Below are 56,909 nucleotides of genomic sequence, written 5' to 3' on the forward strand. Positions count from 1 at the left end.
ACCCTTCGCGTGCAGCACCTCGACAGTCACCCCGTCACGGGCGAGCAGAGCGGTCAGCCACGCGGTGCCGAACCGCGCCAATCGGTCGCGGTGCGTCACTCTCACTACGGTGAACTCGCCCGCCGCCGCACCCTTCAACAGCCGGGCAAGTCCTGGCCGGTTCTCCCGCAGTCCAGACGCCTTGTCCTTGAACACGGCCACGACTTCGGCGGCAGCAGTAGCCCGCAGTTCCGCCTCTTGGGCCACCAGCGACGTCTCCTGGCCAGACGTACCCGACACCCGCACATACAACGCCTCACGGCGCGGCCGTTCCGCCTCACCCCGTCCGACGAACGCATCGAGCAACGCAGAGTCGAACCGGCGCTCCCGACCAACCCACGTCACCGCCACCCGTCCCTCATCCGCCCACCGTCGTAGGGTCACAGGATGCACACCGATGTACTCAGCGGCCGGACCCAGACGCAGCAACGACATGATCAAGAACGTACCACATAGGTTCGCTTAGTTAATCAGCCAACACTTGCACACCCTGCGTCCGGCCGCCGACGCCTGGTTCGGAACGAGGAGTTGGACGGGCGCGCAGGCTCTGGCGCCGACGGGAGTCCGGAGATACCGTGCGCCGATGACGACGCCAGCGCGGGGAGTGGCCGGGGCGGCCGTGGTGACCGGGGCGGCCGGCGGTCTGGGGCGGGCGATCGCCGCCGCCCTGCACGCCGACGGCTGGAGCGTGCTCCTCACCGACCTGGACGCCGACGCGGTGGCTGCCGCCGCGGCGCCGCTCGGCGGCTGGTCCCGCGCGCTGGACGTCCGCGACGAGGCGGCCTGCGCCGCGGTCGCCGCCGAGGCGGCGCGGGCGACGCCCGACGGGCTGAGGCTCTGGGTGAACAACGCCGGAATCCTGGTCACCGGACCGTCCTGGACGCACGACGCGGCGACCCGCCGCCGGCAGATCGAGGTGAACGCCCTCGGCGCGATGAACGGCACCCTCGCCGCGCTGGAGGTCATGCGGGCCCAGGGGAGCGGGCACGTGCTCAACGTCGTCTCGCTGGCCGGGTTGATCGCCGCGCCCGGCGAGACGGTCTACGCGGCCAGCAAGCACGCCCTGCTCGCGTTCAGCCTGGGCACCCTGGCCGACCTGCGGATGGCCGGGCTCCGGGGCGTACACGTGTCATGTCTCTGCCCGGACGGGATCTGGACGCCGATGCTGCACGACCGGCTCGACGACCCCGGCGCGCTGGCCTCCTTCACCGGGTCGCTGCTCACGCCGGAGCGGGTGGCCGCGCGGGCCGTGCGGCTGGCCCGGCGGCCGCGGCCGGTGGTCAGCCTGCCGCGCTGGCGCGGCGCCCAGGTCCGGCTCCTCGACGCGCTGCCCCGGCTGGCGCTCGCGCTGACGCCGGTGGTCCGGGCCGCGGGCCGGGCCGGGCAGCGCCGGCAGCGCCGCCGGGTCGGCCCGAACCCGAGCTGACCTCGCTTGTAACGTTGCCGACGTGACACATCTGGACCGGTGCGACGAGGCAGGCCGGACGTGGGTGACCGAGGCGATCGCCACGGTCGAGGCCGACGCCAACCGGTCCGCCGACACCCACCTGCTGCCCTTCCCGCTGCCCCGCGAGTGGGGCATCGACCTCTACCTGAAGGACGAGTCGGTGCACCCCACCGGCTCGTTGAAGCACCGGCTCGCCCGGTCGCTCTTCCTCTACGGGCTCTGCAACGGCTGGATCGGCCCGGACACCACCATCGTCGAGGCCTCCTCCGGCTCGACCGCCGTCTCCGAGGCGTACTTCGCCCGCATGCTGGGGTTGCCCTTCATCGCGGTCATGCCCGCCTCCACCTCGCCCGAGAAGATCGCCCAGATCGAGTTCCAGGGCGGCCGCTGCCACCTGGTGCAGGACCCGGCCAAGGTGGTCATCGAGGCGCGCTGGCTCGCCGAGGACACCGGCGGGCACTACATGGACCAGTTCACCTACGCCGAGCGGGCCACCGACTGGCGGGGCAACAACAACATCGCCGAGTCGATCTACGCGCAGCTCGCCCTGGAGCGGCACCCCGTGCCGGCCTGGATCGTGGTGGGCGCCGGCACCGGCGGCACCAGCGCCACCATCGGCCGGTACGCCCGCTACCGGCGGCTGCCCACCAAGCTCTGCGTGGTCGACCCGGAGAACTCCGCCTTCTACCCGGCCTGGCAGGCCGGCGACTGGTCGGTGCGGACCGACCGCGGCTCCCGGATCGAGGGCATCGGCCGACCGTCCGTCGAGGCGTCCTTCCTGCCCTCGGTGGTGGACCGGATGGTCCAGGTGCCGGACGCCGCCTCGCTGGCCGCCATGCGGGCCGGCTCGAGGGTGCTCGGCCGCCGGGTCGGCGGCTCGACCGGCACCAACCTGTGGGGCGCGTTCGGGCTGATCGCCGAGATGCTGGCGGTGGGGCGCACCGGTTCCGTGGTCACCCTCATCTGCGACGCCGGTGACCGGTACGTCGACACGTACTACGCCGACGACTGGGTGACCCGGCACGGGCTGGACCTCGCCCCGCACCTCGCCACCATCGACCGCTTCCTGGCCACCGGCAGCTGGCCGGCCTGACCGGCCGAGCGCGGATCAGCGCGGGTCGACCCGTTCGGCGAGACCCGGGTAGCGCACCACGAAGCCGTCCGGGTCCACGTCCAGGTCCGCGGTGAAGGTGTCGCTGGCGAAGCGCACCCGGCCGGGCCCGAGCGAGGTGTAGACCTGCTCGGCGGGGACCACGGCCAGGCTGGGCACGAGCACCCAGGCGACGGTCACCCGGCGGGCCTGGTCCGCCGGCGCCCGGCTCAGCCCGAGGCGGCGTACTGGCAGGGTGTTGAACAGCGGGGAGCCGCCCAGGTCGAGGTCGAGCGCGTCGGCCAGCCGGCCCGGGTCGTCCGTGCCCGGCAGCCCGGCCGGGGCGTGCCCGGCCGCGCGCAACGTGGCGTCCAGGTCACCCTGCTCGCCGGTCCGCACCCGCCAGCCGTTCCCGGTGCGTTCCAGCCGTACGCTCCGCGACCAGCCGGCCCCCTCGGCCTCCGCCTCCAGCCGGGTGGCCGACCAGTCCTGACCGACGGTGAGCTGGTACCGGCAGGTGTACGGGATCGGGTCCACCGCCAGCGCCACACCCCGCGCGGCGAGTCCCTGTCGGCTGTCGAGGACGACGTGCTCGGCCCCGGCGGTGTCCGTCCTGGTCCAGAAGAGCGACTGCGGCATGGTCGGCATGAACCGGACGTTACGCGACGGCGCGGACATCGGCGCGGGATGCCAAAACGCCGCCGCGGAGCGGGTGCTCCACGGCGGCGTCCGGTGTTCAGGTCAGTGGGTACGTGCCGGCGGTCGCCCGCCGAAGCCCCGCCGGTCGTCGCGCGGTCGGTCGTCGCGCGGTCGGTCGTCCCGGCCCCGCCCCTCGGAACGGAACCCGCCCCGGCGGTCCGCCGACCGGAAGTCACCGCCCCGCTCGCCGAACGTGCGCTCGCCCCGGGCGTCCCGGTCACCGAAGCGCCGCTCGCCCTGACCGCGGTCCTCGAAGCGACGCTCGCCGGTCGGCCGGTCCCCGGTCGGCCGCTCCCCGGTCGGCCGGTCCCCGGTCGGCCGCTCCCCGGTCGGCCGGTCGCCGAAGCGCCGGTCGTCCCGGCCCGCGCGGTCTGCCGGGCGCCGGTCGTCGCGGTCACCGAAGCGTCGCTCGCCGGTCGGCCGGTCACCGAAGCGTCGCTCGCCGGTCGGCCGGTCGCCGAAGCGCCGCTCGCCCTGACCGCGGTCCTCGAAGCGTCGCTCGCCGGTCGGCCGGTCCTCGAAGCGTCGCTCGCCGGTCGGCCGGTCCTCGAAGCGTCGCTCGCCGGTCGGCCGGTCCTCGAAGCGTCGCTCGCCGGACGGCCGGTCCTCGAACCGTCGCTCGCCGGAGGGGCGGCTGAAGCGCTGATCGCCCCGGTCGCCGAACCGGCGCTCGCCGCGGCCGTCCCGGTCGAAGGAGCCGCGGTCGCCGAACCGCCGGCCGTCCCGGTCGCCGAAGCGGCGCGGGCCGGACGGGCGGTCGCCGTAGCGGCGGTGCTCCTGCGGCTCCTCGCGGACCGGCACCCCGCTGGGCTCACGCGCGCCGATCAGCTCGGCGAGGGCCGGGTCGCCGGCCCGGACCCGGGTCTCCGCCGGAGCGACGCCGGCCTTCTCCAGCATGGCCAGGGTGGTCCGGCGCTGCTTCGGCAGCACCAGGGTGGCCACCGCGCCCGACTCGCCGGCCCGGGCGGTACGTCCCGCCCGGTGCAGGTAGTCCTTCGGGTCCTTCGGCGGGTCGACGTGCAGCACCAGCGTGACCCCGTCGACGTGGATGCCGCGGGCCGCCACGTCGGTGGCGACCAGCACGTTCATCCGGCCCTCACGGAACTCGGCCAGGGTCTTGGTCCGCATCCGCTGGGTCTTGCCGCCGTGCAGCCCACCGGCGCGTACGCCCACCGCGGCGAGCTGCTCGACCAGCCGGTCGACGCCGAGCTGGGTACGCGCGAAGAGCATCGTCCGGCCGGAGCGGGCCGCGATCGAGGCGGCCACCGCGAACTTGTCGTGCGGCGGGATGAGCAGCAGGTGGTGGTCCATGGTGGACACCGACGCGGTCGACGGGGCGGTCGAGTGGGTGACCGGGTCGGTCATGAACCGCTTGACCAGCGAGTCGACGTCGCCGTCCAGGGTGGCGGAGAAGAGCAGCCGCTGCCCGTCCGCCGGGGTCTTCGCCAGGAGCTCGGTGACCTCCGGCAGGAAGCCCATGTCGGCCATCTGGTCGGCCTCGTCGAGCACGGTGATCTCGATGTCGTCCAGGTTGCAGACGCCGCGGGCGACCAGGTCGCCGAGCCGGCCCGGGGTGGCGACGATGATCTCCACACCCCGGCGGAGCGCGTCGATCTGCCGGTCGTACGGCACGCCGCCGACGGCGGTCTTGACGAAGATGCCGACGGCCTTGCCGAGCGGCATCAGCGCGTCGTTGACCTGCATGGCCAGTTCCCGGGTGGGCACCAGGACCAGGGCCCGGGGGTGCAGCGGGCGGGCCCGGTTGCGCTCCGCGAGCCGGGCGATCAGCGGCAGGCCGAAGGCGAGGGTCTTGCCGGAGCCGGTCTGGCCCCGGCCGAGCACGTCGTGGCCGGCGAGGGCGTCCGGCAGGGTGGCCCGCTGGATCTCGAACGGGGTGGTGATGCCCTGGCGGGCCAGCGCGGCGACCAGCTGCCGGGGCAGTCCCAGCGCGGCGAAGTCGGGGGCGTCGACGGCGGCGGGGTTCTCCTGCGCCGGGGTGTCGTGGGCGGACGGGGACGTGCCGGGGTCAGCGAAGGTGGTCAAGAAATGCCTTTCGAGCGGGGCGCATCTTCGCGATGGCCCGCTGCGGCTGAATGCCGCCGAATCGCCCGCAAGATCGCCCATGGGCGCGCGACAGGCGCGCCGGGTCAGTGATCCACCCAAGTGTACGGCGGCGCGGCGAAGCCGCCACCGCACCGCGAGGCCGTAGTGGGCGGGCTCACCATGCTCCCCCGAGCCGTCACCCGCTGATCATCGGCCGGTCATCCCGCTCAGCGCGTCGTTGGCCAGGAACACCACCAGCAGGCTGATCGCGATCAGCAGACCCAGCGACGCGGCCAGCACGATCACCACCTTCGTGTTGCTGGACCGGGTCGTCGGGGCGTCCTCGGCCCAGCCCTGGGCCAGGATGTGCCCGGTCAGCGAGCCGGAGTTCTCCAGCGGGTTGCCCTGGGGGAGCGCCACGGTGGCGAAGCCCGGCCCCTCGGTGCCGCCGTAGGTCGTGCCGCCGTAGGCGGTGCCGGCCAGGCCCGGGCCGTTCTGGTGGGGGAGGGGGCCGGGCCGCCCGCCGGGCAGCGTGCCGACGGGGCGGTCCGCGGCCGGTGGCGCGCTGGTCGGGTACGGGTGGGCGCCGGCGCGCCCGGACGCCGCGGTGGGATTGGTCGGCGGTGGCCAGCTCGGCAACGCGGGCGCCGGCACCACCGGGGGTGCGGAGACCGGCCCGCCCGCCGGGGTGGCCATGGCGGGCGGGGGCGGGAACGGCGGAGCGGGCATCGGGCCCGGCGGCGGTGGTGGCGCGGGCACCGGCGGGCCGGGCGGCGGCACCGGTGGCCCGGGGATCGGGGGAATCGGCCCGGGCGGGGGCGTCGGCCGAGGAGCCGGCGGCGGTGCGGGCACCGGCGGGGCCGGCACGGGTGGCGTCGGCTGCGGCACGGGCGGTGCCGGGGAGGGTGGCGTCGGCCCCGGTACGGGGGTGGGGGCCGGCTCGGGTTCCGGCGTGGGCGGCACCGGGGGCTGGGCCGGCTCCGGCGGCTGCGCGGGCTCGGGCGGCTCGGGATTCACCGGCCCCGCCCGGTAGATCTTGGTGCCGCCGGCCTTCGCCGCCACCGCGGCGCCGGCGGCGCCCGCTTCGTCGGCGGAGACCCGCCGCAGCCCCGGCACGGAGGCGCTGGCCCGGGCGGGTGCCGCGTCGGACGCCTCGGGTGGCCCCGGCACCGCCGGGCCCGGCGTGGGGTCCTCCGGGGTTGACGGGGGAGTGACCCGGGCGGATCCGGAGACGGTCGGGGTGGGCGCGGGACCGTCCGGGGCGGCCGACCGGTCCGGGTCGGGGTCGGTCGGCCGCTCGGCGGCGGCGAAGCCGGACCAGCTCGACGGCGCCGTGACCGAGGCGCCCGGCTGACGCCGGTCCAGCGGCGCCGGCTCAGCCGGGCTGCCCGCCCGGTACGTGGTGCCCGTGGCCGGTGCGTCCGGCGGTGCGCCGTCCGGCGGCGCGGCCGCGGCGGCCACGCTGACCCGGCCACGGGCCGCACCGGTGCTCGCGCCCGCCGCGCCCTCGTCGTCCGTCGGGTCGGTCGTCGCCCGGACGGGTGCGGGATCGGCCGGCCGATCGGTGGAGCCGGGCACGGGTCCCGGATGGACCGTCCCCGCCGGAACCTCTAGCTCGCCCATGCTCGCCTCCGCGCCCACGCTCGCACCCGGACCGCGACGGGCGGCCCGGGAGTGCCTGGATCTCACCGTGCCACATTCCGGCCCGGCAGCACAGCCGGAGTGGACGGTTACGGTCAGCTGGTGGCGCTCGGGCTGCCCGAGGTGGCCTCCGAGGCGCTGTCGGTCGGGGCGGCGCTGCTCGTCGTCGGGGCGGGCTCGGTGCTCGTCTCCGGGCTGGGCGAGGTGGACGGGCTCGGCGTCGGCGACGGGGACGTGCTGGGCGACGGCGAGGTCGAGGGGCTGGTGCTGGGGCTCGGCTTTGTGGTCGTGGGCTTCGGCGTCGCGGTGCGGGTCGGCTTCGGGGTGGCCGTCCGAGTGGGCGTCGGGGTCGGCTTCGGCGTCGTGCTCTGCTTCGGCGGGGTGGTCGTCCGGGTGGGCAGTGGCACCGGGCTCGCCGGGGCGGGCACCGCGCCGACGACCCGGGTCGCGGCGTAGAGCCGGGTCCACCGGACGACCGAGATCTTGACGACGTCACCCGTCCGGGGCGCCTCGACCATCTTGCCGCCGCCGATGTACATCGCGACGTGGTGGATGCTCTGCCAGCTGCTGCCCGAGGCGAAGAAGAGCAGGTCGCCGGGGAGCAGGGCGGCGGGATCCACCGTGCGGGAGCGGGTGGCGTAGTACTGGTCCCGGGAGACCCGGGGCAGATCGCGGTAGCCGGCCGACTGGTACGCGGCGAGCATCAGGCCGGAGCAGTCGAACCGGTTCGGCCCCTCGGCCGCCCAGAGGTACGGGTCGCCGAGCTGGGCCAGGGCGTACCGCACGGCGGCCAGCGCCCGCGGGTCGGCGACCAGCCCGCTCACGCTCTGGCTGTTCACGTACGACGTGCCGATGCGCTGCTCGGCGGCGTCCTCGCGCTTCTCGATCTCGATCAGCCGCGCGGCGTTGTCCTTGCGCAGCTTGAGCAGCGTGGCTTCCTGCCGGTGCAGGGCCGCCTCAGCCGTCGCGTACGCGGCGTTGCGGTCCTGGACGCGGGCCTCGGCGGCGGCGTGCGCCTCCCGGGCGATCTGCTCGGCGGCGTTCGCCCGGGCCACCTCGCCGGCCACCGCGGTCGTCGCGCCCTCGGCCTTGTCACCGCGGGTGATCCGCTGGAGCGTGCTGAAGTCGCGCAGGTCGGCGCCGAACTCGCCGGGGGGCAGCGCGGCGGCGGCCTTGACCGCGTCGGCGGCGGCGGCCTTGGCGCTCTCCTGGGCCCGCAGGAGCGCCTCGTGGGCCCGCTGGAGCTCGGTGGCGGCGAGGGCGAGCTGGGCCCGCGCCTCGTCCCGCTCGCCCTTGACCTTGAGCAGGTCGTCGCCGAGCTGGCCGACCAGCGCGTCCACCGCGTTGATCTGGGCGATGAGCGGGCCGTCGCCCGGGTTGGCGGTCGCCGCGCCGGGTGTCGTGCCCGGTGTCGTGCCGAAGCCGCCGGGCGCGGCGGCGCCGGGCAGGCCCGGTACGGAGCCGGGCAGCCGCAGGCCGCCGGCGGCGACCGGGCGGGACCCGGCGTCGGGGACCGTGTCGGGCAGCGGTGGCTCGGCCCAGGCCGGGGTGGCCAGCGCGGCGGCGGCCACCGCGCCGAGCAGCGCGGACCAGAGCGCCGGACGCAGTACCGGCGAGATCACCGGACTCCCGCGTCGTTGCTGTCGGCCCTTTGCGCTGTCGACCATTCCGCTCCCCGTCCGGTCTGGCATGGTCCGCGCTCCGGCGGGCGCGGTGACCCGGGACGGTACCAGTGTGTGTTCCGCCCCATCCTGTCTTACCTCACGGACGCAGGGATGTCGATGCGCGGAGGGTGACGACCGGCTGAGAGTCCGGTGAACTACATCGCTGGGGTCGACCGGCCCGCCGGTGCGTCGGAGCACCGACGTACGCTCGACCGGGACCGCAGGTGGAAGGGACGTGGCTTTCGATGGACGCCGGACTCAAGCGCGAGCTCGAAGCGAAGGTGTACGCGGGCGAGCGGCTGACCCGTGAGGACGGGATCGCCCTCTACGACAGCGACGACCTCGCCTGGCTGGGCCGGCTGGCCCACCACAAGCGCACCGAGCTGAACGGCGACCGGGTGATGTTCAACGTCAACCGGCACCTCAACCTGACCAACGTCTGCTCCGCCTCGTGCGCGTACTGCTCCTTCCAGCGCAAGCCGGGCGAGAAGGACGCGTACACGATGCGCATCGACGAGGCGGTCCGCAAGGCCAAGGAGATGGAGGACGAGCAGCTCACCGAGCTGCACATCGTCAACGGCCTGCACCCGACCCTGCCCTGGCGCTACTACCCGAAGGTGCTGCGCGAGCTGAAGGCGGCGCTGCCGAACGTCAAGCTCAAGTGCTTCACCGCGACCGAGGTGCAGTGGTTCGAGAAGATCAGCGGCCTGAGCGCCGACGAGATCCTCGACGAGCTGATGGACGCCGGCCTGGAGTCGCTGACCGGCGGCGGCGCGGAGATCTTCGACTGGGAGGTCCGCCAGCACATCGTGGACCACGCCTGTCACTGGGAGGACTGGTCAAGGATCCACCGGCTGGCCCACTCGAAGGGCATGAAGACCCCGTCGACGATGCTCTACGGCCACATCGAGGAGCCCCGGCACCGGGTCGACCACGTGCTGCGGCTGCGCGAGCTGCAGGACGAGACGGGCGGCTTCGCGGTCTTCATCCCGCTGCGCTACCAGCACGACTTCGTCGACTCCGCGGACGGCAAGATCCGTAACCGGATCCAGGCGCAGACCACGATGGCGTCGCCGGCCGAGTCGCTGAAGACGTTCGCGGTCTCCCGGCTGCTCTTCGACAACATCCCGCACCTCAAGAACTTCTGGGTGATGCACGGCCTGTCGGTCGCGCAGCTCTCGCTCAACTTCGGCGTGGACGACCTGGACGGCTCGGTCGTGGAATACAAGATCACGCACGACGCCGACTCGTACGGCACCCCGAACACCATGCACCGGGATGACCTGCTGCACCTGATCTGGGACGCCGGTTTCCAGCCGGTCGAGCGGGACACCCGCTACAACGTGGTCCGGGAGTACGACAAGGCGCCGTCGCTGGCCGAGCGCCGCGCCGAGCCGCAGCAGGTCTGGGCCTGACGCCGGACCGATGACCGAGCAGCAGCAGCGTCCGGCCTTTCCCCGCCGGGACGCCGAGGGACGGATCCTCACCCTGGGTGACCTGCTCGGGGTGAGCCTCGCCGGCCTGGTGATCGGGGTGCTGGCGCTGGTGCTCTTCGAGTGGGCGTTCGCCACGATGGGCGCCGGCGGGTTCGGCCGGACAAACGGCTGGCTGGCGGTGATCCTGCCGCTCTGGCTGTTCTGGGACGACTTCCGGGCCTGGGAGTTCGGCGCGGCCCGGGTGATCGCGGCACTCGTCGCCGCCGCGGTCGGGGTGTTCGCCGGGCTGCTGGCGGCCGGGCTGGCCGCCGGGTTGCCGCCGCTGGTCTCCGGCGCGCTGGCCGCGGCGGTCTTCACCGTGGCGTACGCGGTGATCTGGTTTCATGGCGTCCACTGGCTGGCCCGCCGGACGGGCTGAACCTCCCGCGCCGGGACACCGGGCGGCGGAGAACGGAGTGCGAACGTGAGCGCGGCGGTCAAGTACACGCTGGGCCGGATCGGGCTGTTCGTCGGCGTGCTGGCGGCCCTCTGGTTCATCGAGATGAACATGTTCCTGCGGCTGATGCTGGCGCTGGTGTTCTCCGCCGCGCTCTCCTTCTTCCTGCTCCGCGGCTGGCGCGACGAGATGGCCGGCGAGATGGCCGAGGCGTCCGAGCGGCGCCGGGCCGAGAAGGAGCGCCTCCGGTCCGCGTTGGCCGGCGACGACCGGTCCGCCGAGGACGAGCCGGGCGACCAGCCCCGCTGAGCCGTCACAAGGCGGGGCAGCGGGAGAGATTCCGTCCCGCTAGGGTCTGGCTCCGTGATGGACAGGATCAATGACTGGCGGCTGAAGTTCTTCCTCTGGATCGGGCTCCCCGTCATCGCGGTGATGGGGCTCGCCTTCGCGGCGCCCGACCTCGTTCCGGCCTGGCAGGCGAAGTCCGGCGGCGGCGTGCCGGGCACGTTCACCGCGGTCAGCGAGCAGTGCGGTCGCCGCAACTGCAGCTGGTACGGCGACTTCGTGGCCGACGCGGGCGGCGCGGCCCGCAAGCACGTCCTCCTCTACGACGCGCCCGACGGGCTGGCCCGGGGCGGCACGGCTCCCGCCCGGGACACCGGGGCCGGCAAGGGCGTCTTCGCCGCCGCGGGCGGCTCGACCTGGCTGCTGGTCACCGGGTTCACCGTGGCCGCGGCGCTCGCCGCGGTCGGCTGGGTGGTCCTCGTGGTCACCACGGTCCGCCGCCGGCGCCGCGACGCGGCCGCGATCGACCGGCTGGCCGGGACGCCCGTACAGCGCTGAGACCAACGAAACGACGGGCCCGGCACGATCGTGCCGGGCCCGTCTCCGTCGGTTCCTACCAGTTGGTGGAGCCGGGGACCTGCGGCCACGGCCGGTCGGCCGGCTTGATCAGGTACGCGATGCCGCCGGAGCCGCTCGCGACCGTGCCGTTCGCCCGGTACCGCTTGGTCCGCAGCCAGATCTGCTCGAACTGCTCCCGCTTGTAGACGTTGCGCACCTCGGCGTCCGAGGAGGAGGCCGGGTCGTTGACGATCACGTCACCGTCGGGGGTGAAGCCGACCACCACGAAGAGGTGCCCGGAGGTGCCGTAGTTCGACCCTTCCAGCTCGGTGCCGAGGAAGGACTGCGAGGTGACCACGGGGATGCCGGCGGCGATGAAGCGCTCCACCTCGTCCAGCGAGTGCAGCCGGGTGACCCTGGCGTCGATGCCGGGGAAGCTGGCCGCGTACGCGGTGTTGAACGGCCAGTTGCCCGCGCCCTCGTACTCGTAGTCCCAGGTCATCCGGGCGGCGTAGGCGACCTGCGGGTCGGTGTAGCCGGGGGTGATCCAGGACATGTCCTCGGCCGAGGGCAGCTTGCCGTAGTACTCCAGCACCATGGTGGTCGAGGTCGGGCTGCACCAGACCTGACCGCCGCCGCCCCACTCCGGGTAGTTGCCCCGGTGGATCATCTGGGAGCGGGCCGGCACCGGCAGTTCCGTGCCCCAGGCGATCCCGCCCTTGCTGGGCGTGACGGTGAACCGGTCCGGCACGTTGGAGCTCATCGCGCCGAGCATCCAGACCCGGGGCGAGGCCGTCTGGCCCGGCGCGCGGTAGAGAGTGAGCTTCAGCTGGTACGACCGCAGCAGCACGCCGGCCTTGGCGTCGTCGATGGAGAAGGTGTCGGTCCAGATGCTCGACCAGGGGTCACCCTGGCCGTCCAGGGTGGCCCGCGTGACGTCCTGCTCCCCGGAGGCCCAGCGACCCATCACGTACCAGGGGGTCTGGCTGCCGGTGTTGTACGTCCCCTGCAGCTCGACCTGGAGCCAGGTGCCCGCGGGGGTTTCGGCGTTCCACGAGGCGACCAGTTCGGTGGCGTCGAAGCCGATCTGCCGGTGCGGGGACGTCCAGGTGGCGTACTCCCAGCTGCGGGTGGCGCCGGTGTGCTCGTCGGTGAACTCGGTGGTGCCGGCCGGCTGGCCGATGGTGATGCCGGTGCGGTGGCCGGGGATGGCGTACGTCCCCTGGTGGGTGCCGCCACGCCAGTCGGGGTGCGACGACCACTCCTGGAAGGTGATCTGCTCGTCGTGCTGGACGACCGGCAGGTTGTTGTCGGCGTGGACCGGCGCCGTGGCGCCGAGCAGGGCGAGCGCGGTGACGCCGGTGAGGGCGACCGCGCGCAGGGCTGGTCTGAACATGGCAACTCCGCGAAGTGAGGAGGGTGGGACATCCCTGCCGGCCGCCGTGGGGCGTCGGCGGGAGCTTCGGTCGGTCGATGGCGGGCCCGTGCCGGACGGCGACCGGGCCCGCCGCCGCTACCAGTTGGTGGAGCCCGCCACCTGCGGCCAGGCGACGTCGGTCGGCTTGATCAGGTAGACGATCCCGCCGGAGCCGCTGCCGGTCCCGCCGCTGGCGGTGGTCCGCTTGGTGCGCAGCCAGATCTGCTCGAACTGTTCGCGCTGGTAGACGTGGCGCACGGCGTCGTTGCTCGGCGACGCCGGGTCGTTGGCGATGACGTCACCGTCGGCGGTGAAGCCGACCACCACCATCAGGTGCCCGGAGGTGCCGTAGCCCGCGCCGTCCAGCTCGCTGGCGAGGAAGGACTGACTGGTCACCACGGGGATGCCGGCGGCGATGAAGTGCTCCAGCTCGTCCAGCGAGTGCAGCCGGGTCACCTTCGCCTCCAGCCCGGGGAAGCCGGCCGCGTACGCGGTGTTGAAGGGCCAGTTGCCGGCGCCGTCGTACTGGTAGTCGTACGTCATCCGGGCGGCGTGGTTGACGGTCGGGTCGGGGTAGCTGGGGTCCACCCAGGACGTGTCGGCCGCGGACGGCCCCCGGCCCCAGTACTCGACCACCATCTCCGTCGAGGTCGGCGAGCACCACGCCTCGCCGCCGCCGTCGTACTCCGGGTAGTGGCCGGCGTGGATCTCCTGCGAGTGGCGGGGGACGGCCAGCTCGGTGCCCCAGGCGATGTGGCCGGCGCTGGGGGCGACGATGAACCGGTCCGGCACGTTCGAGCTCATCGCGCCGACCGACCGGACCACCGGGGCGGCGGCCTGGGCCGGGTCGCGGTAGAGGGTGAGCCGGAGCTGGTACGCCCGCAGCAGCACGCCTCTGCTCGGGTCGTCGACGGCGAACGTGTCGGTCCAGATGCTGGAGGTCTTGTCGCCCTGCTTGTCGACGCTGGTCCGCTTGATGTCGGCGTCGCCCGAGGCCCAGCGCCCCAGCACGTACCAGGGGGTCCGGCTGCCGGTGGTGTAGGTGCCCTGGAGCTCGACCCCGATCCAGGTGCCGGCCGGGGTGTCGGCGTTCCAGGACGCGACCAGCTCCGACGCGCCGAAGCCGACCTCGGTCAGCGGCGAGGTCCAGGTGCCGTACGCCCAGGTGCGCCGGATCCCGGTGTGCGGGTCGCGGTAGACGGTGGTGCCGACCGGCGTGCCGAGGGTGAGTCCGGCGGCGGTGACGGCGGTGCCGGCGGTGGCGCCGGCGGCGAGGGCGGCGCCCGACCAGCCCTGCCAGGTGATCTGCTCGTCGTGGGCGAGGGTGCCGGTGGCCGGCTTGGCGGCTCCGGCGGGGGCGGTGGTGCCGAGGAGGGCGAGCGCGGTGACGCCGGCGAGGGCGGCGGCGCGCAGCGGTGTCGTGACCATGGCAGCTCCACGGGTGTGCGGCTTTCCTTGCCGTTCACTGTCCCGTCTGGAAGGAAGTTTCGGAAGACATCAAACGATGGAAAATCTTTGCCGCCGTGAGGATCCGGCCGGGATGGGCCAAGGGAACGACGAATGTTGATATGACCATGTGACTGCTGGTGAAGTGGCGGACAACGGGATCTCCCGTACCCCGAGGAGGTTGTCCATGGCCCTCCACCCGTCCCCGCTCCGCCGCCGGCTCGCCCTCGTCGCCGCCGTCGGCCTCGGCCTCGTCACCGTCGTCACCGGCCCGGCCGCCGCCCGGCCGGCCCCGGACCGGTCCGCCGAGCCGGCCGCCGCCGGCTACCGGGTCCTCGGCCCCCGCACCCTCGCCGACCGGAACGCCGTCGCGCGCACCGGCGCGGCGATCGACTACTCCGAACACGGCGTCCTGCACGTCACCGCAACCGGCACCGAGGCCGCCGCGATCACCCGGCTCGGCTTCCGGCTGGAGAAGGAGGCCCCGCCGGCCCCCACCGGCGGCGCCGGCACCCTCGCCTTCCCGCCGGCCGACTCCAACTACCACGACTACGCCGAGCTGACCGCCGTGGTGAACCAGGTGGTCGCCGACCACCCCGCCATCGCCAGGAAGAGCAGCATCGGCACCTCGTACGAGGGTCGGGACCTGATGGCGGTGAAGATCTCCGACAACGTCGGCACCGACGAGAACGAGCCCGAGATCCTCTTCAACGCCCAGCAGCACGCCCGCGAGCACCTGACCGTCGAGATGGCGATCTACCTGCTCAACCTCTTCACCAACAGCTACGGAACCGACTCCCGGATCACCAACATCGTCAACTCGCGGGAGATCTGGATCGTCCCCACCGTCAACCCGGACGGCAGCGAGTACGACATCGCCACCGGGTCGTACCGGTCCTGGCGGAAGAACCGACAGCCCAACAGCGGCTCGTCGTACGTCGGCACCGACCTGAACCGGAACTGGTCGTACCAGTGGGGCTGCTGCGGCGGCTCGTCCGGCTCCACCTCGTCGGAGACCTACCGCGGCCCGTCCGCCTTCTCCGCCCCGGAGACGCAGGCGCTGCGCAACTTCGTCAACAGCCGGGTGATCGGCGGGGTGCAGCAGATCGAAGCCAACATCGACTTCCACACCTACTCGCAGCTGGTGCTCTGGCCCTTCGGTTACACCACCGCGAACACGCCGACCGGGATGAGCGCGGACCAGTACAGCACCTTCGCCACCATCGGCCAGCAGATGGCGGCCAGCAACGGCTACACCCCGGAACAGTCCAGCGACCTCTACATCGCCGACGGCACCAGCATCGACTGGATGTGGGCCGCCCACGGCATCTGGGCGTACACCTTCGAGATGTACCCGGGCTCGGCCACCGGCGGCGGCTTCTACCCGCCCGACGAGGTGATCCCCGCGCAGACCTCCCGGAACAAGGAGGCGGTGCTGCTGCTCGCCGAGTACGCCGACTGCCCGTACCGGGCGATCGGGAAGCAGTCCCAGTACTGCGGCACCGGCGGGGGCGGCACCACGGTCTGGTCGGACACCTTCGAGACCGTCACCGGCTGGACCACCAACCCGGCCGGCACGGACACCGCCACCACCGGGGTGTGGGAACGCGGCGCCGCCCAGGCCACCAGCTCCTCCGGCGCCAAGCAGCTCACCCCGTACGCCGGGAGCAACGACCTGGTCACCGGCCGGCTCGCCGGCACCGCGGCGGGCGACTACGACGTCGACGGCGGGGTGACCAGCGCCCGCTCCCCGGCGGTGACCCTCCCCTCGACCGGCACCCTCACCCTCTCCCTGGCCTGGTACCTGGCGCACGGCTCGAACGCCTCGTCGGCCGACTACCTCAGGGTCAGCGTGATCCACAACGGCGGCACCACCACCCTGCTCAACTCCGCGGGCGCGGCCACCAACCGGAACGGCTCGTGGGCGGTGTCGAACCTCGACCTCACCCCGTACGCGGGCCAGTCGGTGCGGATCGAGGTGGAGGCGGCGGACGCCGCCGGGGCCAGCCTGGTCGAGGCGGCCGTGGACAACGTCACCATCACCAGTTCGTGATTCCCCGGGTGGGGCCCCGATCCACCCCCGCGGGGCCCCACCCACCCCGCCCGTCCGGACGATCTCCGCTGGTCGTGCGCTACCGTGACAGCGACCAACCCGCAGCGAAGCCGGTGTGAAACCGGCGCTGTCCCGCAACTGTGATGCCCCGCACGGCGTCGGCTCCGGCCGGCGCCGACGTCTGTGGGGACGAGCCAGGTCGCCTGCGGAATGGTCGCGACACGCGCTCTCGAGGAAGGGCGCCTCGCGGACGGGCACGCGAAGGCGGTCCCTGTCGGCGAAGCACCACACTCCTCGACCGACAGGAGGACCTATGTCCAGATCTACCCCCCGGCTCTTCGCCGCCGCCCTCGCGGTGGCCGCGCTGGCCCTCGGCGCCTGCGCCGAGAAGACCTCGACCGACACCCCCGCCGCCGGCGGCAGCTCGGCGGCCGCCGCCTTCCCGGTCACCGTCGGCAAGCTGACCCTGGAGAAGCGGCCGGAGAAGATCGTCTCGCTGTCGCCGTCGGCGACCGAGATGCTCTTCGCCGTCGGCGCCGGCAAGCAGGTCACCGCCGTCGACGACCAGTCGAACTACCCGGCCGACGCGCCGAAGAGCGACCTGTCCGGCTTCCAGCCGAACGCCGAGGCGATCGCCGGCAAGAGCCCCGACCTGGTGGTGCTCTCCAACGACACCAACAGGATCGTCGACCAGCTCACCAAGCTGAAGATCCCGGTGCTGCTCACCCCCGCGGCGACCACCCTGGACGACACGTACCGGCAGATCACCGACCTGGGCGCGCTCACCGGCCACCCGGCCGAGGCCGCGGACGTCACGAAGAAGATGAAGGACGACATCGCCGCGCTGACCAAGGACCTGCCGCAGCGGGCGAAGAAGCCGACCTACTACCACGAGCTGGGGCCGGAGCTGTACAGCGCGACCAGCAAGACCTTCATCGGCTCGATCTACACCCTCGCCGGCCTGGAGAACATCGCCGACCCGGCCGACGCCGACGGGAAGAACGGCGGCTACCCGCAGCTCTCCCAGGAGGTCATCGTCAAGGCCAACCCGGACTTCGTCTTCCTGGCCGACACCAAGTGCTGCAAGCAGACCCCGGACACGGTCAAGGCGCGCAGCGGCTGGGCCGGCGTCACCGCGGTGAAGAACAACCAGATCGTCGCCCTCGACGACGACATCGCCTCGCGCTGGGGCCCGCGCGTCGTCGACCTGCTCAGGTCGATCGTCGACGCCACCGCCAAGGTCCCGGCCTGACCCCTCGGTGAGCGTGCGACCAGTGGAACCCGCCGGCCGGACGGCCGGGACGCCCGACGCGTCCCGGCCCGCCGGCCTGCCCGCGTCCGGCTCCGGCTGGGACGGCGCTTCCGCCCTTCCGCCCGGCCCTCCGGCCGGCGGGCGGCCCACGGCCGGGCCGGGTGCGACGGCCCGGCCGGCCGGGCTGCGGAAACGCTGGCTCGTCGCCGGGCTCGGCGCGGTGCTGGTCGCGTTGGTCGCCGGGGTGTCCCTCGGCCCGGTCAGCCTGCCGCCCGGCAGCGTGGCCGCCGAACTGCTCAACCTGCTGCCCGGGGTACACCTGGACAGCGGGCTGACCGAACGCGAGATCGCCATCGTCACCGAGCTGCGGCTGCCCCGGGTGGTGCTCGGCCTGCTCGTCGGCGCGCTGCTCGCCCTCGCCGGGGGCTGCTACCAGGGCGTGTTCCGCAACCCGCTGGCCGACCCGTACCTGCTGGGCGTGGCGGCCGGCGCCGGGCTCGCGGTGACCGCGGTGATCGCGCTCGGCGCCGGGGCGGGCGGGGCGCTGACCGGGATGCCGGTCACCATCCCCCTCGCGGCGTTCGTCGGCTCGCTCGGGGCGGTCGCCATGACCTACCTGCTCGGCGCGGCCGGCGGTCGGGACCGGTCACCCGCCACCCTGATCCTGGCCGGGGTGGCGGTGTCGGCGTTCCTCGCGGCGGGGCAGACGTACCTGCTGCAACGCCACTCGGACAGCATCCAGCAGGTCTACTCCTGGCTGCTCGGCCGGCTCGCCACCGCCGGCTGGCCGGACGTCCGGCTGGTCCTGCCGTACTTCCTGCTGACCGCCGTGGTGGTGCTGCTGCACCGCCGGGAACTCGACGTCCTCTCCGTGGGCGACGACGAGGCGACCAGCCTCGGCCTGCACCCGCAGCGCTCCCGCTACCTGCTGATCGCCGCCGCCTCGCTCGGCACCGCCGCCGCGGTCTCCGCCTCCGGCCTGATCGGCTTCGTCGGCATCATCGTGCCGCACACCGTACGGCTGCTCGCCGGGTCCAGCTACCGGGTGATCCTGCCGCTGTCGATGCTCTTCGGCGGGGCGTTCCTGGCGCTGACCGACGTGGTCGCCCGGACCGCCGCGGCCCCCGCCGAGATCCCGATCGGGGTGGTCACCGCCCTGCTCGGCGGCCCGTTCTTCGTGCTGGTCCTGCGTACCGCCCGCCGGGTGCTCACGTGAGCGAGCCGGCGGTCGAGGTGCGGGACCTGCACGTCCGGCTGGGCGGCGCGCCGATCCTGGCCGGCGTCGACCTGAGCGTCGCGGCCGGTGAGTGGGTCACCGTGATCGGCCCGAACGGCGCCGGCAAGTCGACCCTGCTGCGCGCCGTCGGCGGCCTGCTGCCCGTGCCGGGCGCGGTCGCCCTCTTCGGTACGCCGATCCAGGCGCTGCGCCGCCGCGATCGGGCCCGGGTGGTGGCCACCGTCGCCCAGTCCCCGGTGGTGCCGGCCGGCATGTCGGTGCTCGACTACGTGCTGCTCGGCCGGACCCCGTACATCCCGCCGCTGGGCCGGGAGTCCGCCGCCGACCTGGTCGCCGTCCACGAGGTGCTGGACCGGCTGGATCTCGGCGCGTTCGGGCACCGGGAGCTGGCCACCCTCTCCGGCGGCGAGCGGCAGCGGGTCTTCCTGGCCCGGGCGCTCGCCCAGGGCGCCACCCTGCTGCTGCTGGACGAGCCGACCAGCGCGCTGGACATCGGCCACCAGCAGGAGGTGCTCGAGCTGGTCGACCAGCTCCGCCGGGCGCACGGCCTGACCGTGCTCGCCACCATGCACGACCTCTCCGTGGCCGGCGAGTACGCCGACCGGATGGTTCTGCTCGCCGACGGCCGCGTCGCCGCCTCCGGCCCACCCCACGAGGTCCTCACCGAGCCCCTGCTGGCGATGCACTACCGCGCCCACGTCCGCGTCATCCCCGGCGACCGCGGCCCCCTGGTGGTCCCCGTCCGCCCCACCCACTAGCTCCGGCGATCTTGCACTTGGCACCCCGGCGAAACGGAAACACGAGGCGTGCCGGGGGCCCCAACTGCAAGATCGGCGCGTGGCGGGGGCGGGGTCAGGAGAGGGTCGTGATGGAGAAGAGGGCGCCCTGGGGGTCGCGGAGGGCGGCGGTGCGGCCGGCCGGGATGTCGCGGGGCGGGACCAGGATGGTGCCGCCGAGTTCGGCGGCGCGGGCGGCGGTGGCGTCGGCGTCGTCGACCGCGAAGTAGATCGACCAGTACGCCGGCAGGTCGGCCGGCAGCTCCTCCAGCGGCGGCATCATCCCGGCGACCACCCGCGCCCCGCACCGCCAGCCGGTGTAGGTGACCGGGCCCATCGGCCGCTCCTCCGGCTGCCAGCCGAAGACCAGCGCGTAGAACTCCTTCGCCCCCTCCGGATCGGGGGTGACCAGTTCGTTCCAGCACATGGCACCCGGCACGTTGAACAGCTCCGCGCCCGGCATCGCCATCGGCTGCCAGACGCTGAACACCGCGCCGGCCCGGTCGGCGAGGACCGCCATCCGGCCCTGGTCGAAGACGTCGAACGGGGTGACCAGAACCTGCCCGCCGGCCCGCTCCACCCGCCTGGCGACCAGGTCGGCGTCGTCGGTCGCCACGTACGTCGACCAGATCGGCACCTGGTCCGGGGTGGCCGGCGGGCCGGCGCCGGCCACCGACCTGCCGTCCTTGAGGAAGACGGTGTACCCGCCCGCCTCCGGCTCCGGGGAGACCCGGCCGGTCCAGCCGAACAACTGCGGGTAGAACCGCTTCGCGTCCTCCAGGCCGGGCGTGGCCAGGTCGGCCCAGCAGGGCGTGCCGGGCTCGATGCCGTTCACGGTGACCCCTCTCGCCGGTGGCGGCCCGCTGGCACGCCCTGCCGGAATCGTGGCACCGTCCCGTCGCCCGCCGGGCCGGATTAGGACAAAAGGTCGCGCGCTGGGCGGGGACTTGGCCACCCCGACCAGCGCCCCGGACGGCGCGGGTCAGCCGAGCGGGTCCGGCAGCGGCTCCCGGTGCAGCACCGAGAGCCGGGAGACCGCCCGGGTCAGCACCACGTAGAGGCGGTGCAGCCCGCGCGGCTCGGCCGCGACGATCGCGGCCGGTTCGACGACCACGACATGGTCGTACTCCAGGCCCTTGACCAGGGTCGCGGGCACCACGGTGACCCGCGCCGCGGTCGCCACGTCGTCGGCGCTCGCGGTCTCGACGCCCGCGTCGGCGAGCGCCGCCCGGAGCCCGTCCACCGCGTCCTCGGCGGCGATCACGCCGACCGAGCCGTCGTGCGCGAGCGCCGCCCGCACCTCGGCCACCGCCGCCACGGTCAGGTCGGCCACCGTACGCACGTCCAGCGCGCCGTCGCGGCGCAGCGACTCGGCCGGCGGTACGTCGACGGCGAGGGCCGGCAGCAGCCGGTTGGCGAACGCGACCACCACCGCCGGCACCCGGAAGCCGACGCTCAGCGGCACCACCACCGCGTCCGGCTTGCCCAGGTGCGCCAGGGACTCCCGCCAGTCCGTGGCGGCCCACGGCGCGGTGCCCTGGGCCAGGTCGCCGAGGAGGGTGATCGAGCCGTGCTCGCTGCGCCGTGCGATGGCCCGGCACTGCATCGGGGAGAGGTCCTGCGCCTCGTCGACCACCACGTGCCCGAAGCCGGCCGGTCGCTCGATCAGCCCGGCCGCCTCGTCGATCAGCACCGCGTCGGCCGCGGTCCACTTCGCGGCCTTCGGGGTGCGGCCGAGCTTCGTCCCGGTCGCCAGGAGTGCCTGCTCCTCGGCGGTGAGCAGCCCGTCGGCGGCGGTGGCGAGCGCGTCCGGGTCGGCGAGCAGGGTGTGCACGAGTCCTTCCGGGGTGAGCGCCGGCCAGACCGCGTCGAGGAAGGCGGTGACCGGCTTCGCCTTGGCCATCCGGCGCAGCCAGGCGTCGCTCGGTGATTCGGCGCGGCGGGCCTCGGACTGGCGTTGCAGCAGCCCCACCACCCGGGCCCGGACGCGCTCCCGGCCGGTGGCGTACGGCAGCCCTTCCCGGCGGGTCTCCTCGACCACCCGGTGCAGCGGGTCGAGGCCGATCCGCCAGCGGAACGAGCCGTCCGAGACCATGATCGGCTCGGTCGGCGCACCGATGTGCGCGTCGACGGCGCGGCGCAGCACCTCGGCCATCCGGACGTCGTGCTTGAGGGCCGCGACGGCCGGGTCGTCCACGGCCCGCACCGGCGTCCGGGCGATCAGGTCCTCCACCGTCGCCTGCGCGACCTCGACCTCGCCGAGCGCCGGCAGCACCGCCGCGATGTACGACAGGAAGGCCCGGTTCGGCCCGACGATCAGCACTCCGGAGCGGCGCAGCCGTTCCCGGTGCAGGTAGAGCAGGTACGCGGCCCGGTGCAGTCCGACCGCGGTCTTACCGGTGCCCGGCGCCCCCTGGACGCAGATCGAGTCGGCCAGGTCGGCGCGGACCAGCTCGTCCTGCTCGGGCTGGATGGTGGCGACGATGTCCCGCATCGGCCCGACGCGGGGGCGCTCGATCTCGGCGGTGAGGATCCGGCTGGCGGTGCCCAGCTCCTCGCCCCGGTCCAGGTGCTCGTCCTCGAAGCTGGTGAGCAGGCCGCTGCTGAAGCCGAACCGGCGGCGGATCGCGACGCCCTGCGGGTCCCGGGCGCTGGCCCGGTAGAAGGAGCGGGAGACCGGGGCCCGCCAGTCCAGCACCAGCGGCTCGCCCGCCTCGTCGGTGACGTGCCGCCGCCCGACGTGGTACTCCCACCCGGCGTGGTCGGGGTCGGTGTCGCCGAAGTCGAGCCGGCCGAAGAAGAGCGGGGTGGTCGGGTCGTCGGCGAGTTCGGCGACCCGCCGGGCGAGGGTGCGACCCAGCATCTCCGCCGCGTACGGGTCGCCGGCGACCTGCTCGCCGCCGGCGAAGAGGGCTTCGGCGCGTTCCCGCATCCGGCGCAGCGCCGCTCGGGAGAGGTCCAGGTGGGCGCGTTCGGCGACGAGTTCGTCGTCCAGGGTCTGTTCTTGGGCGTGCAGGGTCATCCACGTACTCCTCGACACGGGGAAAAACACTGCCGCTCGCGTTTCCGACCGGTGGATCGGCGCGGGGACGTCCGGTGCGGTGCTACACACCTCGGCCGTCAGGCGGGACAGGGCAGCCTACTCCCGTCAGCTGGGTGGGCAACCGAATATCCGGCGCTCACCACGGCCGCGCGGGGCATCTCCAGCTGTGGGGACTTTCTCGCCGCGAGCGCCCTCACCCTGGCCCTGCAGTCCGCCGGGGCGGGCGGCCTGGCAGTCTCCGGCCTGCTGCTCGCGGCCACCCTGCCGCTGGTGGCGCTCGCCCCGCTGACCGGACGCCTCGCCGACCGGGTGGACAGCCGGCTCCTGCTGGTGATCGCCGGGCTCGCCCAGGCCGGGGTCTGCCTCGCCCTCGCGTACGCCGACGATCCGGTCCTGGTCATCGCTCTGGTGGCGCTGCTCGCCGCCGGGCTCGCGGTCACCCAGCCGGTGCTCGCCGCGCTGGTGCCCGCCATGGTCCGGGCCGCGGACCTGCCCCGGGCGAGCGCCCTCAACCAGACCGCCGGCACCCTCGGCGCGCGCCGGGCCGGCGCTGGCCGGGGTGCTGGTCGGCGAGTTCGGCGCGCGCCTGCCACTGCTCGTCGACGCCGGCAGCTACCTCGCGCTGGTGGCGGCCGGGCTGCTCATCCGTACCCGACGGGGCGGCTCCCGACGGGCGGACCCGGCGGCCACCGGGCCCGGGACGGCCACGACCGGCTGGCGGTTGCGCCGCGACCCGCTGCTGGTCGTGATGGTCGGCACCCTCGCCGCGGTGATCGGTGCGGTCGGGGCGATCAACGTGATCGAGGTCTTCTTCATCCGGGAGACGCTGGGCAGCTCCACCACCGTGTACGGCGTGGTGACCGGCGCCTGGACGCTCGGCATCGTGCTCGGCGGTTGGCTCTTCGCCCGGCTCGCCCGGCGGCTGGTGGACGACGGCGCGCTGCTCGGCGCCGGTCTGGCCCTGCTCGGCGGCTGCTGCCTGGCGGTCCTGGCCTCGGCGGCGGTGCCGTAAGCGGCGCTGCTCGTGCCGATCTGGCTGCTCGGCGGGGTGGCCAACGGGGGCGACAACGTCTTCAACAACCTGCTGCTGGCCCGCCGGGTTCCCGAGGCGTCCCGGGGCCGGGCGTTCGCCGTCTTCGGCGCCGCGGTCCAGGGGGCCGGGATGGCCGGGTTCCTGGTCGGCGGCCTGCTGCTGGAGCTGGCCGAACCCCGGCCGCTGGTCGCCGGCTGCGGGGTGGCCGGCCTGCTCGTGGTCGCCGCGGTGGCGGTCCCGGTCCGCCGGGCGGTCCGCGCCGAGCGGGCGGCCGTGGCCCGACCGGACGAGCGCGGCCCGGCGGTCGACCGCGTGGCGGCTGCGGAGTTGGCCACTCCGACGCCATCCCGGTGAGCCGGCCGTCGGCGGCGGGGATACGGTCGGGGCATGGCTGACCGCATCACCCGCCCCCGTGTCGGACACATCCAGTTCCTGAACTGTCTGCCGATCTACTGGGGGCTGATGCGGTCCGGCGCGCTGCTCGACGTCGACCTGCACAAGGACTCGCCGGACCGGCTGAACGCCGCGCTGGTCGCCGGCGACCTGGACATCGGGCCGATCTCGCAGGTGGAGTACCTGCGGCACGCCGACGAGCTGCTGCTCCTGCCGGACCTCGCGGTCGGCAGCGACGGCCCGGTCCTCTCCGTCAACGTGGTCTCCACCAAGCCCCTCGCCGAGCTGGACGGCCGCCGGGTCGCGCTCGGCTCGACCTCCCGGACCGGCGTCCTGCTGGCCCAGCTCCTGCTCGCCGAGCGGTACGGCGTCCGCCCCGAGTACTTCCGATGCCCGCCGGACCTGACCCAGATGCTGTTGGAGGCCGACGCCGGGGTGGTGATCGGGGACGTGGCGCTGCGCGCCCTCTACGAGGCGCCCCGCCGGGGCCTGGCGGTCACCGACCTCGGCCAGGCCTGGCGGGACTGGACCGGGCTGCCGATGGTCTTCGCCGTCTGGGCGGTCCGCCGCGACTTCGCCGCCGCCCACCCCGGCATGGTCAAGGAGGTGCACGAGGCGTTCCTGCGCTCGCGTGACCTCTGCCTGGCCGAGCTGGACCAGGTCGCCGAGGCGGCCGCCCGGTGGGAGCCGTTCGACGCGGCGACCCTGGCGACCTACTTCCGCACCCTCGACTTCTCCCTGGGCGAGCGGCAGGTGGCCGGCCTGCGCGAGTTCGCCCGGCGAGCCGCCGCGATCGGCGAGGTCCCCGCCCTGCCCGAGGGCGGCCCCGAGTTCTTCGCCGGCTGACCAGGCCGGCCGCTCCGGTTCTGCCGGCCGGTCTGAAACGACGACGTGGCGGCATCCCGGGTCGGGACACCGCCACGTCGGCGAAGCGGAGACGGCTCAGGTGGCCGGGCGGAGCAGCGCCTCGGTGATCTTCTGGCAGTTCTTCATGCCGTACTCGTAGCCCATGTTGATCGGGTAGCGGACCATCACGCCCATCGTCCAGGTGTCGCCGATGGCGAGGCAGTTGATGTGCATCTCCTGCTCCCGCGTGCGGTCGATCCAGCCGTTCTTGATCGCGATGGTCTTCTGCTCGGCGGCCGGGAACGCCTTGCGGATGCCGAAATCGCCGGCGCCGCGGACCAGCCGCATCTCGTTGAGCAGCCACTTCGTCCACTTCGGCCCGGCGGCCCGGCCGTCCGAGATGCACAGCCCCAGCCGCGCGGTGTCCCGGGGGGACAGGTTCGTCCGGCTCCAGCCGCCGTCCGCGGCCACCTTGCTGTCGGTGAGCTCGCAGGTCGAGAGCAGTCGCTTGATCGAGGCCGACCGGCCGACGTTGTTGTAGAACTGCTCGGCCCGGGTGTTGTCGCTGTCCCGGATGATCTGGGTGGCATCGGCGAGCTTGGCGCTGCTCGGGGTCTGGCCGGCCTCGTCCGCCCGGCGCAGGTAGTCGGCGACGATCCAGGACTTGATCATCGAGGCGGTGGTGCTGGTCTCACCCATGTTCTTGGAACCGATGATCTGGCCGGTCCGCTTGTCCAGCACGCTCCAGGCGTACCAGCCCTTGATGTCGAGGTCGAGCTCCTGGGCCTGGAACGGCAGCGGCTCCAGGGAGGGGGACGGCGACGGGGTCGGCTGGGATCGGCTGCTGCGGTCGGTGGCCGCGCTGGTGGACCGGCCGGGCGACCCGGCCGAGTAGGAGCCGGCCGCCGGGCGCAGCGGGGAGCCGGGCACCACCCGGAGCGAGACGAGCACCAGTCCGACCAGGATGACGGCGACCGCGCCGTACATGAGCGGCCGGTGGTCGTTGCCCGGACGGCGCCGGGTGCCAGCCATCAGAGCTTCCCGACCGGCTGCTGCGGCACCTTCAGGGCCGCGCCAGGCTGCGGGGTGACGAGCTGGGTGGTGACGCTGGCGCAGACCTTGGCGCCGTACGCCAGGCCGAGCTTCTGCGGGTAGCGCATCATCACCGCGAGGGTCCACTTGTCAGTCACCGCGAGGCAGTTGACGTGCCACTGGACGTCCGCCCAGAGCATGGTGAACCCGTTCTTGATGCTGACCGGTCCCTGCGCCTTGATCTCGTCCGGCAGGCCGTCGATGATCCCCCACCGGCCACCGCCCTGGGTGGTCTGCTGGTCCTCGACGTCACCCCGGACCTTGGTCATCTCGCTGAGGACGAAACCCGTCCACTTCCGTCCGGCGGCGGTGCCGTCACCGATGCAGTCACCCATCCGCACCGCGTCCTGCGGCGACATCTGGGTGTACGCCCACTTCGCCTTGGTCGGCTCGATCTTCGTGTCGGTCAGCTTGCACATCTTGATCAGCCGCTCCAGCACTGGCCGGCGCCCGCCGGCGTTGTAGAGCGACTCGGCGGAGATGTCGTTGCTGTCCCGGATGGCGGTGACGATCTGCTTCTTCCGGGTCGCGCTCAGCGGCTTGTCGCCGAGTTGCCGAAGGTAGTCGGAGACGATCCACGCCTTCATCATCGACTCGGTCGAATTGGTCGCGGTCATGTTCTGCGCGCCGCTGATCTCCCCGGTCTTCCGGTCCATCAGCGCCCAGGAGAAGAACTTCCCCTTGAAGTCCACCGAGACCGGGCCGGCGGCCAGGGTCGGCGGGGGCGGCGTGGTGGGCGCGGGAGCGGGCACGTTCTCCCCGCCGCCGATGCCGCCGATGCTGGCGAGGGCGCTCCCACCGGAGAGGCGGGCGTACGCGGCGGGCACCAGCATGACGCCACCGAGAAGGACCGCCACGATGGCGAGCACCATGGTCACGCGAGGTCGCATGAGTGGGTGAGCTCCAGATGTCTGGCCGGGGGGACCGGCTTTTCCGAATGGGTACGGCCTGATCGCCGGGGCCGGGGGAATGGCCGTGAGCCGGTGGCGATCGTCAGCAGCCGATCGGTGTGCCGGGGGAAGTCTACTTCCGGACAGGCCCGACGCCAGGGCCTGCCGCCTGTCAACTCGCCGTGAAGGCGGGGCAATCTGCCGCTATGCCGCCGTTGGGAGGATTCCCCTTCCCGCAGTGGCCCAACTCACAGGTTTGCGCAGGTCGGCGGCTTTCACTGGGAGCGGTCAGCCGGCGACGGAAGGTGTGGCCGGTTTCCTGTTACACCCTCTGGTGTCATCGGTCGCGAGCTGTAACACTGGCCTCATGTATGGCAACGACTTCTCCGCGCCGGACGACGCGCCCGGCGGTGGCCTGCTCGGCGAGGTCGAGGCGGCCGAGGCGGCGCTGCGGGAGGCCGCCGCCCGGGCCCGGCGCGGCGGGCCGGCCCCTGACGAGGACCTCGAGGCGTACTTCGCGGACGTGATCGACGCCGATCAGAAGATCGAGCCGCGCGACTGGATGCCCGAGGCGTACCGGAAGACGCTGATCCGGCAGATCGCGCAGCACGCACACTCCGAAATCATCGGGATGCAGCCCGAGGGGAACTGGATCAGCCGCGCCCCCTCGCTGAAGCGCAAGGCGATCCTGCTGGCCAAGGTGCAGGACGAGGCCGGCCACGGCCTCTACCTCTACGCCGCGGCGGAGACCCTGGGGGTCAGCCGGGACGAGCTGGTCGAGCTGCTGATCAGCGGCCGGCAGAAGTACAGCTCGATCTTCAACTACCCGACGCTGACCTGGGCCGACGTGGGCGCGATCGGCTGGCTGGTGGACGGCGCGGCGATCGTCAACCAGGTCCCGCTCTGCCGCTGCTCCTACGGCCCGTACGCCCGCGCGATGATCCGGGTCTGCAAGGAGGAGTCGTTCCACCAGCGCCAGGGGTACGAGATCCTGCACACCCTGGCGCACGGCACCCCCGGGCAGAAGGCGATGGCCCAGGACGCGGTCGACCGCTGGTGGTACCCGTCACTGGCCATGTTCGGACCGCCGGACGGAGACTCGACCCACTCGGCGCAGTCCATGGCCTGGAAGATCAAGCGATTCTCCAACGACGACCTGCGGCAGCGCTTCGTGGACATGTGCGTGCAGCAGGCCGAGATCCTGGGCCTGCGCATCCCCGACCCGGACCTGCGCTGGAACGACGAGCGCCAGGCGTACGACTACACCCAGCCCGACTACGACGAGCTGATGCAGGTGATCAAGGGCAACGGGCCGTGCAACCGGCAGCGGATGGAACACCGCGGCCGCGCCCACGCCGACGGCGCCTGGGTGCGCGAGGCCGCCGCCGCGTACGCCGCGAAGCGGTCGGCGAACAACAAGGAGAAGGTGGCCGCGTGAGCAGGGAATCGTCGCCTCTTTGGGAGGTCTTCGTCCGGGCCCGGCGCGGGCTGTCGCACACCCATGTCGGCAGCCTGCATGCCCCCGACGCGGAGCTGGCCCTGCGCAACGCGCGGGACGTCTACACCCGCCGTCAGGAGGGCGTCTCGATCTGGGTGGTGCCGGCGGCCGCGATCACCGCGTCCAGCCCGGACGAGAAGGACGCCTTCTTCGACCCGGCCGCCGACAAGGTCTACCGCCACCCCACCTTCTACGAGCTCCCGGACGGGGTGGCCCACCTGTGACCGGCTCCTTCGACTTCGTCCTCTCCCTCGGCGACGACGCGTTGATCGCGGCGCAGCGGCTCGGCGAGTGGACCTCCCGCGCGCCGGAGATGGAGGAGGACATCGCCCTGGCGAACATCGCCCTCGACCAGCTCGGCGCGGCCCGGCTGCTGCTGACGTACGCGGGTGAGCTGGAGGGCGCCGGCCGGGACGAGGATGCGCTGGCGTTCCTTCGCGACGACCGGGAGTTCCGCAACTGCCTCCTGGTCGAGCTGCCCAACGGCGACTTCGCGGTCACCATGGCGAAGCTGTTCTTCCTGTCGGCGTACCAGTTGCCGCTCTACACCGCGCTGGCCGGTTGCGCCGACGAGCGGCTGGCCGCGATCGGGGCGAAGGCGCGCAAGGAGTCGGCGTACCACCTGGACCACGCCGCGCTCTGGGTGAAGCGGCTCGGCGACGGCACCGGGGAGTCGCACCGTCGCATGCAGGCCGCGGTCGACGAGGTCTGGCCGTACACCCATGAGCTGTTCGCGGCGGACCCGGCGGCGCCGGTCGACCCGGCCACCCTGCGGGCCGACTACGACGCCACGGTCTCCGCCGTGCTCGCCGAGGCGACGCTCACCCGGCCCGAGACCGGCTGGACGCCCGGTGGTGGGCGGGACGGCGTGCACACCGAGCACCTCTCCTACCTGCTGGCCGAGATGCAGGTGCTGCACCGGGCGCATCCGGGGGCGAAGTGGTGACCGACCCCAGGGCGGCCGCGGCGGCGGTGGTGGACCCGGAGATCCGGGTCATCACCATCGACGAGCTGGGCATCCTGCGGGCGGTCGAGGAGGATCCGGCCACCGGCCGGGTCGTCGTCACCATCACCCCCACCTACACCGGCTGCCCGGCGATGGACGTGATCCGGGCGGACATCCGCCGGGCGCTCGCCGCCGCCGGCCACCCGGACGCCGACGTCCGTACGGTCTACAGCCCGGCCTGGAGCACCGACTGGATCTCCGACAGCGGCCGGGCGAAGCTCGCCGCCGCCGGCATCGCCCCGCCGGCACCGGTCAGCGCCGGCAACGTCGTGCCGCTGACCCTCGCCGTGCGCTGCCCGCGCTGCGGCTCCCCGGAGACCGAGCAGGTCAGTCGCTTCGGCTCCACCGCGTGCAAGGCGCTGTGGCGCTGCCGCTCCTGCTCCGAACCCTTCGACCACCTGAAGGCGCTGTGACTGTCACCATCACCCGACCGGTCCGTCGCCGGCCGGCCTTCCACCCGCTTCCCGTGGCCGCCGTCGACCGGCTCACCGACGACTCCGTGGCGGTCACCTTCGCCGTGCCGGCGGAGCTGCGGGAGACCTTCGCGTTCTCCGCCGGCCAGCACCTGACCGTGCGGCGCACGGGTGCGGGCGGGGAGGAGGTGCGGCGGTCGTACTCGATCTGCTCCACTCCGGACGACCTGGCCCGGCACGGCCGGCTGCGGATCGGGGTGCGGGAGATCCCCGGCGGCGCCTTCTCCGCGTTCGCCTGCGGTGCGCTGCGCGGCGGCGACACCGTCGAGGTGCTGCCCCCGTTGGGGCACTTCACCACGGCGTTCGCGCCCGACCGGGTGCGCCACTACGGCGCGCTGGTCGCCGGTTCCGGCATCACCCCGGTGCTCGCGCTGGTCGCGACCGCGCTGGCCGTCGAGCCGGCCAGCACCTTCACCCTGGTGTACGGCAACCGCACCGCCAACACGGTGATGTTCGCGGAGGAGCTGGCGGACCTGAAGGACCGCTACCCGACCCGGCTGCACCTGGTGCACGTGCTCTCCCGCGAGCAGGGCGAGTCGCCGCTGCTGTCGGGGCGGATCGACGCCGACCGGCTGGGCCGGCTGCTGGACACCATCGTGCCGGGCGACGCGATCGAGGAGTGGTTCCTCTGCGGCCCGTACGGGATGGTGGTGGACGCGAAGGCGGTGCTGACCGGCCGTGGGCTGGCGGAGTCGGCGGTGCACACGGAGCTGTTCCACGTCGACGCGCCGCCGGAGCCGGTGCGCCGCCCGGGCGACGAGCCCGGCGCGGGGGCCGAGGTGACGATCGTGCTGGACGGCCGCGCGTCGAACTTCACGATGGGCCGTGACGAGCGGGTGCTGGACGCCGCGCTCAAGGTCCGCGGCGAGCTGCCGTACGCCTGCAAGGGCGGCGTCTGCTCCACCTGCAAGGCGAAGGTCGTCTCCGGCGAGGTGACCATGGCCCGCAACTACGCACTGGAGCCGGACGAGGTGGCCGCCGGCTACGTCCTCACCTGCCAGTCGAGCCCGGTCACCGACAAGCTGACGGTCGACTACGACGCGTGATCCCTGGGCGGGTCGCGTCGAAGGTTGCGCTGGGTGACGGCCGCGGTCGAGCGTGACATCCCCTGTTCCGGCCTTTGCTCTGCTTCAGCAGAGGCAACACCGCCCTGATCAGCTCTTCTCTCCTTGACCGCCCGGCATGACGAGAAGAGCCCGCTTACTTTGGGTGGCTGTTGCGTGTCTTGAAGCAGAGCAAAGGCGGCGGATCGGGGTGTCGGAGCGGATGCCGGCGTAACGCCCCGTGGCCCTGGCAGGACCGAAGGCCGAGGACGTCACATCGGGCGGCCGCGCGTCGCCGGGTCGGAACCGGCGACGTAGGCTCGGGGGCGTGACGGTGAGCCGGGAGATCGACGACATCCTGCAGCGCGGCGCGGACGGCGGGCGCATCACGCCCGAGGAGGCCCTGCTGCTCTACACCGAGGCGCCCTTCCACGCGCTCGGCGAGGCGGCGGACGCGGTGCGCCGGCGGCGGTACCCGGACAACATCGTCACCTACCTGATCGACCGCAACATCAACTACACGAACGTCTGCGTGACGGCGTGCAAGTTCTGCGCGTTCTATCGGGCGCCGAAGCACAAGGAAGGGTGGACCCACCCGACCGAGGAGATCCTGCGCCGCTGCGGCGAGGCGGTCGAGCTGGGCGCCACCCAGGTGATGCTCCAGGGTGGCCACCACCCGGACTACGGCGTCGAGTACTACGAGGAGCTCTTCTCCTCGGTGAAGAAGGCGTACCCGCAGCTCGCCATCCACTCCATCGGCCCGAGCGAGATCCTGCACATGGCCAAGGTCTCCGGCGTCAGCCTCGACGAGGCCATCGCCCGGATCAAGACAGCCGGCCTGGACTCGATCGCCGGGGCCGGCGCGGAGATGCTGCCGGACCGCCCGCGCAAGGCGATCGCCCCGCTGAAGGAGTCCGGGGCGCGCTGGCTCGAGGTGATGGAGCTGGCGCACCGGCAGGGCGTCGAGTCCACCGCGACGATGATGATGGGCACCGGCGAGACCAACGCCGAGCGGATCGAGCACCTGCGGATGATCCGCGACGTGCAGGACCGCACCCAGGGCTTCCGGGCATTCATCCCGTGGACGTACCAGCCGGAGAACAACCACCTGAAGGGCCGCACCCAGGCCACCACCCTGGAGTACCTGCGGCTGGTCGCGGTGGCCCGGCTCTTCTTCGAGACGGTGCCGCACCTGCAGGCCTCCTGGCTGACCACCGGCAAGGATGCCGGCCAGCTCGCCCTGCACATGGGCGTGGACGACCTCGGCTCGATCATGCTGGAGGAGAACGTCATCTCCTCCGCGGGCGCCCGGCACCGCTCCAACCTGCACGAGCTGATCGGGATGATCCGCTCGGCCGACCGGATCCCGGCGCAGCGGGACACCCTCTACAACCGGCTCGCCGTGCACCGCACGCCGGCCGACGACCCGAGCGACGACCGGGTGGTCTCGCACTTCTCCTCGATCGCCATTCCGGGTGGCGGGGTCGGGAAGTCGCTCCCGCTCGTCGAGGTCAACTGACCCCTGCCCGCGACGTCCCGCGCGGTCGACCGTCCCGAGCCGCGGGGCGGTCGGCCGAACGGTCAGGGTTCGGCGCGGGGAGTGGCGGTCGTGATCGCGTGCCGCTAACGTGCCGGCTCGTAGCTTCCTTCGCCGCACGGCGAGCTCTCCACGATCGTCCTCCATCGGCCCGCGAGGGCCGTTCACATAACGCACGGCAGCAGGGGCGGGATGGGTCACCATCCCGCCCCTGCTGTCCCTTCCGGTCGTGACGTCCGCTCCGCCCGGCGACGGGTACCCGTCCACCGTCGGCTGGGGACCGGCTGGCAGAGTGGAGGGGTGAGCCGTACCCCGCAGGGCCAGCGCGCCAGCCTGGACAAGCAGCCGCACGAGGTCGCCGCGATGTTCGACGGCGTGGCGGCCCGCTACGACCTGACCAACACCGTGCTCTCCTTCGGGCAGGACCGGTTCTGGCGGCGGGCCACCCGGGCGGCGCTCGGGCTGCGCCCCGGCGAGCGGGTGCTGGACGTGGGCGCGGGCACCGGCGTCTCGACCGAGGAACTGGCCCACTCCGGGGCGTACGCGGTGGGGGCGGACCTGTCGCTGGGCATGCTGCACGCCGGCAAGCGGACCCGTCCGCAGGTGCCGCTGCTGGCCGGGGACGCGCTGAGGCTGCCGTTCGCCGACGCCAGCTTCGACGCGGTGACCATCTCCTTCGCGCTGCGTAACGTCAACGACACCGACGCCGCGCTGCGCGAGCTGGCCCGGGTGACCAGGCCGGGCGGCCGGCTGGTGGTCTGCGAGTTCAGCACCCCGGTCAACCCGGCCTTCCGGACCGTCTACCTGTCGTACCTGATGCGGTCCCTGCCGGCGGTGGCCCGCGCGGTCTCCAGCAACCCCGACGCGTACGTCTATCTCGCCGAGTCGATCCGGGCCTGGCCCGACCAGGCGGCGCTGGCCGCGCGGATCGGCGCGGCCGGCTGGGGCCGGGTGGCCTGGCGGAACCTCACCGGCGGCGTGGTGGCGCTGCACCGCGCGATCCGCGACTGACCCGGCGCGGCGTCGCAAGCCTCGCGGGCCAGAGAAGCGTCTTTTTCGTGAATATACGTTTTTAGTCCACTTTGCCCCGTAGGCTCGCCCCATGACGGGACGAGACCAGGCGGCCGCGACGGCGGCCACCGACGACGACGCCGCGGAACTCATCGCGCAGCTCAAGGAGCTGGCCGGCGCCGATCCCGCCGACGTCCGTCAGGTGGTCGCCGAGGTGCTCGCCGCGCTCGACCGCGCCGCCGGAGGCGCGCTGCGGGACCACCTGCCCGAGGCGATCCGGGTCGATGCCGGGCTGGACACGGCCGCCCACACCCTGCCCTGACGCCGAAGTGGGCCCCTACCGGCGCGTTTCCACGAAGTTAGGTACCCCTCACCGCCTACCGGTGTAACCCCGGTCATAGACTCCAACCCGATCGGCTTGTGAAGCATTTCACGAGCATGCGGGAGGAGGCGCAGATGACCGCGGTGGAGAACGACGCCGACGTGATCGTCGTGGGCGCCGGTCCCGGAGGATCGGCGACCGCGTACCACCTGGCTCGGCACGGCGTCCGCGTGCTGCTGCTGGAGAAGACCGAGTTCCCCCGGGAGAAGGTCTGCGGCGACGGGCTCACCCCGCGCGCCGTGCGGCAGCTCATCCGGATGGGCGTGGACACCTCGCCCGAGGCCGGCTGGCTGCACAACAAGGGCCTGCGGGTGATCGGCGGCGGGGTACGCCTCGAACTGGACTGGCCCGACCTGGCCAGCTTCCCCAACTACGGCCTGGTCCGCACCCGGCTCGACTTCGACGACCTGCTCGCCCAGCGTGCCGTCTCGGCCGGGGCGAAGCTGCGTACCAGCGTGAACGTCATCGGCCCGGTGCTCGACGCCGACGATCGGGTGATCGGCGTGCAGGCCGAGGTCGGCCCGGAGAAGGAGCCGGCCACCTTCCACGCCCCGCTGGTGGTCGCCGCGGACGGCGTGTCCGGCCGCTTCCCGCTCGCCCTCGGGCTGGCCAAGCGGGAGGACCGGCCGATCGGGGTGGCCGTCCGGCGCTACTACCGCTCGCCGGCCAAGCACGACGACGACTACCTGGAGTCGTGGCTGGAGCTGCGCAGCAAGGACAGTGGCGACAACCTGCTCCCCGGGTACGGCTGGATCTTCGGCCTGGGCGACGGGCGGGTCAACGTCGGCCTCGGCGTGCTGAACTCCTCCTCCGCGTTCGGCAGGACGAACTACCGGCGGCTGCTCACCGACTGGCTGGCCAACACCCCCGAGGACTGGGGGATGACCGACGAGGCGAACGCGGAGGGCCCGATCCTCGGCGCCGCGCTGCCGATGGGCTTCAACCGCGTTCCGCACTACACCCGCGGGGTCATGCTGGTCGGCGACTCCGGCGGCATGGTCAACCCGTTCAACGGCGAGGGCATCGCGTACGCGATGGAGTCCGGCGAGCTGGCCGCGGAGATCGCGGTGCAGGCGCTCGCCCGGCCGGCCGGCGCCGAGCGGGAACGGGCGCTGATGGCATATCCGCAGGAGCTGAAGGCCCGCTTCGGGGGCTACTACCGGCTCGGCGGCATCTTCGTGAAGCTGATCGGCCGTCCGGAGATCATGCGGCTCGCCACCAAGCACGGCATGCCGCACCCGACGCTGATGCGCTTCGTGCTCAAGCTGCTGGCCAACCTGACCGATCCGCGCGGTGGCGACTCGATGGACCGGGTCATCAACGCCATGACGAAGGTCGCGCCCGCCGTCTGACAACGGGTTCCCGGCCGGCGACGGCCGGGATCCGACAAAAGATCGACCCCCCGCCGGCCGAGGTCGTGAGGGACGTGAATAGTGTGATTTTGGCCAGCCACCGAGGGCAGGGAAGGACGAGCAGGAGATAACGATGACGCTCTCGCCTTACGCACCGATCATCGGGCTGTTCGCCCTCGCCGCGGGGTTCGCGCTGTTCTCCGTGGCCGCCGCCCGCTTCGCCGGTCCCCGGCGCTTCAACAAGGCCAAGCTCGAGGCGTACGAGTGCGGCATCGAGCCGAGCCCGCAGCCGGTCGGCGGTGGCCGGTTCCCGGTCAAGTTCTACCTGACGGCGATGCTCTTCATCGTCTTCGACATCGAGATCATCTTCCTCTACCCCTGGGCGGTCTCCTTCGACGCCCTGCCGATCTTCGGCTTCGTGGAGATGGTCATGTTCATCGTCGCGGTCTTCGTCGCCTACGCCTACGTCTGGCGGCGCGGCGGCCTGGACTGGGACTGAGGGAGGTACGGCAGATGGGTATCGAGGAGAAGCTTCCCGCCGGCGTCCTGCTCACCTCCGTGGAGAAGCTGGTCAACTGGTCGCGGAAGTCGTCCGTCTGGGGCGCCACCTTCGGCCTGGCCTGCTGCGCCATCGAGATGATGGCGGCCGGTGGTCCGCACTACGACATGGGCCGCTGGGGCATGGAGGTCTTCCGCGCCTCGCCCCGCCAGGCGGACCTGATGATCGTCGCCGGCCGGGTGAGCCAGAAGATGGCCCCGGTGCTGCGCCAGATCTACGACCAGATGGCCGAGCCCCGCTGGGTGCTTTCCATGGGCGTCTGCGCGAGCAGCGGCGGCATGTTCAACAACTACGCGATCGTCCAGGGCGTCGACCACGTGGTGCCGGTCGACATGTACCTCCCGGGCTGCCCGCCCCGGCCGGAGATGCTCATCGACGCGATCCTCAAGCTCCGCGAGAAGATCATGTACGAGCCGCTGGGCGCGAACGGCCGCAAGATGCTGGAGGCCCGCAAGGAGCGCGGTGACGTGCCCGTCGTGCCGTACGGCTCGATGCCGTCGTCGTACCGCAACGACAAGGCCCGGCGTGCCGAGTGGACGAAGGCGGTCCGCGAGGGGCGCGAGGAGCAGTTGCGGATCGAGAACTGGATGAAGGCACAGAACCACCTCCACCCGCAGGAGGGCGTGAAGAAATGACCGCACCTGACAACAAGGCGAACGGCGGCGTGCCGGTGCCGACCACCCCGGCCGGCGCCACCAGCGGCGCACCGGCCGAGTACCCGCCGGCCAGCCCGGCCGGGCGCGGCATGTTCGGCATGCACGGCACCGGCGACGTCTCCGGCTACGGCGGCCTGGTCCGCCAGCGCAAGCCGGTCGAGGAGACCCCCCGGCCGTACGGCGGCTACTTCGACGAGGTCCGCGACGCGCTGGAGGAGGCGTACCCCGCCTTCGGCGACGCGATCGAGAAGGTCGTCGTCGACCGCGGCGAGCTGACCCTGCACGTCCGCCCCGAGCGGATCGCCGAGGTCTGCCAGGTGATGCGGGACGACCTGGCGCTCCGCTTCGAGCTGTGCTCCTCGGTGTCCGGGGTGGACTACCTGGGTGCGGACGAGCGCCGCCTGCACGTGGTCTACCAGCTCACCTCGATGACCTACCGGCGCCGGGTTCGGCTGGAGGCCGCGGTCTCCGTCGAGGACCCGCACCTGCCGAGCGTCACCGCCGTCTACCCGACCGCCGACTGGCAGGAGCGGGAGGCGTACGACATGTTCGGCATCGTCTTCGACGGCCACCCCAACCTGACCCGGATCCTCATGCCGGACGACTGGGAGGGGCATCCGCAGCGCAAGGACTACCCGCTCGGCGGCATCCCCGTCGAGTACAAGGGTGCGGAAATCCCCCCGCCGGACCGTAGGAGGTCCTACCAGTGACCACGTCGAACTACGCGACCGAGCGCGAGACCACCGAGGGCAGGGTCTTCACCGTCACCGGTGGGGACTGGGACCAGGTCGTCTCCGGCACCGACCCGATCAACGACGAGCGGATCGTCGTCAACATGGGTCCGCAGCACCCGTCCACGCACGGCGTGCTCCGGTTGATCCTGGAGCTGGAGGGCGAGACGGTCCGCGAGGCCCGCTCGGTCGTCGGCTACCTGCACACCGGCATCGAGAAGAACCTGGAGTACCGCAACTGGGTCCAGGGCTCGACGTTCGTGACCCGGATGGACTACCTCGCGCCGCTGTTCAACGAGACGGCGTACGCGCTGGCGGTGGAGAAGCTGCTCGGCATCACCGACGAGGTGACCGAGCGGGCGAACACCATCCGGGTGCTGATGATGGAGCTGAACCGGATCTCCTCGCACCTGGTCTGGCTGGCCACCACCGGCATGGAGCTGGGCGCGATCTCGATCATGCTGTACGGCTTCCGCGAGCGGGAGCACATCCTCGACATCTTCGAGACCATCACCGGCCTGCGGATGAACCACGCGTACGTGCGGCCGGGCGGCGTGGCGCAGGACGTGCCGGACGACGCGATCGTCAAGATCCGGAACTTCCTCAAGATGATGCCGAAGAAGCTCAAGGAGTACGAGGACCTCCTCTCCGGGCAGCCGATCTGGACCGAGCGGACCAAGGGCGTCGCGGTGCTGGACGTGACCGGCTGCCTGGCGCTCGGCGTCACCGGTCCGGTGCTCCGTTCCGCCGGTCTCGCCTGGGACCTGCGCAAGACCATGCCGTACTGCGGCTACGAGACGTACGAGTTCGACGTGCCGACCCATCCGGACGGCGACGTGTGGGGCCGCTACCAGGTCCGGCTCGCCGAGATCCGGGAGTCGCTGAAGCTGGTCGAGCAGGCCCTCGACCGGTTGAAGCCGGGCCCGGTGATGGTGGCCGACCGCAAGATCGCCTGGCCGGCGCAGCTCGCCATCGGCGTCGACGGCATGGGCAACTCGCTGGAGCACGTCGCCAAGATCATGGGTCAGTCGATGGAGTCGCTGATCCACCACTTCAAGCTCGTCACCGAGGGCTTCCGGGTCCCGCCGGGCCAGGTGTACGTCGGCATCGAGTCGCCCCGCGGCGAGCTGGGCGTGCACGCGGTCTCCGACGGCGGCACCCGGCCCTACCGGGTGCACTACCGGGAGCCGAGCTTCGTCAACCTCCAGGCCCTCCCGGCGATGGCCGAGGGCGGCCTGATCGCCGACGTGATCGCCGGTGGCGCCTCGCTGGACCCCGTGATGGGTGGTTGTGACCGATGACGACTTTCACTGAGCAGACGCGCGAGCGGGCGCGGGAGATCATCGCCCGCTACCCGGCCGACCGGTCCCGCTCGGCGCTGCTGCCGCTGCTGCACCTGGTCCAGTCGGAGGAGGGCTACGTCTCCCCGGCCGGCGTCGAGTTCTGCGCCGAGGTGCTCGGGCTGAACAAGGCCCAGGTCGGCGCGGTGGCCACCTTCTACACCATGTACAAGCGCAAGCCGACCGGCGACTACCTGGTCAGCGTCTGCACCAACACGATGTGCAACGTGCTGGGCGGCCAGGAGGTCTACGACACCCTCGCCGAGCACCTCGGCGTCGGGCACGACGAGACCACCGCCGACGGGAAGATCACCCTGGAGCACGCCGAGTGCCTCGCGGCGTGCGACTACGGCCCGGTGATGACCGTCAACTACGACTTCTTCGACGGCGTCGACCCGCAGGGCGCGGTCGGCGTGGTCGAGGAGCTGCGCGCCGGTGGCCGGCCGATGCCGACCCGGGGCGCCCGGCTCTGCACGCTCAAGGAGATGGCCGTGCAGCTCGCCGGCTTCGCCGACGAGCGCGAGGGCGCGGTCGCCGACGGCGGCCCGGGCGAGCCGAGCCTGCGCGGCCTGCGCCTGGCCGAGCAGCACGGCATCGCGGTGCCGGGCTTCGACCCGAACACCCCGATCCGGAGCAAGGCCGAGGCCGACCAGGCCGCGGTGCAGGCGAAGGCGAAGGCCGAGGCGGCCAAGCCCGCCCCCGCCGAGGCCGCCGCCGCCCCGGTCAAGGGCGGAGACGGGGCGGCCAACCCCGCCGCGAAGGCGGGGACGGCCGAGCCGGCCGAGCCGGAGTCGGTGGCCGGCAGCACGGCCCCGGACGTGAAGGCGCCGGACGACAAGTCGCCGCAGGTGCGTACCGCCGAGACCCGGCAGCCCGACGCGCGCACCGCCGTGCCGGACGCCCCCGGCACCAAGATCCCGGCGGACAGCACCGCGCCGGCGCCGCGCGACGCCCAGGAGGCGGCGGCCGCCGGCGCGGCGGCCAACCCGCCGGCCGGCGACGGCAAGCCCGCCGGTGACGAGGCCGGGGCGCAGGAGCGCAACCTCAAGGAAGCGTCGACGGGCGCCAACGGCGCGAGCCCGACCGTCGCGAGCGAAACGGGGGGCCAGAAGTGACCACTCCTCGGCCGGAGACGCTGGCCAAGCTGACGCCGGTGCTGACCAAGCGCTGGCTGTCGCCGGACGCCTGGCGGATCGGCACCTACGAGAAGCTGGACGGCTACGCCGCCCTGCGCAAGGCGCTCAATGCCCACCCGGACGACCTGATCCAGCTGATCAAGGACTCCGGGCTGCGCGGCCGCGGCGGCGCCGGCTTCCCGACCGGTCTGAAGTGGGGCTTCATCCCGCAGGGCGACGGCAAGCCGCACTACCTGGTGGTCAACGCCGACGAGGGCGAGCCGGGCACCTGCAAGGACCTGCCGCTGATGACGCACGACCCGCACTCGCTGGTCGAGGGCGTGATCATCGCGTCGTACGCGATCCGGGCCAACCGCGCCTACATCTACATCCGCGGCGAGGCGGTGCACGCCGCGCGCCGGCTGCGCAACGCGGTGGCCGAGGCGCGGGCCAAGGGTTACCTGGGCCGGAACATCATGGGCAGCGGCTTCGACCTGGAACTGGTGGTGCACTCCGGCGCCGGGGCGTACATCTGCGGTGAGGAGACCGCGCTGCTGGACTCGCTGGAGGGCTTCCGGGGCCAGCCCCGGCTGCGCCCGCCGTTCCCGGCGACCCACGGCCTGTACGCCAGCCCGACGGTGGTCAACAACGTCGGCACCATCGCCAGCGTGCCGTACATCGTGCTCGGCGGCGCGGACTGGTGGAAGACCATGGGCACGGAGAAGTCCTCCGGGCCGATGATCTACTCGCTGTCCGGCCGGATCGCCAACCCCGGCCAGTACGAGTGCTCGATGGGGATCACCCTGCGCGAGCTGATCGACCTGGCCGGCGGCATGCAGCCCGGGCACGAGCTGAAGTTCTGGACCCCGGGCGGGTCGTCGACCCCGCTGCTCACCGCCGAGCACCTGGACGTGCCGCTGGACTTCGAGGGGGTGGCGGCGGCCGGCTCGATCCTGGGCACCACGGCCACCCAGATCTTCTCCGACCAGGACTGCCCGGTGTACGCGACCTACCGGTGGCTGGAGTTCTACCACCACGAGTCGTGCGGCAAGTGCACCCCGTGCCGCGAGGGCAACTACTGGATGGTCCGGGTCTACCGGCGGATCCTCGCCGGCCAGGGCACCCACGAGGACCTGGACACCCTGCTCGACACCTGCGACAACATCCTCGGCCGCTCGTTCTGCGGTCTGGGTGACGGTGCGACCAGCCCGGTGACCTCGTCGCTGAAGTACTTCAAGCAGGACTACCTCGACTACATCGAGGGACGTACCGCGCCGAAGCTGTCGGACAAGCAGCTGGTGGGAGCCCACTAATGACCGACGTAGCCAAGCAGACCGAGACCGTCACCCTCACCATCGACGGCGTCGAGGTCACCGCCCCCAAGGGCGCGCTGCTGATCCGAGTCGCCGAGCAGTTGGGCACCGAGATCCCGCGCTTCTGCGACCACCCGCTGCTGGCCCCGGCCGGCGCCTGCCGGCAGTGCCTGGTGGAGGTGGAGGGCCAGCGCAAGCCGGTCGCCTCCTGCACCCAGACGGTGGCCGACGGCATGGTGGTCCGCACCCAGCTCACCTCCCCGGTGGCGAAGAAGGCGCAGGAGGGGGTGATGGAGCTGCTGCTCCTCAACCACCCCCTGGACTGCCCGATGTGTGACAAGGGCGGCGAGTGCCCGCTGCAGAACCAGGCCATGTCCACCGGCCGCACCGACTCGCGCTTCCACGAGCACAAGCGGGAGTACGAGAAGCCGATGGCGATCAGCACCCAGGTGCTGCTCGACCGCGAGCGCTGCGTGCTCTGCCAGCGCTGCACCCGGTTCTCCGAGGAGATCGCCGGCGACAAGTTCATCGACCTGATGGGCCGGTCGTCCGCCGAGGAGATCAACATCTACCGGGACGACGCGTACGGCGAGGAGGGCGACGCGGGTGACGTGCCGTTCAACTCGTACTTCTCCGGGAACACCGTGCAGATCTGCCCGGTGGGCGCGCTGACCGGCGCGCAGTATCGGTTCCGGGCCCGCCCGTTCGACCTGGTCTCCAGCCCGAGCGTCTGCGAGCACTGCTCCGCCGGATGCGCCCAGCGCACCGACTGGCGGCGCGGCAAGGTGCAGCGCCGGCTGGCCGGCGACGACCCGGCGGTGAACGAGGAGTGGAACTGCGACAAGGGGCGGTGGGCCTTCCAGTACACCCGCGCCTTCGACCGGATCACCACCCCGATGGTCCGCGACGAGCGGACCGGTGAGCTGCGCGAGGCGTCCTGGAGCGAGGCGCTGACCCGCGCCGCCGAGGGGCTGCGCGCCGCCCGGGACGGCGCTCGGGGTACGGCGGTGCTCACCGGCGGCCGGCTGACCGTCGAGGACGCCTACGCGTACGCGAAGTTCGCCCGGGTCGCGCTGAACACCAACGACATCGACTTCCGGGCCCGGCCGGTCTCCCGCGAGGAGGCCGACTTCCTGGCCAGCAACGTCGCCGGGGTCACCGACGTCACCTACGCGGACGTGGAGAACGCGCCCGCGGTGGTGCTGGTCGGCGTGGAGCCGGAGGAGGAGTGCCCGATCCTCTTCCTGCGGCTGCGCAAGGCGCACCTGAAGAAGAAGCTCACGGTGTACGCGCTGGCGCCGTTCGCCACCCGCGGCCTGGAGAAGCTCGGCGCCAAGCTGGCCCGGGTCGTGCCCGGCGAGGAGGCCAGCGTGCTGGCCGAGCACGCCACGGTCGCCGAGGCGCTCAGCACGCCGGGCGCGATCCTGATCGTCGGCGAGCGGCTGGGCGCCGTGCCGGGCGGGCTCTCCGCCGCGGCGGGCATCGCCCGGCGTACCGGGGCGAAGTTGGCCTGGGTGCCGCGACGCGCGGGCGACCGCGGCGCGGTCGACGCGGGCTGCCTGCCCAACCTGCTCCCCGGTGGTCGCCCGGTCACCGAGCCGGCCGCCCGGGCCGAGCTCGGCGAGGCGTGGGACATCGCGGCCGGGGTGATCCCGAGCCAGGCCGGCCGGGACACCGACGGCATCCTCACGGCCGCCGCGAACGGCCAGCTAGGCGCGCTGGTGGTGGCCGGCGTCGACCCGGCCGACCTGGCCGACCCGCGGCTGGCCGAGCAGGCCCTCGACGCGGTGCCGTTCCTGGTCAGCCTGGAACTGCGGATGAGCGCGGTGGCCCGCCGGGCGGACGTGGTCTTCCCGGTCGCGCCGGTGGTCGAGAAGGCCGGCAGCTTCCTCGACTGGGAGGGCCGGCTGCGGCCCTTCGAGGCCGTGCTGGAAACCGCCGCGATGACCGACGGCCGGGTGCTCGACGCGCTCGCCGCGCAGCTCGACGTCCGGCTCGGCACTGGCGACGTGACGAGCGTCCGCCGGGAGCTCGGCGCGCTGCCGTCGACCCGGGTGGGTCGCCCGCCCGTCCCCACGGTCGAGCCGGCCGCCGTCCAACAGCCCGGGCCGGGCGAGGCGGTGCTGGCCACCTGGCACCAGCTGATCGACCTGGGCAGCCTGACCGACGGCGACGAGCACCTCGCCGGCACCGCCCGCCCGCCGGTGGTCCGGCTGGGCAAGGGCACCGCCGAGGCGATCGGCGTCGCCGACGGTGACCCGGTCACGGTGGGCACCGACCGCGGGGCACTCACCCTGCCGGCGGCGATCACCGAGATGCCGGACGGCGTCGTCTGGCTGCCGACCAACTCACCCGGCTCGACCGTGCGGCGCAGCCTCGGCGCGACGTCCGGCACGGTCGTACGGCTCAGCGCGCCCGCCGCGACCGGTCCGGTCGCCGCGGACGCGGCCGGTCGTCCGGGTCCCCTCCTCAACTCCGGGGGTATCCAGTGAACGCCCTCTACCTGGCGCAGGATCCGACGCTGGCGGACTTCGGCAAGGATCCGTGGTGGCTGGTCCTCGGCAAGATCGTCTTCGCCTTCGTCTTCGGTCTGCTGGCCACGCTGCTCGGCGTCTGGTTCGAGCGCCGGGTCGTCGGCTACATGCAGGTCCGGCCCGGCCCCAACCAGGTCGGCCCGTTCGGCCTGCTCCAGACGCTCGCCGACGGCCTGAAGATGGCCTTCAAGGAGGACATCCTGCCGCGGACGGCGGACAAGGTGGTCTTCTTCTTCGCGCCGACCATCTCGGTGATCTGCGCGGTCACCTCGCTGTCGGTGGTGCCGTTCGGCCCGATGGTCAGCATCTTCGGCCACCACACGCCGCTGCAGGTCACCGACGTGTCGGTGGCGGTGCTGGTGATCCTCGCCTGCTCCTCGATGGGCATCTACGGCATCGTGCTCGGCGGTTGGGCCTCCGGCTCGACGTACCCGCTGCTCGGTGGCCTCCGCTCCAGCGCCCAGATGATCTCGTACGAGGTCGCGATGGGGCTGAGCATCGTGGCGGTGTTCATGACCGCCGGCACGATGTCCACCAGCGGGATCGTCGCCGCGCAGGCGCACGGCACGCGGCTGAGCCTCGGCGGCTGGGAGGTCGCCGCACCCGGCTGGTACGCGATCCTGCTGCTGCCCAGCTTCATCATCTTCTTCATCGCCACCGTCGGTGAGACCAACCGGGCGCCGTTCGACCTGCCCGAGGCGGAGTCGGAGCTGGTCGCGGGCTTCATGACCGAGTACAGCTCGCTGAAGTTCGCGCTGTTCATGCTCTCCGAGTACGTCTCGATGGTGACCATGTCCGCGGTCACCACCACGCTCTTCCTCGGCGGGTGGCGGGCGCCGGCGCCGATCACCACCTTCTGGGCCGGCGCCAACTCCGGTTGGTGGCCGATGCTCTGGTTCTTCGGCAAGGTGCTGATCCTGGTCTTCGTCTTCGTCTGGCTGCGGGGCACCCTGCCCCGGCTCCGCTACGACCAGTTCATGCGCTTCGGCTGGAAGGTCCTGCTGCCGATCAACCTGGTCTGGATCCTGGTCCTGTCCGGGCTGCGCTCGATTGAGGACTGGCAGTCCCGGGACCGGCTGCTCGCCACCGCGATCGGCGCGGGCGTGCTGCTGCTGGCCACGCTCTTCTGGCCCAGTCGCAGGCGGGAGCCGAGGCCGACGCTCCAGGAACAGGTCAACAGCCGTCCGCACGGCAGCTTCCCGCTGCCCCCGATGGACCTGCAGGTACCACCGAGCCCGCGCACCAAGCGCGTGGTCGCCGAGCGGGAGCCGGCCAACGTCGCCGCCGGCTCGGACTCCAGGGAGGTGTGACGTGGGCGCGATCACCGGAACGTTCAAGGGTTTCGGAGTCACCTTCTCGCACATGTTCAGGAAGGTCGTCACCACCGACTACCCGTTCAAGCCGCCGGTGTCGGCGCCGCGCTACCACGGGCGGCACATCCTCAACCGGCACCCGGACGGGCTGGAGAAGTGCATCGGCTGCGAGCTGTGCGCCTGGGCCTGCCCGGCGGACGCGATCTACGTGGAGGGTGGCGACAACACCGAGGAGCAGCGCTTCTCCCCGGGTGAGCGGTACGCCAGCGTCTACCAGATCAACTACGCCCGGTGCATCTTCTGCGGGCTCTGCATCGAGGCCTGCCCGACCCGTTCGCTCACCATGAGCAACGAGTACGAGCTGGCCCGGGACAACCGGCAGGACCTGATCTTCACCAAGGAGCAGCTGCTCGCGCCGCTGCTGCCGGGGATGGAGCAGCCGCCGCACCCGATGCGGCTGGGTGACAGCGAGAAGGACTACTACATCGGTTCGCTGACCAACCCGGGCACCTCGGCCGGTGCCGAGCACTCGCCGATGGGCCCCGGTCGGTACCAGGTGGAGGAGCACCCCGGCGTGACCTTCCCCGGCGCCGAGCAGGCGGCCCAGCGGGCAGCGGCAGGCAAGGGAGACGGCGCATGACCACGCAGACGGTGCTCGCCGAGGCGGCCTCGGTCTCCGGCGGCGAGGCGGTGACCTTCTGGATCCTGGCCCCGCTGGCGCTGATCGGCGCGATCGGCATGGTCTGGGCCCGCAACGCGGTGCACTCCGCGCTCTGGCTGGTGCTGACCATGCTCTGCCTGGGCGTGTTCTACGTGCTCCAGGCGGGTCCGTTCATCGGCATGGTGCAGATCATCGTCTACACCGGCGCGATCATGATGCTCTTCCTGTTCGTGCTGATGCTGGTCGGCCGGGACGCCTCGGACTCGCTGATCGAGACGCTGCGCGGGCAGCGGACCGCCGCGGTCCTGCTCGGACTCGGCTTCGCCAGCCTGGTCGGCAGCGGCCTCTACCGGGCCCTGCACGGCGTCCGGGCGGTCGGCCTGGAACAGGCCAACGCCGAGGGCAACGTGCAGGGCATCGCCCGGCTGCTCTTCACCAAGTACGTCTTCGCCTTCGAGCTGACCTCGGCACTGCTGATCACGGCCGCGGTCGGCGCGATGGTGCTGGCGCACGTGGAGCGGCGCAAGGAGGACCGGATGGACCAGGTCGCCACCATGAAGGCCCGGTTCCGCCCCGGCAACTACCCCGGTCCGAAGCCCGGTCCGGGCGTCTTCGCCACCTCCTCCTCGGTGGCCACCCCGGCCCGCCTGCCCGACGGCCGGCTGACCGAGCGCAGCACGCCGGACATCCTGCCGGTCCGTGAGCTGACCGCCGAGGAGACCTCGCTGAAGGGGACGGACAAGAAATGACCCCCGACTACTACCTGATCCTCGCCGCGGTGCTGTTCACCATCGGCGCCGTCGGGGTACTGGTCCGGCGCAACGCCATCGTGCTGTTCATGTGCGTCGAGCTGATGCTCAACGCGGCCAACCTGACGCTGGTCACCTTCAGCCGGATCAACGGTGACCTCAACGGTCAGATCATGGCGTTCTTCGTGATGGTGGTGGCGGCGGCCGAGGTCGTGGTCGGGCTCGCGATCATCATGTCGATCTTCCGGACTCGACGCTCGGCGAGCGTCGACGACGCCAACCTGCTCAAGTACTAAGGGGCAAGCAAGTGGAAGAGACTGTGCGGTACGCAGAGGCCACGGGCTTGCTGGGCAGCGTCTGGCTGCTCGTGGCGATCCCGCTGGTCAGCGCGGCGATCCTGCTGCTGCTCGGCCGGCGGGCCGACCGCTGGGGGCACTGGCTGGGGGTGGCCGCCATCGGCGCCGCCTTCGTGCTCGGCCTGACCTACTTCTTCCAGCTGCGTGGCCTGGAGAACAAGTCGGTCGAGCAGAGCCTGTGGCAGTTCATCTCGGTCGGCGACTTCAAGGTGGACTTCGGCCTGCTCTTCGACCCGCTGGCCGCGGTCTTCGTGCTGCTGATCACCGGCGTGGGCTTCCTGATCCACCTCTACGCGGTCGAGTACATGGCGCACGACGAGGGCCGCCGGCGGTTCTTCGCGTACTTCAACCTCTTCGTCGCCGCGATGCTCCTGCTGGTGCTCGGCAACAACTACGTGATGCTGTACTTCGGCTGGGAGGGCGTCGGTCTGGCGTCTTACCTGCTGATCTCCTTCTGGTACGGACGGCCGAGCGCGGCCACCGCGGGCAAGAAGGCCTTCCTGATGAACCGGGTCGGCGACGCCGGCCTGGCCATCGGCATCTTCGTCATGTTCGCCACCCTCGGCACCACCCAGTACGACGAGGTCTTCAACGGCGTGGGCGCGCTGACCGGCACCACCGTGCTGGTGCTCGGCCTGCTGCTGCTGCTCGGCGCGGCCGGCAAGTCCGGCCAGTTCCCGCTCCAGGCGTGGCTGCCGGACGCGATGGAGGGCCCGACCCCGGTGTCGGCGCTCATCCACGCGGCCACCATGGTCACCGCGGGCGTCTACCTGATCGCCCGCTCCAACCCGATCTTCTCGGCCAACCACACCCTGCAGCTCGTGGTAGTCAGCGTCGGGGCGCTCACCCTGCTGATGGGCTGCCTCATCGGCGCGGCCAAGGACGACATCAAGCGGGTGCTGGCCTGGTCCACGGTCAGCCAGATCGGCTACATGTTCCTCGGCGTCGGGCTCGGCGGCGGGGCGTACGCGCTGGCCATCGTGCACCTGCTGGCGCACGGCTTCTTCAAGGCCAACATGTTCCTCGGCGCCGGCTCGGTGATGCACGGCATGAACGACCAGGTGGACATCCGCCGCTTCGGCAACCTGTCCAAGTACATGAAGGTCACCTGGCTGACCTTCATGATGGGCTGGCTCGCCATCATCGGCATGTTCCCGTTCTCCGGCTTCTTCTCCAAGGAGCCGATCATCGTGGCCGCGTTCGAGCGGGAGGGCTGGACCGCCTGGCTCTTCGGCAGCGCGGCGCTGCTCGGCGCCGGGCTCACCGCCTTCTACATGACCCGGCTCTTCGTGCTCACCTTCCACGGCCCGGCCCGCTGGACCGAGGACATCGAGCACCCGCACGAGTCGCCGAAGCTGATGACCATCCCGCTGGTCCTGCTCGCGATCGGGTCGGTCGGCGCCGGCTTCCTGCTCGCCACCTCCGTGCCGGACTGGCTGCAGGCCACCGGCGGGCTGGGCGGCCAGGAGGAGGGGCACGAGGCGGTCCTCGCGCACTGGCTGATCACCGCGCTCTCGCTGCTGGTCACCGTGCTCGGCGCCGGGCTGGCCTGGGCGCTGTTCCGCACCGGCACGGCCACCGCGCCGCAGCCGGCCGGCGTGCTGGTCACCGCCGCCCGCCGGAACCTCTACACGGACGCCGTCAACGAGGCGGTCTTCGAGAAGCCGGGCATCTTCCTCACCCGGGCGCTGGTCTTCCTCGACAACCGGGGCGTCGACGGGCTGGTCAACGGCCTCGCCGCCGCGGTGGGCGGTGGATCGGGCCGGCTCCGGCGGCTGCAGACCGGTTTCGTGCGGTCGTACGCGACCTCGATCCTGACCGGCGCGCTGCTCGTGGTGGCGGCGTTCCTGGCGGTGCAGGCGGGGTGGCTGGCGTGATCGACCTCAACACGACCGCCCCCGCCGGCGGGCCACGCAGTCACGACGGAGGTAAGGCCGAATAATGTCCAACTTCCCGTTCCTCTCGGTGCTGACCGTGGCACCGCTGGTCGGCGCACTGGTCGTGGCCCTGCTGCCGCGCCGCTCGCCCGAGCTGGCCAAGCAGGTGGCGTTCGGCTGGTCGCTGCTGGTGCTGGTGCTGTCGGTGATCATGTGGATCACCTTCCAGGCCGACGGTGACCGGTTCCAGTTCCGCGAGTCGTACCCGTGGATCCCGAACTGGGGCGTCAACTTCACCTTCGCCGCCGACGGCATCGCGCTGGTCATGCTGATGCTGATCGCGATCCTGGTGCCGCTGGTGATCCTGGCGTCGTGGCACGACGCCGAGTCGTCGAAGCGGTCCGTGCCGGTCTACTTCGCCCTGCTGCTCGTCCTCGAGTGCACGATGATCGGCGTCTTCGCCGCCGCCGACGTCTTCCTGTTCTACGTGTTCTTCGAGGTCATGCTCGTGCCGATGTACTTCCTCATCGGCAGCTACGGCGGCCACCAGCGGCAGTACGCGGCGGTGAAGTTCTTCCTCTACTCCCTGGTCGGCGGCCTGTTCATGCTGGCCGCGGTGATCGGCCTCTGGGTGGTCGGCGGGAAGACCTTCGACTGGCAGGCGCTGAGCCAGGTGGACATCTCCACCGGCACCGCCCGCTGGCTCTTCCTCGGCTTCTTCCTCGCCTTCGCGATCAAGGCGCCCTTCTTCCCGTTCCACACCTGGCTGCCGGACGCCGGTGGCGCGGCCCCGGCCGGCGCGGCGGCGCTGCTGGTCGGCGTGCTCGACAAGGTCGGCACGTTCGGCATCCTGCGGTACTGCCTGCCGCTGTTCCCCGAGGCGTCGCGTTGGTTCGCGCCGTGGGCGCTGGCGCTCGGCGTGATCGGCATCATCTACGCCGCGCTGCTGGCGGTCGGCCAGAACGACCTCAAGCGGCTGGTGTCGTACACCTCGATCGCGCACTTCGGCTTCATCGGCGTGGGCATCTTCGCCTTCACCACCCAGGCCGGCACCGGCGCGGTGCTCTACATGCTCAACCACGGCCTCGCCACCGGCCTGCTCTTCCTGGTGGTGGGCATGCTGATCGCGCGCCGCGGCTCGGCCCTGATCAGCGACTTCGGCGGCGCCGGCAAGCTCGTCCCGGTGCTGGCCGGGGTGCTCTTCTTCGCCGGTCTCGCCTCGCTGGCGCTGCCCGGCACCGCGCCGTTCGTCTCCGAGTTCCTGGTGCTGATCGGCACCTTCACCACCAACAAGCCGGTCGCGGTGATCGCCACGCTCGGCATCATCCTGGCCGCCGCGTACGTGCTGTGGATGGTGCAGCGCACCACCCAGGGCACCCTCAACCCGGCCCTGACCGAGGTCGAGGGCATGCGCCGCGACCTCACCCTGCGCGAGAAGGTCGTGGTCGCCCCGCTGATCGCGCTGATCGTGCTGCTCGGCTTCTATCCCAAGCCGGTCACCGATGTCATCAACCCCGCCGTCCGCGCGACCATGCAGGACGTCGGTCGGACCGATCCCGCCCCGACGGTCGGCAGCGTCCAGGAGGCCGCAAAATGACCGAGCTGAAGTTGCCGTCGATCGACTACGCGGCGCTCGCTCCGATCCTGATCATGCTGGGCGTCGCCCTGGTCGGCGTCCTGGTCGAGGCGTTCGTGCCCCGGCGCCTGCGCAACACGGTGCAGCTCACGCTCGCCCTGGCGGCGGTGCTCGGCGCGCTCACCATGGTCATCCTCAACTCCGACGACCGGCTGCTCACCGCCGGCCAGGCGATCGCGGTGGACGGGCCGACGCTCTTCCTCCAGGGCGCGATCCTGGTCCTCGCCGCGATGGCGCTGCTGCTCATCGGCGAGCGCTCGATCGAGCGGGGCGGGGCGTTCGTCGCCCACGCCGCGGTCACCGCCGAGTCGCCCGACGACCGGCGGCAGGCCGAGGGCGCGAGCGGGACCACCGAGGTGTACCCGCTGGCCACCTTCGCGATCGGCGGCATGCTGATCTTCGTGGCGGCGAACGACCTGCTGACCATGTTCATCGCGCTCGAGGTCTTCTCGCTGCCGCTCTACCTGCTCTGCGCGCTGGCCCGCCGCCGGCGGCTGCTGAGCCAGGAGGCGGCGATGAAGTACTTCATGCTCGGCGCGTACGCCTCGGCGTTCTTCCTCTTCGGCGTGGCGCTGATCTACGGCTTCACGTCCGGCATCCCGGGCCGGACGGCCGGGGTCGACTTCGCCACCGTGCACGCCGCGGTCACCGACTCCCCGGCCAGCCCGGTGCTGCTCTTCGCCGGGATGGCGCTGCTCGCCATCGGCCTGCTCTTCAAGGCGGCCGCCGCGCCGTTCCACGTCTGGACGCCGGACGTCTACCAGGGCGCCCCGACGCCGGTCACCGGGTTCATGGCCGCCTGCACCAAGGTCGCCGCGTTCGGCGCCCTGCTGCGGGTCTTCCACGTCGCGTTCTCCGGGGCGGCCTGGGACTTCACCCCGGTCCTCGGCGCGGTGGCGGTGCTGACCATGCTGGTCGGCGCGGTGCTGGCGGTCACCCAGACCGACATCAAGCGGCTGCTGGCGTACTCGTCGATCGCGAACGCCGGCTACCTGCTGGTCGGCGTGTTGGCGCCCAGCAAGGACGGGCTCTCCGGCACGATGTTCTACCTGGTCGCGTACGGCTTCTCGGTGCTCGCCGCGTTCGCCGTGGTGACCCTGGTCCGGGACGCCGACGGCGAGGCCACCCACCTGTCCCGCTGGGCCGGGCTGGGCCGGCGGTCGCCGTTCTTCGCGGCGATCTTCACCTTCATCCTGCTGGCCTTCGCCGGTATCCCGCTGACCAGCGGCTTCACCAGCAAGTTCGCGGTCTTCGCCCCGGCGCTGGACGCGAACCAGGCCTGGCTGGTCATCGCCGGCGTGCTGACCAGCATGGTGCTGGCCTTCCCGTACCTGCGGGTCGTGGTGATGATGTGGCTCTCCGAGCCGGGCGACGCCACCCCGACGGTGACCGTGCCGGGCGCGCTCACCTCGGCGGCCCTGGTGATCGGCGTGCTGGCCACCCTGGTCCTCGGGGTCGCCCCGGCGCCGCTGCTCGACCTGGCCAACGGTGCCGCCGAATTCGTGCGATGACGGAGGTCATCCCACCGGGGGCCGGTACGCCGTGGCGTGCCGGCCCCCGGTCCGTGTCCCCCTGTCCAGGGCAGGTCGAACGGGTGTGGCATGGTTGAAGACGTGGTGATTCCGGCTGGCGAGCGTTCAGGTGCCACCGGCTCCGGCGGTCGTCGGGGTCCGGAGGGCACGGGTCAGTTCGGCGCGCTCGGCCTGCAGCTCGCCGATCCCCGCGTCGAGGCTTCCGTGCTGGGCCTGCTGGAGGACGTCGAGGGTGAGCTGCGGGCCAGCGTGGCCAGCGCCGACCCGCTCGTCACCGAGGCCGCGCGGCACCTGATGGAGGCCGGCGGGAAGCGGTTCCGCCCGCTGCTGGTCGCGTTGGGCGCGCAGTTCGGCGACCCGACCGGGCCGCAGGTCGTCCCGGCCGCCGTGGTGATGGAACTCACCCACCTGGCGACGCTCTACCACGACGACGTGATGGACGAGGCGGCCGTGCGGCGGGGCGCCCCGAGCGCCAACTCGCGCTGGGCCAACTCGGTCGCCATCCTGGTCGGCGACTACCTCTTCGCCCGCGCCGCCGACCTGGCGGCCGACCTGGGCCCCGAGGCGGTCCGCCTGCAGGCGCGCACCTTCGCCCGGCTGGTGCACGGGCAGATCGCCGAGACCGTCGGCCCCCGGGACGGCGAGGACCCGGTCGCCCACTACCTGAACGTCATCGCCGGGAAGACCAGTTCGCTGATCGCCACCTCGGCCCGGTTCGGCGGCATGTTCGGCGGCGCGTCGGCCGAGCACACCGAAGCGCTGGCCGGGTACGGCGAGATCATCGGGGTGGCCTTCCAGCTCTCCGACGACCTGCTCGACATCGCCTCCGAGTCGACCCAGTCCGGCAAGACCCCCGGCACCGACCTGCGCGAGGGCGTACCGACCCTGCCGGTGCTCTACGCGCTCGCCGCGGACGACTCCGATGCCGCCTCCGTCCGGCTCCGGGAGATCCTGGCCACCGGCCCGCTGGTCGACGACGCGCTCCACGCCGAGGCCCTCGGCCTGCTCCGCGAGTCTCCCGCGCTCAAGCGGGCCCGCGAGACCGTGCGCAGCTACGCCGAGGACGCCCGGACTCAGCTCGCCCCCCTCCCGCAGGGCCCGGCCCGCCGCGCCCTCGAATCCCTCTGCGACTACATCGCCGACCGCACCAGCTGACCCCCGCGCCGGCCCGCTCCCTCCCGGGCGCACTCCCGCCGGGGCGGGCCGGGCAGAGCCGTCAGGGGTGGGTGAGCAGGCGGCTGCCGGTGAGCATGAGGGTGGCGGCCACCAGCATCGACGCCGCCGCGACGGCCCACATGGTGGGGTAGCCGAGGTGGGCGGCGACGGCGCCGAGGGCGAGCGGGCCGAGGCAGCCGCCCGCGTACACCCCGGTCTGGGTGATCGAGGTGGCGGCGGCCGGGGCCTGCGGGTGCAGCTTGACCACGGCGAAGTTCATCAGCCCGGGCCAGGCCCAGCCGAGACCGAAGCCGAGCACCACGCCGGCGACCAGCGGCACCGGGCCGGCCAGCGCGAGCAGGCCCAGCCCGCCGGCGCCGACCACCAGCATCCCGGCGATCAGGGCGACGTGGCCGCCGGCCCGGCGGTCGGCGAGCCAGCCCGCGCCCACCCGGGCCACCACGCAGACCGCGCTGCCCAGGGTCAGCGTGAGGCCGGCCAGGCCCGGTGACAGCCCCCGGCCGACCGACGAGTCCACCACGAACGTGCCCAGCGCGTTGGCCGCCGCGGCGGCCAACGTCGCCGCCAGCCCGACCACCACCAGCGCCCAGGTCGCCCGGCCGGCGCGGGAGGTGCCGGCCCGCGCGGTCCGCCCGCCCTCCTGCGCGGGTACGGCCGGCAGCGCGGCCAGCGCGGCCACCGCCGCCGCCACGAACGCCCAGCGCCAGCCGGCGGTCAGCGCGATGGTGGGCACGGCCGCGCCGGCCAGCAGTGTGGAGACCGGGATCGCGGCCTGCTTCACCCCGAACGACAGCCCCTGCCGGTGCGCGGGCACGTGCCGGGCCAGCGCGGCGTTGCTGGCGAGCTGGCCGAGGGCGTTCGCGGCGGCGCTGAGCCCGAGCAGGGCCACCAGCGCCGGGTACGACCGCGCCAGCGCCGCCACGGCCAGCAGCGAGCCGGCGGAGAGCAGGATGCCGGCGCGGGCCACCACGGCCGGGCCGTACCGCTCGACCAGCGCCCCGGAGGGGACGGAGGCGAGCGCGCTGATCCCGAAGTAGACCGAGACGGCGAGGCCCAGCCCGGCGGGGGAGAAGTGGAGGTCGTCGCCCATCTGCACGGCGAGGCCGCCGACCAGGAAGACGGGCAGCACGCAGGCGATGGTGGTGGCGATGGCGCCCGCGCTGGCGCGGACGGTCCGCCGCGGCGCGTGAGGTGCGGGGTCGAGCAGGGTGTCGGTCATGGTCAGGCAAACCTACGCCGTCACGTTTTGGCAGCGGATCGTGTCTGTCGGTGCACGGCCCGTGCCCGGTGATCTGGCATCCTCGATCCGAACAGGCATTTCGCACTCGGCCTGTTTTTCATATGGTGTAAGTCCCCGGCGGCGGAGGTGGTTGTGCGCGACCCCTTGGCGGAACCTTCGGATCTGATCCGGAGCGTGTCCCGCGCGCTTCGAGTGCTCGAGTCGGTCGGTCGTGCGCCCAAGGGCCTGACCGTCAAGCAGATCGCCCGCCGCTGCGAGCTGACCGTGGCCACCACCTACCACCTGGTGCGCACCCTGGCGTACGAGGGCTACGTGATCCGCCGCGAGGACGGGACGTACATCGTGGGGCTGGAGGTGGCCGACCGCTACCGGGAGTTGGTGACCGCGTTCCGTGGCCCGCAGGTCGTCGGTGAGTCGCTCCGCCGGGCGGCCGTCGATACCGGGTACAGCCACTTCCTCGGGCGCTTCGTGGGCGGGCAGGTGGCCATCACGGCGGCTGCCGAGGGGCCGCGCACGCCGTACCTGGAGGACCTGGTGCCGGGCTTCGACGAGGGCGCGCACGCCACCGCGCTCGGCAAGAGCCTGCTCGCGACCCTCACCGCCGAGCAGCGCTTCCGCTACCTGCGCGAGTACGGCATGCGCCCGTTCACCAGCGCCACCCTGACCACCGTCGAGGCGTTCGAGGCCGACCTGGCCGCCGGTGACCGGCGCGGCATGCAGCTGGAGCTGGGGCAGTTCCGGCAGGGTGTGGCCTGCGCCGCCGTGCTGGTCACCCCGGACAAGGACATCGAGCGCCGGGTGGTGCTGGCCTGCGCGCTGCCGGCCAGCGAGATGATGACCTCCGCCCGGGTGGTCCGGGCCAAACTGCTCACCGTCGCCCGGGCCGTCGCCGACGGCATCGCCGCTGAGGGCTGACCGGCACCGCCGGTCGCGGGTCGGCCGGCCGGGACACCGGACCTGCCGCGTCTCGTTCCGCTCGTGGCGGCGCGACGGGCCCCGTCCCTGGCGGGAAGCGGGGCCCAACGGGCGGCGGTCCAGCGCCGGACCGCCACGGGGAACGTCAGCGGGACGTTCACGCCGACCCCGCCGCCGGGCCTCGGTTCCTCGCGTCGCGGGCGAGACGACTGCTCCGTGTGCCCGCGCGGCTGGAGCAGCTCGTCGAGGACGGCCGCACCAAGACCCTGCTCCACGCTGCCGAGGCGGACTCGGCGCTGGGCGACGTCGTCGGTGGCACGGCGGAATCACCCGCGCGCCTACCGGCGGACGCTGCCAGGACCCGGTGAGCGCGGGTCGGCCGAGATGTGAACCGGGTATGAATACATGCGGCGCGAGCTGCGGTGAACCGATCGGGGCCACCGTACGTATTGACGGGCGAACGCACCGCCCGGACCCGCCGTCGAGAGCGAGGTGTCCGCCATCACCGACCACGACGCCCAACTGCTGCGCGCGCTGCACGACGAGCACGCCGACGCGCTCTTCGCGCACGCCCTCCGGCTGGTCAACGGCGACCGGACGCGCGCCGAGGACCTGGTGCAGGAGACGCTGCTGCGGGCGTGGCGGCACCCGGAGGCGCTGGACCCCACCCGCGGCTCGGTCCGCGCCTGGCTCTTCACCACCGCCCGGAACCTGGCGATCGACGCCTGGCGGCGCCGGTCCACGCGCGTCGGCGAGGTCTACACCGACGAGCTGCCCGAGCCCGCCGACACGGTCGACGAAACGGAGCGCGCGGTGGAGGCGTGGACCGTGGCCGAGGCGCTGAACCAGCTCAGCCCGACCCACCGCGAGGTGCTGGTCGAGTGCTTCTACCAGGGACGGTCGGTGGCCGAGGCCGCCGCCCGGCTCGGCGTGCCACCGGGCACGGTCAAGTCGCGCACCCACTACGCGCTGCGCTCACTACGGTTGGTCCTGGCCGAGATGGGGGTGACCCGATGACCCGCTGCGAGTTCGCGCACGACGACGGCGCGTACGTGCTGGGAGCCCTCGCTCCCGGCGACCGCGCCGCGTACGAGCGGCACCTGGCCGGCTGCGCGACCTGCCGGGAGGCAGTGGCCGAGATCGCGGTCCTGCCGGGGCTCCTCGGTCGGCTCGACCCGGCCGGGCTGGAGCAGTTCCTCCCGTCCGCGTCCGAGACCTCGCGGCTGCCCGCGCTGCTCTCCGCCGCCCGGGACCGCCAGCGCCGCGCGCGATCCCGGTCCCGCCGACGGTACGCGCTGACCGCGCTCGCCGCCGCCGTGCTCGCCCTGCTGGTGGGGGTCGGGGTGACCCTGGCCCGTCCGGACGCGGCCGACCCTGCGGAGGTGCCGATGGTGGCCATGCGGCCGGTCGCCGGCACGGTGCCCGTGCACGCGGAGATCGGGTTGACCCGCACCGACTGGGGGACCCAGGTCACCATGCACTGCGGCTACGACCAGTGGGGCGGGCACCGCCAGGCGTGGACCTTCCGGCTGGTGGCCCACGGCCCGGACGGCGCGACGGAGCAGATCGGCTCCTGGCTGGCCGCCCCCGGCGAGGACGTCCGTCTCACCGGCGCCACCCGCTTCACCGGCGGCGAGCTGGTCCGGCTGGAACTGCTCCGTGGGGACAACACCCCCGTCCTCACCTACGACGCCCGCTAACCCCCCCCACCCCCCACCCCCCGCTCGCGCGATCTTGCAGTTGGTGCCCCGGCGAACCGGGCATTCCACCCGTTGGACGGGCCCGAACTGCAAGATCGGCGGGCTCAGGGGGCGGTGGGGGTGGGGACGGGAGGTTGGGAGTCGGTGGGGGTGCGGGGGCGGGTGCGGGACTGGTGGGCTTGGCGGAGGGCGTCGGCGGTGAAGACGATCAGGGCGAGCCAGACCAGGGCGAAGCCGGCGAGGCGGGCCGGGGGCATGGGCTCGTGGAAGATCAGCACGCCGCAGCCCAGCTGAAGGATCGGGGCGAGGTACTGCAGCATGCCGAGCCCGGACAGCGGCAGCCGGTTCGCCGCGCCGGCGAAGAGCAGCAGCGGGATGGCGGTCGCCG

General features: G+C 72.6%; 52 protein-coding genes, 1 pseudogene and 1 riboswitch (1 of these 54 running past the window's edge). Of the genes and pseudogenes, 40 read left to right on the forward strand and 13 right to left on the reverse strand.

Going from position 1 to position 56,909, the window contains the following annotated elements; all coding sequences use genetic code 11:
• Nucleotides 1-474 (reverse strand): recombinase family protein (locus ACFOYX_RS31170; protein WP_377534644.1); only part of this gene is annotated, 474 nt, incomplete at its 3' end.
• 148 nt (nt 475-622) lie between these two features.
• Here ACFOYX_RS31170 and ACFOYX_RS31175 point away from each other — a divergent pair.
• Together ACFOYX_RS31175 and ACFOYX_RS31180 are read left to right on the forward strand one after the other, a co-directional pair.
• Nucleotides 623-1,465: an SDR family oxidoreductase gene (locus ACFOYX_RS31175; protein ID WP_109805125.1), complete on the forward strand. Its 843-nt coding sequence runs from the start codon at nt 623-625 to the stop codon at nt 1,463-1,465.
• Between the two features lie 22 nt (nt 1,466-1,487).
• On the forward strand, nt 1,488-2,579 hold the full coding sequence (locus ACFOYX_RS31180) for a PLP-dependent cysteine synthase family protein (protein WP_322441136.1): 1,092 nt from the start codon (nt 1,488-1,490) through the stop codon (nt 2,577-2,579).
• Nucleotides 2,580-2,594: 15 nt separating this feature from the next.
• Here the strand turns inward: ACFOYX_RS31180 and ACFOYX_RS31185 are convergent, their stop codons facing one another.
• The 4 genes from ACFOYX_RS31185 to ACFOYX_RS31200 form a co-directional block, all read right to left on the reverse strand.
• Nucleotides 2,595-3,215 (reverse strand): putative glycolipid-binding domain-containing protein, encoded by a 621-nt coding sequence (locus tag ACFOYX_RS31185; RefSeq protein WP_322441141.1) that lies wholly within the window; start codon nt 3,213-3,215, stop codon nt 2,595-2,597.
• 102 nt (nt 3,216-3,317) lie between these two features.
• Nucleotides 3,318-5,318, reverse strand: coding sequence for a DEAD/DEAH box helicase (locus tag ACFOYX_RS31190; RefSeq protein ID WP_377534645.1), 2,001 nt, complete (start codon nt 5,316-5,318; stop codon nt 3,318-3,320).
• Nucleotides 5,319-5,525: 207 nt separating this feature from the next.
• Nucleotides 5,526-6,941 (reverse strand): hypothetical protein, encoded by a 1,416-nt coding sequence (locus ACFOYX_RS31195; RefSeq protein WP_322441134.1) that lies wholly within the window; start codon nt 6,939-6,941, stop codon nt 5,526-5,528.
• Between the two features lie 113 nt (nt 6,942-7,054).
• On the reverse strand, nt 7,055-8,626 hold the full coding sequence (locus ACFOYX_RS31200; RefSeq protein WP_322441133.1) for a C40 family peptidase: 1,572 nt from the start codon (nt 8,624-8,626) through the stop codon (nt 7,055-7,057).
• Between the two features lie 242 nt (nt 8,627-8,868).
• On the opposite strand from ACFOYX_RS31200, the gene mqnE reads away from it, so the two are divergent.
• Genes mqnE through ACFOYX_RS31220 form a run of 4 tightly spaced genes read left to right on the forward strand, consistent with a single transcriptional unit; the run spans nt 8,869 to nt 11,338 of the window.
• Nucleotides 8,869-10,038 carry an aminofutalosine synthase MqnE gene (mqnE, locus tag ACFOYX_RS31205; protein WP_322441132.1) on the forward strand — a complete coding sequence of 390 codons (1,170 nt, stop codon included), beginning with the start codon at nt 8,869-8,871 and terminating at the stop codon, nt 10,036-10,038.
• Between the two features lie 10 nt (nt 10,039-10,048).
• A complete protein-coding gene (locus ACFOYX_RS31210; RefSeq protein ID WP_377534647.1) occupies nt 10,049-10,477 on the forward strand; it encodes a hypothetical protein in 429 nt (142 codons plus the stop codon).
• Nucleotides 10,478-10,522: 45 nt separating this feature from the next.
• Complete coding sequence (locus ACFOYX_RS31215; protein ID WP_109804671.1) at nt 10,523-10,804, forward strand: DUF4229 domain-containing protein; 282 nt, start codon at nt 10,523-10,525, stop codon at nt 10,802-10,804.
• Between the two features lie 57 nt (nt 10,805-10,861).
• Nucleotides 10,862-11,338, forward strand: coding sequence for a hypothetical protein (locus ACFOYX_RS31220; RefSeq protein ID WP_322441130.1), 477 nt, complete (start codon nt 10,862-10,864; stop codon nt 11,336-11,338).
• 55 nt (nt 11,339-11,393) lie between these two features.
• Here ACFOYX_RS31220 and ACFOYX_RS31225 read toward each other — a convergent pair whose 3' ends face one another.
• Together ACFOYX_RS31225 and ACFOYX_RS31230 are read right to left on the reverse strand one after the other, a co-directional pair.
• On the reverse strand, nt 11,394-12,734 hold the full coding sequence (locus tag ACFOYX_RS31225; RefSeq protein WP_322441129.1) for a C39 family peptidase: 1,341 nt from the start codon (nt 12,732-12,734) through the stop codon (nt 11,394-11,396).
• A 117-nt stretch (nt 12,735-12,851) separates the two neighbouring features.
• Nucleotides 12,852-14,183 (reverse strand): peptidase C39 family protein, encoded by a 1,332-nt coding sequence (locus ACFOYX_RS31230; protein ID WP_322441128.1) that lies wholly within the window; start codon nt 14,181-14,183, stop codon nt 12,852-12,854.
• Nucleotides 14,184-14,388: 205 nt separating this feature from the next.
• Here ACFOYX_RS31230 and ACFOYX_RS31235 point away from each other — a divergent pair, with 205 nt between their 5' ends.
• The 4 genes from ACFOYX_RS31235 to ACFOYX_RS31250 all read left to right on the forward strand — a co-directional run bounded on the left by ACFOYX_RS31235 (nt 14,389) and on the right by ACFOYX_RS31250 (nt 19,501).
• The gene (locus tag ACFOYX_RS31235) at nt 14,389-16,254 is read left to right on the forward strand and encodes a M14 family zinc carboxypeptidase (RefSeq protein WP_322441127.1); all 1,866 of its coding nucleotides are present in this window, start codon (nt 14,389-14,391) and stop codon (nt 16,252-16,254) included.
• A gap of 109 nt (nt 16,255-16,363) precedes the next feature.
• A riboswitch (cobalamin riboswitch) is annotated at nt 16,364-16,453 on the forward strand.
• A gap of 114 nt (nt 16,454-16,567) precedes the next feature.
• Entirely contained in the window at nt 16,568-17,506 is a 939-nt protein-coding gene (locus tag ACFOYX_RS31240; RefSeq protein ID WP_322441126.1) for an ABC transporter substrate-binding protein, read from the forward strand.
• 184 nt (nt 17,507-17,690) lie between these two features.
• Complete coding sequence (locus ACFOYX_RS31245) at nt 17,691-18,722, forward strand: iron ABC transporter permease (protein ID WP_201750050.1); 1,032 nt, start codon at nt 17,691-17,693, stop codon at nt 18,720-18,722.
• The gene (locus ACFOYX_RS31250) at nt 18,719-19,501 is read left to right on the forward strand and encodes an ABC transporter ATP-binding protein (RefSeq protein ID WP_322441125.1); all 783 of its coding nucleotides are present in this window, start codon (nt 18,719-18,721) and stop codon (nt 19,499-19,501) included. Before ACFOYX_RS31245 ends, ACFOYX_RS31250 begins: the two co-directional genes overlap by 4 nt.
• 94 nt (nt 19,502-19,595) lie before the next feature.
• Here the strand turns inward: ACFOYX_RS31250 and ACFOYX_RS31255 are convergent, their stop codons facing one another.
• Nucleotides 19,596-20,354: a VOC family protein gene (locus ACFOYX_RS31255; RefSeq protein WP_322441124.1), complete on the reverse strand. Its 759-nt coding sequence runs from the start codon at nt 20,352-20,354 to the stop codon at nt 19,596-19,598.
• A gap of 147 nt (nt 20,355-20,501) precedes the next feature.
• Nucleotides 20,502-22,541, reverse strand: a complete 2,040-nt coding sequence (locus tag ACFOYX_RS31260; RefSeq protein WP_322441123.1) for an AAA family ATPase — start codon at nt 22,539-22,541, stop codon at nt 20,502-20,504.
• A gap of 177 nt (nt 22,542-22,718) precedes the next feature.
• On the opposite strand from ACFOYX_RS31260, the pseudogene ACFOYX_RS31265 reads away from it, so the two are divergent.
• Together ACFOYX_RS31265 and ACFOYX_RS31270 are read left to right on the forward strand one after the other, a co-directional pair.
• Nucleotides 22,719-23,949, forward strand: a pseudogene (locus ACFOYX_RS31265) (MFS transporter).
• A gap of 33 nt (nt 23,950-23,982) precedes the next feature.
• A complete protein-coding gene (locus ACFOYX_RS31270; protein WP_322441120.1) occupies nt 23,983-24,834 on the forward strand; it encodes a menaquinone biosynthesis protein in 852 nt (283 codons plus the stop codon).
• A gap of 96 nt (nt 24,835-24,930) precedes the next feature.
• On the opposite strand, the gene ACFOYX_RS31275 is transcribed toward ACFOYX_RS31270, so the two are convergent.
• Together ACFOYX_RS31275 and ACFOYX_RS31280 are read right to left on the reverse strand one after the other, a co-directional pair.
• Nucleotides 24,931-25,866 (reverse strand): hypothetical protein, encoded by a 936-nt coding sequence (locus tag ACFOYX_RS31275; protein WP_322441119.1) that lies wholly within the window; start codon nt 25,864-25,866, stop codon nt 24,931-24,933.
• On the reverse strand, nt 25,866-26,816 hold the full coding sequence (locus tag ACFOYX_RS31280) for a hypothetical protein (protein ID WP_322441118.1): 951 nt from the start codon (nt 26,814-26,816) through the stop codon (nt 25,866-25,868). The genes ACFOYX_RS31275 and ACFOYX_RS31280 overlap by 1 nt, the downstream gene beginning before the upstream one ends.
• Before the next feature lie 367 nt (nt 26,817-27,183).
• Between ACFOYX_RS31280 and paaA the strand changes: the two genes are divergently transcribed.
• From paaA to ACFOYX_RS31400, 24 genes are all read left to right on the forward strand, one after another.
• Nucleotides 27,184-28,254: a 1,2-phenylacetyl-CoA epoxidase subunit PaaA gene (gene paaA, locus ACFOYX_RS31285; protein WP_322441117.1), complete on the forward strand. Its 1,071-nt coding sequence runs from the start codon at nt 27,184-27,186 to the stop codon at nt 28,252-28,254.
• Nucleotides 28,251-28,538, forward strand: a complete 288-nt coding sequence (gene paaB, locus ACFOYX_RS31290; protein ID WP_322441116.1) for a 1,2-phenylacetyl-CoA epoxidase subunit PaaB — start codon at nt 28,251-28,253, stop codon at nt 28,536-28,538. Before paaA ends, paaB begins: the two co-directional genes overlap by 4 nt.
• Nucleotides 28,535-29,260: a 1,2-phenylacetyl-CoA epoxidase subunit PaaC gene (paaC, locus tag ACFOYX_RS31295; protein ID WP_322441115.1), complete on the forward strand. Its 726-nt coding sequence runs from the start codon at nt 28,535-28,537 to the stop codon at nt 29,258-29,260. The genes paaB and paaC overlap by 4 nt, the downstream gene beginning before the upstream one ends.
• Nucleotides 29,257-29,733, forward strand: a complete 477-nt coding sequence (gene paaD, locus ACFOYX_RS31300) for a 1,2-phenylacetyl-CoA epoxidase subunit PaaD (protein WP_322441114.1) — start codon at nt 29,257-29,259, stop codon at nt 29,731-29,733. Before paaC ends, paaD begins: the two co-directional genes overlap by 4 nt.
• Entirely contained in the window at nt 29,730-30,839 is a 1,110-nt protein-coding gene (gene paaE, locus ACFOYX_RS31305; protein ID WP_322441113.1) for a 1,2-phenylacetyl-CoA epoxidase subunit PaaE, read from the forward strand. Before paaD ends, paaE begins: the two co-directional genes overlap by 4 nt.
• Nucleotides 30,840-31,164: 325 nt before the next feature.
• Entirely contained in the window at nt 31,165-32,355 is a 1,191-nt protein-coding gene (mqnC, locus tag ACFOYX_RS31310) for a cyclic dehypoxanthinyl futalosine synthase (RefSeq protein WP_109801193.1), read from the forward strand.
• A gap of 318 nt (nt 32,356-32,673) precedes the next feature.
• Entirely contained in the window at nt 32,674-33,384 is a 711-nt protein-coding gene (locus tag ACFOYX_RS31315) for a demethylmenaquinone methyltransferase (RefSeq protein ID WP_109801194.1), read from the forward strand.
• A 91-nt stretch (nt 33,385-33,475) separates the two neighbouring features.
• Complete coding sequence (locus tag ACFOYX_RS31320) at nt 33,476-33,706, forward strand: hypothetical protein (RefSeq protein WP_109801195.1); 231 nt, start codon at nt 33,476-33,478, stop codon at nt 33,704-33,706.
• Between the two features lie 134 nt (nt 33,707-33,840).
• Nucleotides 33,841-35,118 (forward strand): geranylgeranyl reductase family protein, encoded by a 1,278-nt coding sequence (locus ACFOYX_RS31325; protein WP_109801215.1) that lies wholly within the window; start codon nt 33,841-33,843, stop codon nt 35,116-35,118.
• A gap of 133 nt (nt 35,119-35,251) precedes the next feature.
• Nucleotides 35,252-35,617, forward strand: a complete 366-nt coding sequence (locus ACFOYX_RS31330) for an NADH-quinone oxidoreductase subunit A (RefSeq protein WP_109801196.1) — start codon at nt 35,252-35,254, stop codon at nt 35,615-35,617.
• Nucleotides 35,618-35,631: 14 nt separating this feature from the next.
• Nucleotides 35,632-36,312: an NADH-quinone oxidoreductase subunit B family protein gene (locus tag ACFOYX_RS31335; protein ID WP_322441112.1), complete on the forward strand. Its 681-nt coding sequence runs from the start codon at nt 35,632-35,634 to the stop codon at nt 36,310-36,312.
• Nucleotides 36,309-37,043: an NADH-quinone oxidoreductase subunit C gene (locus tag ACFOYX_RS31340; protein WP_109801198.1), complete on the forward strand. Its 735-nt coding sequence runs from the start codon at nt 36,309-36,311 to the stop codon at nt 37,041-37,043. The genes ACFOYX_RS31335 and ACFOYX_RS31340 overlap by 4 nt, the downstream gene beginning before the upstream one ends.
• Nucleotides 37,040-38,365, forward strand: a complete 1,326-nt coding sequence (locus ACFOYX_RS31345; RefSeq protein WP_322441111.1) for an NADH-quinone oxidoreductase subunit D — start codon at nt 37,040-37,042, stop codon at nt 38,363-38,365. Before ACFOYX_RS31340 ends, ACFOYX_RS31345 begins: the two co-directional genes overlap by 4 nt.
• Complete coding sequence (nuoE, locus tag ACFOYX_RS31350) at nt 38,362-39,519, forward strand: NADH-quinone oxidoreductase subunit NuoE (RefSeq protein WP_322441110.1); 1,158 nt, start codon at nt 38,362-38,364, stop codon at nt 39,517-39,519. The genes ACFOYX_RS31345 and nuoE overlap by 4 nt, the downstream gene beginning before the upstream one ends.
• Nucleotides 39,516-40,832 carry an NADH-quinone oxidoreductase subunit NuoF gene (nuoF, locus tag ACFOYX_RS31355; RefSeq protein ID WP_322441109.1) on the forward strand — a complete coding sequence of 439 codons (1,317 nt, stop codon included), beginning with the start codon at nt 39,516-39,518 and terminating at the stop codon, nt 40,830-40,832. Before nuoE ends, nuoF begins: the two co-directional genes overlap by 4 nt.
• Nucleotides 40,832-43,324, forward strand: a complete 2,493-nt coding sequence (locus ACFOYX_RS31360; RefSeq protein WP_322441108.1) for an NADH-quinone oxidoreductase subunit G — start codon at nt 40,832-40,834, stop codon at nt 43,322-43,324. Before nuoF ends, ACFOYX_RS31360 begins: the two co-directional genes overlap by 1 nt.
• Entirely contained in the window at nt 43,321-44,676 is a 1,356-nt protein-coding gene (nuoH, locus tag ACFOYX_RS31365; protein WP_109801203.1) for an NADH-quinone oxidoreductase subunit NuoH, read from the forward strand. The genes ACFOYX_RS31360 and nuoH overlap by 4 nt, the downstream gene beginning before the upstream one ends.
• A 1-nt stretch (nt 44,677) precedes the next feature.
• On the forward strand, nt 44,678-45,319 hold the full coding sequence (gene nuoI / locus ACFOYX_RS31370; RefSeq protein ID WP_109801204.1) for an NADH-quinone oxidoreductase subunit NuoI: 642 nt from the start codon (nt 44,678-44,680) through the stop codon (nt 45,317-45,319).
• Nucleotides 45,316-46,089 (forward strand): NADH-quinone oxidoreductase subunit J, encoded by a 774-nt coding sequence (locus ACFOYX_RS31375; RefSeq protein WP_322441107.1) that lies wholly within the window; start codon nt 45,316-45,318, stop codon nt 46,087-46,089. Before nuoI ends, ACFOYX_RS31375 begins: the two co-directional genes overlap by 4 nt.
• Nucleotides 46,086-46,385: an NADH-quinone oxidoreductase subunit NuoK gene (gene nuoK, locus ACFOYX_RS31380; RefSeq protein ID WP_088959269.1), complete on the forward strand. Its 300-nt coding sequence runs from the start codon at nt 46,086-46,088 to the stop codon at nt 46,383-46,385. Before ACFOYX_RS31375 ends, nuoK begins: the two co-directional genes overlap by 4 nt.
• Before the next feature lie 11 nt (nt 46,386-46,396).
• Nucleotides 46,397-48,322, forward strand: a complete 1,926-nt coding sequence (nuoL, locus tag ACFOYX_RS31385; protein ID WP_322441106.1) for an NADH-quinone oxidoreductase subunit L — start codon at nt 46,397-46,399, stop codon at nt 48,320-48,322.
• Between the two features lie 64 nt (nt 48,323-48,386).
• Entirely contained in the window at nt 48,387-49,919 is a 1,533-nt protein-coding gene (locus ACFOYX_RS31390; protein ID WP_109801207.1) for an NADH-quinone oxidoreductase subunit M, read from the forward strand.
• Nucleotides 49,916-51,469 (forward strand): NADH-quinone oxidoreductase subunit NuoN, encoded by a 1,554-nt coding sequence (gene nuoN, locus ACFOYX_RS31395; RefSeq protein WP_322441105.1) that lies wholly within the window; start codon nt 49,916-49,918, stop codon nt 51,467-51,469. Before ACFOYX_RS31390 ends, nuoN begins: the two co-directional genes overlap by 4 nt.
• Before the next feature lie 90 nt (nt 51,470-51,559).
• Nucleotides 51,560-52,645, forward strand: coding sequence for a polyprenyl synthetase family protein (locus ACFOYX_RS31400; RefSeq protein WP_322441104.1), 1,086 nt, complete (start codon nt 51,560-51,562; stop codon nt 52,643-52,645).
• A gap of 61 nt (nt 52,646-52,706) precedes the next feature.
• Here ACFOYX_RS31400 and ACFOYX_RS31405 read toward each other — a convergent pair whose 3' ends face one another.
• On the reverse strand, nt 52,707-53,885 hold the full coding sequence (locus tag ACFOYX_RS31405) for an MFS transporter (RefSeq protein WP_322441103.1): 1,179 nt from the start codon (nt 53,883-53,885) through the stop codon (nt 52,707-52,709).
• A gap of 153 nt (nt 53,886-54,038) precedes the next feature.
• Between ACFOYX_RS31405 and ACFOYX_RS31410 the strand changes: the two genes are divergently transcribed.
• The 4 genes from ACFOYX_RS31410 to ACFOYX_RS31425 all read left to right on the forward strand — a co-directional run bounded on the left by ACFOYX_RS31410 (nt 54,039) and on the right by ACFOYX_RS31425 (nt 56,521).
• Entirely contained in the window at nt 54,039-54,821 is a 783-nt protein-coding gene (locus ACFOYX_RS31410; RefSeq protein ID WP_322441102.1) for an IclR family transcriptional regulator C-terminal domain-containing protein, read from the forward strand.
• A gap of 218 nt (nt 54,822-55,039) precedes the next feature.
• On the forward strand, nt 55,040-55,189 hold the full coding sequence (locus ACFOYX_RS31415) for a hypothetical protein (protein WP_322441101.1): 150 nt from the start codon (nt 55,040-55,042) through the stop codon (nt 55,187-55,189).
• 154 nt (nt 55,190-55,343) lie between these two features.
• Nucleotides 55,344-55,838, forward strand: a complete 495-nt coding sequence (locus ACFOYX_RS31420) for a sigma-70 family RNA polymerase sigma factor (RefSeq protein WP_236647421.1) — start codon at nt 55,344-55,346, stop codon at nt 55,836-55,838.
• Entirely contained in the window at nt 55,835-56,521 is a 687-nt protein-coding gene (locus ACFOYX_RS31425; RefSeq protein ID WP_238455090.1) for an anti-sigma factor, read from the forward strand. The genes ACFOYX_RS31420 and ACFOYX_RS31425 overlap by 4 nt, the downstream gene beginning before the upstream one ends.
• A 104-nt stretch (nt 56,522-56,625) precedes the next feature.
• On the opposite strand, the gene rarD is transcribed toward ACFOYX_RS31425, so the two are convergent.
• On the reverse strand, nt 56,626-56,909 hold the 3' portion of the coding sequence (gene rarD, locus ACFOYX_RS31430) for an EamA family transporter RarD (protein WP_322441100.1). The gene runs 655 nt beyond the window's last position; only the last 284 of its 939 coding nucleotides appear in the window; its start codon lies off the right edge, out of view — the gene reads right to left on this strand; its stop codon occupies nt 56,626-56,628.

This window comes from Micromonospora sp. GCM10011541, from assembly GCF_042650725.1.
Lineage (GTDB): Bacteria > Actinomycetota > Actinomycetes > Mycobacteriales > Micromonosporaceae > Micromonospora > Micromonospora sicca.

Excerpts from the sequence above, each read along its gene's own strand:
- ACFOYX_RS31175 (WP_109805125.1), top strand. The coding sequence starts at position 623 with ATGACGACGCCAGCGCGGGGAGTGGCCGGGGCGGCCGTGGTGACCGGG.
- ACFOYX_RS31185 (WP_322441141.1), bottom strand. The coding sequence starts at position 3,215 with ATGCCGCAGTCGCTCTTCTGGACCAGGACGGACACCGCCGGGGCCGAG.
- ACFOYX_RS31195 (WP_322441134.1), bottom strand. The coding sequence starts at position 6,941 with ATGGGCGAGCTAGAGGTTCCGGCGGGGACGGTCCATCCGGGACCCGTG.
- ACFOYX_RS31200 (WP_322441133.1), bottom strand. The coding sequence starts at position 8,626 with ATGGTCGACAGCGCAAAGGGCCGACAGCAACGACGCGGGAGTCCGGTG.
- mqnE (WP_322441132.1), top strand. The coding sequence starts at position 8,869 with ATGGACGCCGGACTCAAGCGCGAGCTCGAAGCGAAGGTGTACGCGGGC.
- ACFOYX_RS31210 (WP_377534647.1), top strand. The coding sequence starts at position 10,049 with ATGACCGAGCAGCAGCAGCGTCCGGCCTTTCCCCGCCGGGACGCCGAG.
- ACFOYX_RS31220 (WP_322441130.1), top strand. The coding sequence starts at position 10,862 with ATGGACAGGATCAATGACTGGCGGCTGAAGTTCTTCCTCTGGATCGGG.
- ACFOYX_RS31225 (WP_322441129.1), bottom strand. The coding sequence starts at position 12,734 with ATGTTCAGACCAGCCCTGCGCGCGGTCGCCCTCACCGGCGTCACCGCG.
- ACFOYX_RS31230 (WP_322441128.1), bottom strand. The coding sequence starts at position 14,183 with ATGGTCACGACACCGCTGCGCGCCGCCGCCCTCGCCGGCGTCACCGCG.
- ACFOYX_RS31235 (WP_322441127.1), top strand. The coding sequence starts at position 14,389 with ATGGCCCTCCACCCGTCCCCGCTCCGCCGCCGGCTCGCCCTCGTCGCC.
- ACFOYX_RS31240 (WP_322441126.1), top strand. The coding sequence starts at position 16,568 with ATGTCCAGATCTACCCCCCGGCTCTTCGCCGCCGCCCTCGCGGTGGCC.
- ACFOYX_RS31260 (WP_322441123.1), bottom strand. The coding sequence starts at position 22,541 with ATGACCCTGCACGCCCAAGAACAGACCCTGGACGACGAACTCGTCGCC.
- ACFOYX_RS31270 (WP_322441120.1), top strand. The coding sequence starts at position 23,983 with ATGGCTGACCGCATCACCCGCCCCCGTGTCGGACACATCCAGTTCCTG.
- ACFOYX_RS31275 (WP_322441119.1), bottom strand. The coding sequence starts at position 25,866 with ATGGCTGGCACCCGGCGCCGTCCGGGCAACGACCACCGGCCGCTCATG.
- ACFOYX_RS31280 (WP_322441118.1), bottom strand. The coding sequence starts at position 26,816 with ATGCGACCTCGCGTGACCATGGTGCTCGCCATCGTGGCGGTCCTTCTC.
- paaA (WP_322441117.1), top strand. The coding sequence starts at position 27,184 with ATGTATGGCAACGACTTCTCCGCGCCGGACGACGCGCCCGGCGGTGGC.
- ACFOYX_RS31320 (WP_109801195.1), top strand. The coding sequence starts at position 33,476 with ATGACGGGACGAGACCAGGCGGCCGCGACGGCGGCCACCGACGACGAC.
- ACFOYX_RS31325 (WP_109801215.1), top strand. The coding sequence starts at position 33,841 with ATGACCGCGGTGGAGAACGACGCCGACGTGATCGTCGTGGGCGCCGGT.
- ACFOYX_RS31330 (WP_109801196.1), top strand. The coding sequence starts at position 35,252 with ATGACGCTCTCGCCTTACGCACCGATCATCGGGCTGTTCGCCCTCGCC.
- ACFOYX_RS31335 (WP_322441112.1), top strand. The coding sequence starts at position 35,632 with ATGGGTATCGAGGAGAAGCTTCCCGCCGGCGTCCTGCTCACCTCCGTG.
- ACFOYX_RS31340 (WP_109801198.1), top strand. The coding sequence starts at position 36,309 with ATGACCGCACCTGACAACAAGGCGAACGGCGGCGTGCCGGTGCCGACC.
- nuoE (WP_322441110.1), top strand. The coding sequence starts at position 38,362 with ATGACGACTTTCACTGAGCAGACGCGCGAGCGGGCGCGGGAGATCATC.
- ACFOYX_RS31360 (WP_322441108.1), top strand. The coding sequence starts at position 40,832 with ATGACCGACGTAGCCAAGCAGACCGAGACCGTCACCCTCACCATCGAC.
- ACFOYX_RS31375 (WP_322441107.1), top strand. The coding sequence starts at position 45,316 with ATGACCACGCAGACGGTGCTCGCCGAGGCGGCCTCGGTCTCCGGCGGC.
- nuoK (WP_088959269.1), top strand. The coding sequence starts at position 46,086 with ATGACCCCCGACTACTACCTGATCCTCGCCGCGGTGCTGTTCACCATC.
- ACFOYX_RS31390 (WP_109801207.1), top strand. The coding sequence starts at position 48,387 with ATGTCCAACTTCCCGTTCCTCTCGGTGCTGACCGTGGCACCGCTGGTC.
- nuoN (WP_322441105.1), top strand. The coding sequence starts at position 49,916 with ATGACCGAGCTGAAGTTGCCGTCGATCGACTACGCGGCGCTCGCTCCG.
- ACFOYX_RS31400 (WP_322441104.1), top strand. The coding sequence starts at position 51,560 with ATGGTTGAAGACGTGGTGATTCCGGCTGGCGAGCGTTCAGGTGCCACC.
- ACFOYX_RS31405 (WP_322441103.1), bottom strand. The coding sequence starts at position 53,885 with ATGACCGACACCCTGCTCGACCCCGCACCTCACGCGCCGCGGCGGACC.
- ACFOYX_RS31425 (WP_238455090.1), top strand. The coding sequence starts at position 55,835 with ATGACCCGCTGCGAGTTCGCGCACGACGACGGCGCGTACGTGCTGGGA.